The organism is Chloroflexota bacterium (assembly GCA_016875875.1).
GTDB lineage: Bacteria > Chloroflexota > Dehalococcoidia > GIF9 > UBA5629 > 9FT-COMBO-48-23.
In genome coordinates, this window is record VGOP01000014.1 from 1 (window position 1) to 41,620 (window position 41,620).

Annotated in this window: 39 protein-coding genes, 1 tRNA gene and 1 rRNA gene; 17 read left to right on the forward strand and 24 right to left on the reverse strand. The window is 49.0% G+C overall.

Annotated features, from left to right (window positions below; all coding sequences use genetic code 11):
* Nucleotides 1–738 precede the first annotated feature (738 nt).
* From uvrB to FJ023_09090, 5 genes are all read right to left on the reverse strand, one after another.
* Nucleotides 739–2,733, reverse strand: a complete 1,995-nt coding sequence (gene uvrB / locus FJ023_09070) for an excinuclease ABC subunit UvrB (GenBank protein ID MBM4447472.1) — start codon at nt 2,731–2,733, stop codon at nt 739–741.
* Between the two features lie 56 nt (nt 2,734–2,789).
* Entirely contained in the window at nt 2,790–3,668 is an 879-nt protein-coding gene (locus FJ023_09075) for a DNA recombination protein RmuC (GenBank protein ID MBM4447473.1), read from the reverse strand.
* A gap of 12 nt (nt 3,669–3,680) precedes the next feature.
* A complete protein-coding gene (gene ruvA / locus FJ023_09080; protein ID MBM4447474.1) occupies nt 3,681–4,265 on the reverse strand; it encodes a Holliday junction branch migration protein RuvA in 585 nt (194 codons plus the stop codon).
* 80 nt (nt 4,266–4,345) lie between these two features.
* Complete coding sequence (gene ruvC, locus FJ023_09085; GenBank protein MBM4447475.1) at nt 4,346–4,843, reverse strand: crossover junction endodeoxyribonuclease RuvC; 498 nt, start codon at nt 4,841–4,843, stop codon at nt 4,346–4,348.
* Between the two features lie 2 nt (nt 4,844–4,845).
* A complete protein-coding gene (locus FJ023_09090) occupies nt 4,846–5,598 on the reverse strand; it encodes a YebC/PmpR family DNA-binding transcriptional regulator (GenBank protein MBM4447476.1) in 753 nt (250 codons plus the stop codon).
* A gap of 307 nt (nt 5,599–5,905) precedes the next feature.
* On the opposite strand from FJ023_09090, the gene FJ023_09095 reads away from it, so the two are divergent.
* The 9 genes from FJ023_09095 (at nt 5,906) to FJ023_09135 (ending at nt 13,406) form a co-directional block, all read left to right on the forward strand.
* Complete coding sequence (locus tag FJ023_09095; protein ID MBM4447477.1) at nt 5,906–6,439, forward strand: small multi-drug export protein; 534 nt, start codon at nt 5,906–5,908, stop codon at nt 6,437–6,439.
* A gap of 54 nt (nt 6,440–6,493) precedes the next feature.
* Nucleotides 6,494–6,715, forward strand: coding sequence for a hypothetical protein (locus FJ023_09100; GenBank protein ID MBM4447478.1), 222 nt, complete (start codon nt 6,494–6,496; stop codon nt 6,713–6,715).
* Nucleotides 6,666–6,992, forward strand: a complete 327-nt coding sequence (locus FJ023_09105) for a type II toxin-antitoxin system RelE/ParE family toxin (protein MBM4447479.1) — start codon at nt 6,666–6,668, stop codon at nt 6,990–6,992. Before FJ023_09100 ends, FJ023_09105 begins: the two co-directional genes overlap by 50 nt.
* Before the next feature lie 73 nt (nt 6,993–7,065).
* The gene (locus FJ023_09110; protein MBM4447480.1) at nt 7,066–7,734 is read left to right on the forward strand and encodes a hypothetical protein; all 669 of its coding nucleotides are present in this window, start codon (nt 7,066–7,068) and stop codon (nt 7,732–7,734) included.
* 25 nt (nt 7,735–7,759) lie between these two features.
* A complete protein-coding gene (locus tag FJ023_09115) occupies nt 7,760–9,022 on the forward strand; it encodes an SLC45 family MFS transporter (protein MBM4447481.1) in 1,263 nt (420 codons plus the stop codon).
* 8 nt (nt 9,023–9,030) lie between these two features.
* Nucleotides 9,031–9,597 (forward strand): VTT domain-containing protein, encoded by a 567-nt coding sequence (locus FJ023_09120; GenBank protein ID MBM4447482.1) that lies wholly within the window; start codon nt 9,031–9,033, stop codon nt 9,595–9,597.
* Between the two features lie 110 nt (nt 9,598–9,707).
* A complete protein-coding gene (locus FJ023_09125) occupies nt 9,708–10,355 on the forward strand; it encodes a DUF2284 domain-containing protein (protein ID MBM4447483.1) in 648 nt (215 codons plus the stop codon).
* Between the two features lie 277 nt (nt 10,356–10,632).
* Nucleotides 10,633–11,202, forward strand: coding sequence for a nitroreductase family protein (locus tag FJ023_09130; protein ID MBM4447484.1), 570 nt, complete (start codon nt 10,633–10,635; stop codon nt 11,200–11,202).
* Nucleotides 11,203–11,261: 59 nt separating this feature from the next.
* Complete coding sequence (locus tag FJ023_09135; protein MBM4447485.1) at nt 11,262–13,406, forward strand: glycosyltransferase family 1 protein; 2,145 nt, start codon at nt 11,262–11,264, stop codon at nt 13,404–13,406.
* Nucleotides 13,407–13,561: 155 nt separating this feature from the next.
* Here the strand turns inward: FJ023_09135 and FJ023_09140 are convergent, their stop codons facing one another.
* From FJ023_09140 to FJ023_09150, 3 genes are all read right to left on the reverse strand, one after another.
* Nucleotides 13,562–15,304 carry an alpha/beta fold hydrolase gene (locus FJ023_09140; GenBank protein ID MBM4447486.1) on the reverse strand — a complete coding sequence of 581 codons (1,743 nt, stop codon included), beginning with the start codon at nt 15,302–15,304 and terminating at the stop codon, nt 13,562–13,564.
* A 387-nt stretch (nt 15,305–15,691) separates the two neighbouring features.
* Nucleotides 15,692–16,198 carry a hypothetical protein gene (locus FJ023_09145; protein MBM4447487.1) on the reverse strand — a complete coding sequence of 169 codons (507 nt, stop codon included), beginning with the start codon at nt 16,196–16,198 and terminating at the stop codon, nt 15,692–15,694.
* Between the two features lie 265 nt (nt 16,199–16,463).
* Nucleotides 16,464–16,536, reverse strand: a tRNA-Lys gene (locus FJ023_09150).
* Between the two features lie 454 nt (nt 16,537–16,990).
* Here FJ023_09150 and FJ023_09155 point away from each other — a divergent pair.
* The 4 genes from FJ023_09155 to FJ023_09170 all read left to right on the forward strand — a co-directional run bounded on the left by FJ023_09155 (nt 16,991) and on the right by FJ023_09170 (nt 20,845).
* A complete protein-coding gene (locus FJ023_09155) occupies nt 16,991–17,434 on the forward strand; it encodes an archease (protein ID MBM4447488.1) in 444 nt (147 codons plus the stop codon).
* A gap of 10 nt (nt 17,435–17,444) precedes the next feature.
* On the forward strand, nt 17,445–18,902 hold the full coding sequence (locus tag FJ023_09160; GenBank protein ID MBM4447489.1) for an RtcB family protein: 1,458 nt from the start codon (nt 17,445–17,447) through the stop codon (nt 18,900–18,902).
* 23 nt (nt 18,903–18,925) lie between these two features.
* Nucleotides 18,926–19,522: a SagB/ThcOx family dehydrogenase gene (locus FJ023_09165; GenBank protein MBM4447490.1), complete on the forward strand. Its 597-nt coding sequence runs from the start codon at nt 18,926–18,928 to the stop codon at nt 19,520–19,522.
* A 105-nt stretch (nt 19,523–19,627) separates the two neighbouring features.
* The gene (locus FJ023_09170) at nt 19,628–20,845 is read left to right on the forward strand and encodes an acetyl-CoA C-acetyltransferase (protein MBM4447491.1); all 1,218 of its coding nucleotides are present in this window, start codon (nt 19,628–19,630) and stop codon (nt 20,843–20,845) included.
* A gap of 72 nt (nt 20,846–20,917) precedes the next feature.
* Here FJ023_09170 and FJ023_09175 read toward each other — a convergent pair whose 3' ends face one another.
* The 16 genes from FJ023_09175 to FJ023_09250 form a co-directional block, all read right to left on the reverse strand.
* On the reverse strand, nt 20,918–22,519 hold the full coding sequence (locus FJ023_09175) for a citramalate synthase (GenBank protein MBM4447492.1): 1,602 nt from the start codon (nt 22,517–22,519) through the stop codon (nt 20,918–20,920).
* Nucleotides 22,520–22,527: 8 nt separating this feature from the next.
* Nucleotides 22,528–23,625: a 3-isopropylmalate dehydrogenase gene (gene leuB / locus FJ023_09180; protein ID MBM4447493.1), complete on the reverse strand. Its 1,098-nt coding sequence runs from the start codon at nt 23,623–23,625 to the stop codon at nt 22,528–22,530.
* 1 nt (nt 23,626) lies between these two features.
* The gene (locus FJ023_09185; protein ID MBM4447494.1) at nt 23,627–24,127 is read right to left on the reverse strand and encodes a 3-isopropylmalate dehydratase small subunit; all 501 of its coding nucleotides are present in this window, start codon (nt 24,125–24,127) and stop codon (nt 23,627–23,629) included.
* An 80-nt stretch (nt 24,128–24,207) separates the two neighbouring features.
* Nucleotides 24,208–24,666: a DUF3795 domain-containing protein gene (locus FJ023_09190; GenBank protein MBM4447495.1), complete on the reverse strand. Its 459-nt coding sequence runs from the start codon at nt 24,664–24,666 to the stop codon at nt 24,208–24,210.
* Nucleotides 24,667–24,688: 22 nt separating this feature from the next.
* Nucleotides 24,689–25,066: a hypothetical protein gene (locus FJ023_09195; protein ID MBM4447496.1), complete on the reverse strand. Its 378-nt coding sequence runs from the start codon at nt 25,064–25,066 to the stop codon at nt 24,689–24,691.
* Nucleotides 25,067–25,118: 52 nt separating this feature from the next.
* Nucleotides 25,119–25,601 carry a hypothetical protein gene (locus FJ023_09200; protein MBM4447497.1) on the reverse strand — a complete coding sequence of 161 codons (483 nt, stop codon included), beginning with the start codon at nt 25,599–25,601 and terminating at the stop codon, nt 25,119–25,121.
* A gap of 25 nt (nt 25,602–25,626) precedes the next feature.
* Nucleotides 25,627–26,883, reverse strand: a complete 1,257-nt coding sequence (gene leuC / locus FJ023_09205) for a 3-isopropylmalate dehydratase large subunit (protein MBM4447498.1) — start codon at nt 26,881–26,883, stop codon at nt 25,627–25,629.
* 24 nt (nt 26,884–26,907) lie between these two features.
* Complete coding sequence (locus tag FJ023_09210) at nt 26,908–27,312, reverse strand: MgtC/SapB family protein (GenBank protein MBM4447499.1); 405 nt, start codon at nt 27,310–27,312, stop codon at nt 26,908–26,910.
* A 9-nt stretch (nt 27,313–27,321) separates the two neighbouring features.
* Nucleotides 27,322–28,845, reverse strand: a complete 1,524-nt coding sequence (locus FJ023_09215; protein MBM4447500.1) for a 2-isopropylmalate synthase — start codon at nt 28,843–28,845, stop codon at nt 27,322–27,324.
* A gap of 12 nt (nt 28,846–28,857) precedes the next feature.
* Nucleotides 28,858–29,850 (reverse strand): ketol-acid reductoisomerase, encoded by a 993-nt coding sequence (gene ilvC / locus FJ023_09220; GenBank protein ID MBM4447501.1) that lies wholly within the window; start codon nt 29,848–29,850, stop codon nt 28,858–28,860.
* Between the two features lie 59 nt (nt 29,851–29,909).
* Nucleotides 29,910–30,491 (reverse strand): acetolactate synthase small subunit, encoded by a 582-nt coding sequence (gene ilvN, locus FJ023_09225; protein MBM4447502.1) that lies wholly within the window; start codon nt 30,489–30,491, stop codon nt 29,910–29,912.
* A gap of 33 nt (nt 30,492–30,524) precedes the next feature.
* Nucleotides 30,525–32,225 carry a biosynthetic-type acetolactate synthase large subunit gene (ilvB, locus tag FJ023_09230; GenBank protein MBM4447503.1) on the reverse strand — a complete coding sequence of 567 codons (1,701 nt, stop codon included), beginning with the start codon at nt 32,223–32,225 and terminating at the stop codon, nt 30,525–30,527.
* Between the two features lie 9 nt (nt 32,226–32,234).
* Nucleotides 32,235–33,902 carry a dihydroxy-acid dehydratase gene (gene ilvD / locus FJ023_09235; GenBank protein ID MBM4447504.1) on the reverse strand — a complete coding sequence of 556 codons (1,668 nt, stop codon included), beginning with the start codon at nt 33,900–33,902 and terminating at the stop codon, nt 32,235–32,237.
* 95 nt (nt 33,903–33,997) lie between these two features.
* A complete protein-coding gene (gene rpiB / locus FJ023_09240; GenBank protein ID MBM4447505.1) occupies nt 33,998–34,438 on the reverse strand; it encodes a ribose 5-phosphate isomerase B in 441 nt (146 codons plus the stop codon).
* A complete protein-coding gene (locus FJ023_09245; protein MBM4447506.1) occupies nt 34,416–35,078 on the reverse strand; it encodes a threonylcarbamoyl-AMP synthase in 663 nt (220 codons plus the stop codon). Before FJ023_09245 ends, rpiB begins: the two co-directional genes overlap by 23 nt.
* A gap of 29 nt (nt 35,079–35,107) precedes the next feature.
* The gene (locus tag FJ023_09250; GenBank protein ID MBM4447507.1) at nt 35,108–36,040 is read right to left on the reverse strand and encodes a hypothetical protein; all 933 of its coding nucleotides are present in this window, start codon (nt 36,038–36,040) and stop codon (nt 35,108–35,110) included.
* A gap of 127 nt (nt 36,041–36,167) precedes the next feature.
* Here FJ023_09250 and guaA point away from each other — a divergent pair, with 127 nt between their 5' ends.
* The 4 genes from guaA to FJ023_09270 form a co-directional block, all read left to right on the forward strand.
* Nucleotides 36,168–37,835: a glutamine-hydrolyzing GMP synthase gene (gene guaA / locus FJ023_09255; GenBank protein ID MBM4447508.1), complete on the forward strand. Its 1,668-nt coding sequence runs from the start codon at nt 36,168–36,170 to the stop codon at nt 37,833–37,835.
* Nucleotides 37,836–37,850: 15 nt separating this feature from the next.
* Nucleotides 37,851–38,408, forward strand: a complete 558-nt coding sequence (locus FJ023_09260; protein ID MBM4447509.1) for a hypothetical protein — start codon at nt 37,851–37,853, stop codon at nt 38,406–38,408.
* A gap of 2 nt (nt 38,409–38,410) precedes the next feature.
* Complete coding sequence (locus FJ023_09265; protein ID MBM4447510.1) at nt 38,411–38,752, forward strand: hypothetical protein; 342 nt, start codon at nt 38,411–38,413, stop codon at nt 38,750–38,752.
* Between the two features lie 335 nt (nt 38,753–39,087).
* Nucleotides 39,088–41,620 (forward strand): 23S ribosomal RNA (locus FJ023_09270); the annotation flags it as partial.

The following is a 41,620-nucleotide window of genomic DNA, read 5'->3' on the forward strand; positions in this document are numbered from 1 at the left end:
CCCTTGAGTCCCTCTATCACTATCATGGCTTTGGTCTTAGGATCCCATTTTCTTCTTTTCATGGCTGTTTTCCTTTCAGCCATTTTACTCTCTTAGCTCAAGCCCTGTCTTAATGGGGAGCAGTATAACCTATAATAAGAATCTATATATAATTTACCTAGAAGATATGTAAACGCAGCGCCAACAGTAACAAATGTTGCGAAATATGGTAACCAAGCAAGCCAATTATTTCTTGTCTGCATTTTCCGTAAATTTTTACATCTTCATGTTCGCGTCAAATATATTCCAGTAAAAATCAATATAAGTGCTAAAATTCCCCACAGAACCGTTGGCCATACGGGGAAAACCAATCCTTGAATATATGCACCTATCTGTATGCCGATTGTGCCAAGAATCACTAAAGCCAATCCAAATAAGCCAACAATCAATATTATTACGCCCAAAAGAAACTTAAACAGGCCCATATCAGAAAACCCCGTAAGTTAAATTGCTTTATGCTACTGGAGCAATAATATCATTTATATCATTTGGGAATCAATGAATTACAAGCTGCTAATAGCTTTCATATCATTGACAAGACCATGGGGGTCTCTTTGGACTGAAGGTTTTCCCATCAGCATGAGTTAGTCGCATTTTTATACATTAGTACTTTCCAATACACAACTCAGAAAACTAACCAACAAACTGACGAAATCTGTGGGAGCAGGATAATAGCATCACTTTCCGCTGTAATAACGACTACTTAAACCTGGTAAGTGGTGACAGCAGTTCTTCGTCTTTTCTTAGCTCGATGATGCGGTCGCGGAGCAGGGAGGCTTTCTCGAACTCGAGGTTCTTGGCGGCTTTTCTCATCTGCGCTTCCAGGTCTTTGATGAGACGGAGGACCTCTTCCTTGGATATGGGCGTAGGCGTGTAGGCAGCTTTGGTCTCAGCTACCACCTTGACTCGCTCGGTGATGTCCTTAATTGCCTTCTTGATTCCCTGCGGAGTGATGCCGTGCTCTTTGTTGTAAGCTTCCTGAATCCGGCGGCGCCGTTGAGTCTCCTCCATGGCTTCATGCATGGATGCCGTCACAGTGTCAGCATACATGATGACATGGCCGTCAATATGACGGGCTGCCCTGCCCATCGTCTGGATAAGCGCCCCTTTAGACCTTAAGTAACCTTCCTTGTCGGCATCCAGGATAGCTACCAGGCTTACCTCGGGCAAGTCCAAACCCTCGCGGAGCAGGTTTATGCCTACCACCACATCATAGACGCCGAGGCGAAGGTCGCGCAGAATCTCCACCCGCTCCAGGGTGTCAATCTCGGAATGCAGGTAATGCGTCTTAATCTCCATCTCCCTCAGGTAATCGTCCAGTTGCTCAGCCATACGCTTGGTCAGCGTGGTTACCAGGCAGCGCTCACTTTTATCCACCCTGGTCTTAATCTGGTAGATAAGGTCGTCGATTTGCCCTTTAGACGGCTTGACTTCAATAGTAGGCTCAAGCAAGCCGGTGGGACGTACCAGCTGCTCCACTACCTGCTGGCTGTGCTTGTATTCATACTCGCTGGGAGTAGCCGATACGTAGGCAACCTGATTAATGCGCTGCTTGAACTCATCGAAGCTCAGAGGGCGGTTGTCCAGCGCCGACGGCAGGCGGAAACCGAAATCAACCAGTGTCTGCTTGCGGGAGATGTCACCGTGATACATGCCACGTATTTGAGGCAAAGTCATGTGAGACTCGTCGATAAACAGCAGGAAGTCATCGGGAAAATAATCGAGCAATGTCCAAGGCGCGCTGCCCGGGGCTCGACGCTGCAGATGACGGGAATAGTTCTCCACGGCATGGCAGTAGCCGACTTCACGGAGCATTTCCAAATCGTAGTTGGTGCGCGCCTCAAGCCTGGCAGCTTCAAGCAGCTTGCCCTGGTCTTTAAGCTCTTTCAGCCTCTCTTCCAGCTCAACCTTAATATCCTCTATAGCCAGCAGGAGCTTGTCATGTGAAGTGACGAAGTGCTTTGCCGGGTAAATGTCCACCGAATCACGCTCCGTCAGCAGCTCACCGGTAAGTGGGTCGATGTCAACGATACGCTCGACCTCATCACCAAAGAACTCAAGCCTGACGGCTATTTCCTCATACGCCGGCTGGATTTCCAGAGTGTCCCCGCGGATGCGAAACCGGCTGCGAGTAAAATCGAAGTCGTTCCGTTCATACTGCATGTCCACCAGGCGGCGAGCCAGCTTGTCCCGATTGCATTTCTCGCCCTTTTTCACAGCAGCCACAAAGCTGCGGTATTCCTCAGGCTCGCCCAGGCTGTAAATACACGATACCGAAGCCACTATGAGCACGTCCCGGCGGTCAAGCAAAGACCGAGTGGCGGCATGGCGTAGCTTGTCGATTTCCTCGTTTATATCGATTTCCTTCTCGATATAAGTATCAGTATTGGGAATGTAAGCTTCTGGCTGATAATAGTCATAGTAACTGACGAAATACTCCACGGCGTTATCAGGGAGATATTCCTTGAACTCGGTAGCTAGCTGAGCGGCCAGGGTCTTATTGTGGCAGATGACCAGGGTCGGCTTCTGTACCCTCTCCACGGCGTTAGCCATGGTGAAAGTCTTGCCGCTGCCGGTAACACCGAGCAATGTCTGCTGCTTGTAGCCTTTATTTACACCTTCGACCAGCTTGTCCACTGCCTGTGGCTGGTCGCCGGTGAGTTTGAAATCGGATACAATTTTGAATTGTGGCATTTAAAAAATCAAAGATTAAAAGTTAAAAAACAAAATGACGGCAGATGAACAACCCTTCACTTCTCGGGTATTTTGGAAATCCTGTCGAACTCGTCTCTCAATCTTTTATACGATTTATCCAAATCAGCGGCTCTATCCACGGTATTCTTTAGATGAGTCTCATAAAGCAAGCGCCACTTTTCATCGATATCAGCAAATCCGCGTGAAATCCTGAGCAGGTCATTTTTAACATCTTCGGCCTTCTCCGAAAGCTTCTTGGCATGAACGCCAGCTCTGATTAATTCAATCTTAGCGGAAAGAGTCAGCGGCGATACCACCTGAACACCAAACTTACCATAGTCAAGCAGCATGTCATAAGCCTCGCTCAGCAGGAAATAATAAACGCTTTCAGATGGGATATAAGCAAAGGCAAACTCGGCAGAACCTTTATCTGGACATATGTAATCGCCGGCTATCTTATCAAGGCAACGCTTAACATCACCTAGAAAATCCCTTTTGAATCTTTGTTTCTCCGCCGGGTCCTCTACTGCCAACATCCGCCCGTAATTGTCTAGAGAAAACTTGGAGTCTATGCAAACAAGTCCTTCCGTCGATTTTATATTGGCATCAGGTCTCTTGCCATCGAAAACCGTCTCCCTGATACCATACATGTCTGGCGGAAGCTGGTCCGACAGTATAGTTTCCAGAGCCAGCTCACCGAAAGATGCTCTCTCTTTAGGCACTCGAAGCATTTGTTCAAAGGATTTATAGCTTTCTTTAATATCTCTGGCTTGAGTCTCTATGCTGCCTATCTTCTCACCCAGCCCCAGTTCTGTCCAGGTGCTCGATATGACATTTTTGAGGTCGGATGGCCCCACCTTCTTGCCCCTGAGAACAAAAAAAATCAGGGCGCCTAAAAGAAGCAAAACAACCGCCAGCAGAATTTCAATCAGCATGTCTCCTCCTAGCTATGCTCCGGCCAGTTGCCTCAAAGCTAACTTAACCTTCTCCTCCAGGTCAAGCTCTGGAGAATTAGGCAAACTGGCCACAGCCTGAGTGGCTTCCTTCAAGGAATAGCCGAGATGGGTCAGAGCAGCTACTACATCGGCATCCTCTTGCGTTAAGGCCGGGGGCACAGCCCCTACCCACCCCTTCTCCAGCTTTGCCTTCAACTCCAATACTACCCGTCCAGCTGTCTTCTTGCCAATACCAGGCACCTGAGTGAGCAAGTCAACGTTGCCACTGACTATAGCTGAAGCCAGTTGCTCAACATTGAACGTGGAAAGCAAAGCCAGCGCTGCCTTAGGGCCTATACCCGAAACAGAAATGAAGTTCTGAAAAAGTGCTAGCTCGTCGGCAGAAGCGAAGCCATAAACAGCTATATTATCTTCCCTTAAATACAAATGTGTATGCAGATATACCTTGTCTCCAACAGAACCGAGTCGACTCAAAGTAGAGCCGGGAATATACACTTGAAGGCTAAGCGGCCCAACTTTGACCACTGCCGAATCGATCCCCCGGCTCTCCAATATACCTTCTAAGGCAACTATCATCTGATTACGTGCTCCGAGCCTTCCGTGGCGAGGCTTTAGCCTCGCCACTACATTGGTGAACTACGGCAACTATCATCTAGTTACTTGCCTCTGGCCAGCAGACGCTCAATGTGTTTCTGGTGAAAGTGGCAGATAGCGACAGCTAAGGCGTCAGCAGCATCGCTAGGCTGAGGAGGCTGAGCCAGCCCAAGCTGAAGCCTGACCATTTCCTGTACCTGCTCTTTGCTGCTGTTACCATAATCGGTTACCTGTTGCTTCACCTGCGTCGGCAAGTAGCGAAAAATCGGTAAATTCTCCTTGGCCGCGGCTAAAATGGCTGTTGCCTGAGCCCTGCCTATAGCCAAAGCGGAGCGAGCATTTCCTGCCACAAACGGCTCTTCAATGGCCACTTCGTCAGGCTTGTAGCGAGCTACTATCTCACAAAGCTTCTCATACAGAGAGGACAGCCTTCGCTCCACAGGGACTTTAGAAGGCAGGCTCAGTACCCCACAGACAACCATCACCATCCCACCAGCTTCTTCATCAACTACGCCATAGCCCAGATTCAAAGTGCCCGGGTCAATACCGAGAACACGCATGATTATGCCTGAGCCCGCAATTTCTCCAGAACAGCCTCTGAGTAATCGAGATTAGCAGAAACATGCTGAACATCATCCATCTCTTCCAGATGGTCGAGCAATTTCAGAGTTTGAATGGCTTCTTTTTCGTCCAGGACCACTGTTTTCTTAGCCACCCGCTGAACCTCGGCCGAAACCGGCGGCTTTATTTGCTCTACCGCTTTCCGCACCGTCTCTAAATTTTGCGGCGTGGTATGAATCTCAAGATAGCCTTTCTCCTCTTTGACATCATCAGCACCAGCATCGATTGCCACCATAGCCAGCTCTTCAGCATCCACACCATCGGTTTCCACAGTGATGACGCCTCTATTCTCAAATATCCAGGAAACAGAACCGCTGGCACCAAGGCTACCGCCATGGCGAGAAAACAAACTGCGCACCTCCTGAAGAGTGCGATTGCGATTATCTGTCAGTGCCTCAACCAGAACCGCTACACCGTTAGGTCCATAGCCTTCGATAATTATCTCAGAAAGGCTCGCCCCCCCAAGCTCACCACTTCCCCGCTTTATCGCCCGCTCAATATTCTCCGATGGCATGTTCTTGTCACGGGCCTTCTGTATGGCCAGACGCAGACGGAAGTTAGAATCGGGGTTAGGCCCACCTTCCCTCACTACCACTATAATCTCACGAGTAAGCTTGGTAAATAGCTGCCCCCGCCGGGCATCAGTTACGCCTTTCTGACGCTTAATTTGAGCCCATTTAGAATGGCCTGACATAGCTCACGCTCAACCTAATTTTACCACCACGCTTCTCAAGAATAAAGCAAAATCTCATTTAGTATAACAAAAATATTTATGGTTAGCTGCAATTCGGCAGGTGACGTTTAATGATATAATGCTTGGCAAAGATCAATCGAATAGATAACAAGCGGTGTTTTAGCAATGTTAGCCTTGCAGGGACAAATCATGCGGAAGCCCCCTCACTCTAACTCTCTCCCTCCAGGGGCGAGAGAAAAATCTCCTCTCCCTTGACGCGAGAGGATTAAGGTGAGGGTGAAAATAAATAATCTAAACAAGTCAAAAGATGATTGAAGAACTCCTTAACCTAGACATTGCCAAGGAGCTAATAGTCGTCATCATATCAGCCCTGCCCGTAGTAGAGCTTCGCGGTGCTTTGCCTGTAGCCATAAACGTGTTCCACATGCCGTGGTACTGGGCTTTCTGCCTAGCTGTCATAGGCAATATGCTGCCGGTACCAATACTGCTTTTGTTCTTTGAGTCATTAGCCAGAATCGTTAGCAAAGTGGAAATCGGTAAAAAACTGGTGGACTGGGTTTTTAGACACACAAGGCGGCACGAGAAAATGATTCAAAAATACGAGCGGCTTGGGCTTATGTTATTTGTGGCCATTCCACTGCCAATGACCGGGGCATGGACCGGGTCGATAATCGCCTTCATTCTCGGTATGAGATTCACCTACGCCTTGCTGTCTATCCTCTGCGGAGTAATAATTGCCGGCGCTATTGTTACCTGTTTATGCCTTTTGGGCTGGGTTGGCGCCATTATCGCCGGAGTCGGACTCAGCGCCCTCGCCATACTCGGCTGGTGGCGAGCTTAGCCTCTTTGACATATCAACATATATATGCTACCTTTATCCGGGGGGTGAGAGACTATGGCAACAAATTTAAGGCGTACAACTATCTTTCTGACCGAAGAACAACATGAGAGACTCCGCCGCTTAGCCTTTGAACAACGTACTTCAATGGCTAAACTTATCCGTGATGCCACGCTAGAGATACTGGAGGATCAGGAGGATATCAGAGAGGGATTAAAAGCTCTAGCCGATAAGAAAGGCACTGTTACCTGGGAAGAGTACCAGCGCCGAAGGAAATAGTGGGAACTCCGGAGTGAGCTATAGGGTTGAACTGAGACGAACGGCTCAGAAAGAAATAAACGCGCTGCCAGAGCTAGTTTACAAAGCCATAGCCAGGATTATTTCCTCTCTTGAGCAAGAGCCCCGGCCACTAAGAGTCAAGAAACTAGCTGAGAGCGGTCTGTGGCGTATTCGCGTGAGAAAGTACAGGGTGGTGTATGCCATAGACGACGAGGCGAAGCTGGTCACAATAGTGCGAATAGCCAGGCGCAAAGAGGATACATACAAAAGCCTGTAAACAACTGCACCAATAGATTACCAGTCAGAAAGGTTGATGCGGTTTGAAACTCAAGGATGTAGTTGACAGCTATATGCAGAAGGTTCCTGAAGTGAGGGAATATTGCCAGCGCTGCCTAAAAACCGAGCGGTGGTATGGCAATGTCGTCCTTATGGTGGTGGACGCCGCTTTTACTTCCATCGGCTTAAACTACTTCCAGGCAGTGGTGCCTAAGGTGGAGAAATTCAGGAAGGAATTCGTGGAATCCGGCAAGATTCGCAGCCTCGAAGATTTGCCAGATGCCAAGGACAATGAGCTCGAGAGAGTGTGGAGAAATAAGCGCTCCTGGCACATGGCGAAATCTGTCGCCGCTCACTTAGCCAGGATTAAAAGAGAAAAGGGATTGAATGAGAGACAGGCTCTTATCTATTGGGCAAAGCAAGCCAATCTCGATAACTGGGAGAAAGACCCGATTGGCGGAATCAACGGAGTCGGCATAAACAGCTTCCAGTATCTGAGAATGATGGGCGGCATTGATACGGTAATGCCGGACAAGATAGTAAAAAGAGTTATCGCTGAAATCCTAGCCAAGGCAAATATGGAGATGCCCTCTACCGATTTAGACTTTGTTTACCTTATGGACAAAATGGCACAGGACACTGGCTACAAGACCATCGAGCTTTGCTGGATGACCTGGCTAATACAATCAGAGGCCGGCATGATTAGAATGGAAAAATATTCAGGGCTTCTACCCAAGATTTGAGATTGCACACAGAGATAATGACAAAGTGTCTATAGAAAGAGCTTTCCGACCTGTCGACTATGTTAAGATAAGCATCTTCGCAGCTGCTCTGTCAGTCCTTTGGCCCAGTCTACACAGCGTAATAATTCCACTCCGCCTCCTGGAATTCGCCCCTGAAGCCCAGAAGAATACTTACCTTGGCCTCATGACCTTCGCTGGCTCAATGATAGCCGTGTTCGTTCAGCCCCTGGCCGGAGCGGTCAGTGACCGTTTCAGCTCTCGCTTCGGACGTCGGCGCCCTTTTATCCTCGTAGGGACACTTCTGGCTCTGCTTTTCCTCCCCAGCATAGGCCTGTCCGGAAGCTTCCCTTTCCTGCTTATAGGCTACTGCCTGCTACAAGTCGCCACCAACATCGCCCAAGGTCCGTTTCAGGCATTTATTCCAGACCTGGTGCCAAAAGAGCGGAGAGGAGTAGCATCTGGCGCCAAAGGTGTGGCGGAGATCTTAGGCGGCGTAGCTTTCCTGCGCGTAGTAGCCTACTTCATGGATAATTACGCTAGCGATGGTGGCGAGATGTGGCTATGGCTGGCAATAGGTCTCCCTGGGCTAATACTACTGGGAGGCATGATTGCTACCATGCTGACAGTGAAGGAGCAGCCATCGTTTCTCGGAAGTCAGCCATCCATGGCAAAAACCATGGCCGGTGCCTACAAGATAGATGTCAAAGAACATCTCAGTTTTGTATGGTTTCTTTTATCACGATTGTTTATTTTGATGGCGATGGTGGTACTGCAAACCTTTGCCCTGTACTTCGTAAGAGACGTAATCCATCATCCCAACCCCGCAGGAGTAACCGCAGACCTCTTGATTACCGTGGGCGTTTTTCTGCTCCTTGCCGTTTACCCTGCGGGACAGCTCTCTGACAGATTCGGACGTAAGCTGATTATCATCCTCTCAGGACTTGTTGGTATAGTTGGTATCTTAGTGATATTCTTTACACGTAGTTATGTCGGCACACTGGTCTGCGGTGGTCTTCTGGGAATATCATCAGGAGCCTTCCTCAGCACCAACTGGGCACTGGCTACCGACCTCGTTCCTGCAGGCGAAGAAGCCCGCTACTTGGGACTGGCCAATATAGCCACAGCCGGTGCTGGAGCGTTAGCCAGGCTCACCGGTCCAGTAATCGACTTCTTCAATATCCAGCAATCTGGACTGGGCTATTCGGTTATGCTTTTAATTTGTGTCTTCTACTTTGCCCTCGGCTCGGCCTTGGTCATACCGGTTAGGCTTAAAAGCAAAGAAGGTTAGCTAAGCACATGCAGCAAACTAGCAACAAAACAGAGAAACGCTTCTGGACAAAAGAGCGCTACCTGCAAATTCTTGCCTTGCTCTTCGTACTGGCCCTATCTGTTTTTCTCCTCCTCAACCGAGAGAAGGTGGCCGAGCTTGAAGTATATGGCTATCTAGGTGTCTTCCTAATTTCCATCATAACCTGCAGCAGCATAGTGGTACCTGTGCCCGGCTGGATTTTAGTAGCTGCTCTCGGCGCCATCCTGAACCCTGTTCTGGTGGGCATTGTGTCCGGTCTGGGAGGCACGATCGGCGAGATGACCGGCTATCTTCTGGGCTATGGTGGCCGGCTAGCTATGGACAACGTGGGTCTCTACAGCAGAATGGTTCGGTGGATGAAAAGCTGGGGAAGCGTAACCATTTTCATCCTCGCGTTGATACCCAACCCATTTTTTGATTTAGCTGGCGCCGCTGCAGGTTTGCTTCGTTTTCCAGTATGGAAGTTCCTTCTCTTCGGTGCTGCCGGCAGGATACCCAAGCACATACTCTTCGCCTACATCGGCGTCTGGGGCTTCCAGCTTCTACCACTATAATCTGAAATAACTATAACTATGTGAAGATTACTCTATGATTTAGTCACCCAACCTTGACAATATTAGCCGGGCTAACGTAATTTATAGGGTATCAAGGGAGAGACAAGACAATGACAGCCAAGAAAACAGCCGCCAGACCCTTTGTTATAAAAGTGCCGGAGGAGATGTTAATGACAGATTTAGAAAGCTTCAGACAGCAGGCGCTGGAGCTGGGAGCTACCGCAGCCGAAATAATACGGGCAAGCCAGATTGTGGTAGATGAGCGGGTAAGACTAAAGTGCACCGTGCCGCGTTGTCTTCGCGCCGGCGAGACACCCAACTGCCCACCCTATGTGCCGGAGTTAGACGTCATCCGCAAGGCTTTCGCCAGGTTCTCCTGGGGAATATTACTCAAAACACACATCGAGCCGATAGAAAATTACGCCTCAAAAAGTGGACAAGAGCAAAGCCTCCTTTTCCATCAGAAATCAGGCAAAATCGTCTATGAGATAGAAAAGTTGGCCTACAAGCACGGGTACCATCTGGCTATGGGCTTGGGTGGAGGCTCCTGCAAGGATTACCTGTGCCGCGGCCTGATATGCCAGTTTATGGATAGCGGCAGATGCCGGTTCCCTCACCAAGCCAGACCTGCCATGGAAGCTATGGGAATTGATGTCTTCGACCTCATCAGCAAGGTAGGCTGGAAGGCTTACCCGTTATTGGATGACATTAGCCAGATTCCCTGCGCCATCTCTGTGGGACTGGTTTTAGTATACTGAAAAATATGGGGGTGAAGAGATGACCAAAAGTGCAGTTGAAATAGTCGAGGAATATCTATCTGATGACGCCAAGACATGGGCTAAATTAGCCAGCGAGGTGAATTGGCGTCGACTCGAGCTTCTGCTACTCAGAGAGATACTGCTGGAGCTAAAGAAGCTAAATCAGAGTAAGCCGGCCTCCTCATAACGTTATATTTGTATTTGCCATCAGGCATAATTCTGAAGCTTTGATATTGCTTCGCTAATCATACAACCACTTCCTGAAGGAGGAAAACGAATGTTAAAAGAGATAGTACGTAAAAACAGAAGCTACCGGAAATTCTATCAAGACGTCCCCATAGAACTCGAGACGCTCAGGGAACTCGTTGACCTGGCCAGGTTGTCAGCTTCAGCGCTCAATCTACAGCCATTGAAATACGTGCTTTCCTGTGAACCCAAAAGGAATGCTCTGATATTTCCTCTCCTCGGCTGGGCTGCTTACCTGAAAGACTGGCCGGGGCCAGATGAAGGGGAAAGGCCATCAGCATATATAATAATGCTTGGTGACACCGAGATAAGCCGGAATTTTGGCTGCGACCATGGCATAGCAGCCCAAAGCATTCTCCTTGGTGCCACAGAGAAAGGCCTGGGCGGCTGCATGATTGCTACAGTGAAAAGACAGGAGCTCAGCCAGGCTCTAGGTATAGCACCACAATATGAAATACTCCTCGTCATAGCCATCGGCAAACCCAAGGAAACGGTTGTCATCGATAAAATCGGGCCTGATGGAGACGTCAAATACTGGCGGGACAGCCAGGACGTACACCATGTGCCAAAGCGAACGCTGGATGACATCATCATTGGATAGAAGCACTGCTAATTTACTAAACAGCCGCATAATAAGTATAATAACCAGTCGGCCAAAAGATGAATGATTTATCAGTATCCAAGCTCCCTAGGCGTATCGAGGGGCTAAGCGAGCTAGCCTACAATCTATGGTGGAGCTGGAATATAGAAGCACGGCAGCTATTCAAAGCCGTGGATAACGCCCTATGGAGAGCTAGCGGGCATAATCCAGTCAAGCTACTGCAACAAATCGAGCCTCATCGATTGGTAGCGGCTGCTCAGGACCCTATGTTCCTTAAAAAGTATGACTCCGTTATGAGCGACTTCAAAGACGCTATGTCAGGAGCCGGTACCTGGTTTAATACACAATATCCACATCTGGGACAACAAACCATAGCCTATTTTTCACTGGAGTTCGCCATCCATAACTCGTTGCCTCTTTACGCCGGTGGACTTGGTGTCCTGACAGGCGACTATTGCAAAGAGTCGAGCGACCTCGGTTTGCCTCTGGTGGGCGTGGGATTTATGTATCCGCAGGGCTATTTCCACCAGCATATTTCTGCCGATGGCTGGCAAGAAGAGGTATATGAGCAGTTGAACTTCAGCGAAGCGCCTATCAGCCCGGTGCTTACCGCTGAAGGACAACCGATGATCGTCGAAGTTCCCCTGGATTTGAGGTCGGTTCGGGTTACGGTGTGGCAGGTGAATGTCGGACTGGTTAAGCTCTATTTGTTGGACACTAACGTTGAAGGGAATTCACCGCCTGACCGCGAGCTTTCGGCGCGCCTTTATGCTGGCGACCAGAAGACGCGCCTGCAAAAACAAATCATCATAGGCATTGGCGGTGTGCGTGTCCTCCGGGCGCTCGGCATCAAACCGACTATCTGGCATGCTAACGAAGGATATACCGCCTTCATGACACTAGAGCGCGTTCGGGAATTAATGGCAAAGGGCCTCAAATTTACCGAAGCCACTAACTTGGTGCGAGCTACGACTGTCTCAACCATCCACACGCTGGTTCCTGGTGTTAGCGATACCTTTCCACGCGAGCTAATTGAGAAGTATTTGCACAGCTATCGGGAATCCCTCAAGCTAGACATGGAGGAACTCCTAAAATTTGGTGCACAGGGGTCAGATAATTTTTCCTTCAACACGACCGCGTTGGGTCTTCGAATGGCTGACTATCGCAATGGTGTCAGCCAGCTGCATGGCGGTACCTGTCGACGAACGTGGCATTCCCTGTGGCCCGATAAAGAAGAGAAGAATGTGCCCATCAGCTCGGTGACCAACGGCGTCCATGTTCCCACATGGATAGCACCCCAGGCCGCCAGCCTATATGAAGCATATCTTGATAAGGACTGGTTGAAGAGGCATGATGACCCAACTTTGTGGGAAAAGATTGTCGATATCCCAGACGAGGGGATATGGGCAATGCGCCGCTGGTTAAAAAACAAGCTCATCAGTGCAGTTAAAGAACGCGCCCGAAGACGCTGGGTTGAAGACCATGTACAGCCAGAACAGGCATTAGTAATGGGAGGATTGCTCGACCCAGAAGCACTGACTATTGCCTTCTGCCGCCGCTTTACTGGCTATAAGCGAGCTACACTGATTTTTCACGATTTTGACCGTCTGAAGCGCATACTTCAGAACGAATTACAACCTCTCCAGATAATCTTTGCCGGCAAGGCACATCCCAATGATGAAAGCGGGAAACAGCTAATCCAAAAAGTATACAACGCGGCCAAAGACCACGAGTTCGGTGGACAAATTGCCTTTGTTGAGGATTACGATATGCACATGGCACGTTATCTTGTCCACGGCGCCGATGTCTGGCTCAATACCCCTCAACCACTTCATGAAGCCAGCGGAACCAGTGGACAGAAAGCAGCCCTCAATGGAGTGCTGCATCTTAGCATACTTGATGGCTGGTGGTGCGAAGGCTACAACGGCAAGAATGGCTGGGCAATTAACAGCAATGCAGAAATACTGAATTCGGCCGACCAAGATAAGGCAGACGCCGAAGAGTTCTACCGCCTGTTAGAGGCGAGAATAGTCCCTCTTTACTATGATCGAGACATAAATGGCATACCACACGGCTGGATCCAAATAATCAAAGAGGCCATCCGCTCCAACACACCTTTGTTCAGCACCCGGCGCATGGTAAAAGAATACACCGAGCAAATGTATCTACCGGCAGCTCAGAGCAGCCAGACAATAAAAACATAGGCCATCACAGTAGCTTGCACCCAAAACAAACCATCTACATTTAAACCACTGACACCAGTTCTAGAGAAGAACGAGGTCGGGGCGGATGCATCCGCCCCGACCATCTTGTTTCAGGCAGGTGACCTTACACTCACCGTTACTTCTCCACCGTCAGATTATAAGACGAATTGAGTGGCCTGCGAGGCAATCAGAATCCAGGTGACTAGCATGGCGCTGAGGAAGGCGCCAGCATATATGTGGCCCGTCTTACGATAGAAATAGGTATAAGCCAGGGCGACAATGGTCATCAGTGGCACGATCTCGATAGCAATGACGGTGAATAGAATTTCATTTGGAACGGCCAGTAGGCCACCCATCATGAGCGGGATGTATTGAAACAGCAACAGGCCAACGAAGCCCAAGACCAGCAGCGCAACATTGATGGCCATCTCGCTGCCCAGGCTCATCTCTTTCCCTTTACGAGTTGGGCGAAGCTGCCCATTCAGTACCAAGCCCAGAGCTATAAAGTAGAGTGTGAAGGGAATCAGGTAGCACAGGAACATGCGGAAATGAATCGGCGACATCGGTTTCACCGCAAAGAGCCAGAAACGATAATCAACCGTGAACAGCCAGGCCGAGAATACCAGGGTCAGGTACCCGGTAAAGGCCACCAGGAAAGCCAGCAAGAAGGACTTGCCAATCTTTTTCCAATCCAGCTTTCTGCCCCAGATGAGGCCGTAGTCGCCGGCAGTGGCTTTCGCCTTGCGGTTGAACACGAAATGCCACACCAGGAAAAGCACCACTGCAATTACACCGTTCAGCAGCAACCAGAACAGCAGCTGAGCGGTGAATACTTGGGGAAAGATTGGGTTGGGCGCCATGTTGCGCTCGACAACAGGGTTCTTGAACGAAAAATAGGTTAACGGTGGCACGACGACAATGATGATGGCGGATATCCACCAGGCAATGCCCTTGGCAGACTTGGGCTTGGCCGGAGCCTCCCCCAGCTCCTTGAAGAAACTAGAGCGCAAGAGCAGGCTGCCGACAGGGAAGAACAGCAATATCATACCGATGAGGGCAATCAAATTGCCGATCTCCTTCCAGTGCCAGATTTGGTCGGCAGGCGGCAAAGGTTTGCCCCCCTGCAGGGTTGCCTGGAACCAGTCAATGGCGGCGCCAATGGCCGCGGGTGAAATATGGTCGCCATTATGTATGTTACGCGTCATGTAGAGCTTGCGAGCAGTGCCGTCCGCAATCGAACCGTATAACTTACCCACCACCACGTCGTTGGTTGTCCCAAAGGCTGCTTTGAGGTTTTTACTTTTAGCGACGTCCTTCGCCAAAGTTGCACCCCACATACTTGGTGCCCACTCGTCCCATTCCGACTCAACCACGCACATGTTGCGCGGAAAGGTAGAGGTTATCTTGCCAGTACCAGACCCCTCCAGAACGATGGACTTATAGCCATCCTTGAACGTATCTGCCGCGAAGAGACATCCCCAACCACCCATCGAGTGCCCTTCGAGGCCAATGTTCTCTTTGTCAACAATGTCGAGGCTGCTCAGGTAGCGCAGACCATCGGGGCCACCAAAAAAATTTCCAAAGGCAGGCGGGTCCGAATAACCGTGACCGGTCTGGTCAATCGCCAGTACCACATAACCGCGTCTGGCAAACTCGATGGCAAAGCCATCCTGCATTTCACGAGTGTTAATGAAGCCTGAGATGGCAAGGATGCCGGGAGCTGGATTCTTAGCGGTGACATCCTTGGGCACGTACAGCAGGGCACTCATGATTATGCCATCGGTGCCGGCAAAGCGCACATCCCGAACTTTGACGTTGCCCCAATCGGTTTGAGTCATACAGGCCAGCAGATTACCCACCAGTATCACCAACAGGGCAACGGCAAGAAGTATCTTCATGCGCTTGGATTTGTTTTCATTTGGCATTTCTTTCTCCTAAATTGGATTTAGATTTGCATAAATTATAAATGACTTCTTTTTGTAGGGTATTATACAAGCAGCGATTGCCGTCAGATAGCCGAAGGTGAACACATCAAATCCGCATAATTCCCACCCCCTTTTGGACGAATCAATAGCGTAGCGCCACTAGAGTCGGTTAAGTATACACCGATGCTTTGACCAATACAATATCGTATAAGACCCTGTGGTGTTAAAATGTGGGACAGCGAACTTGGATGGAGGAGAGGTAGTGCGGTAGGCAAATAAAGATGTACCCTTTGTTAGGGTCGTAACATAAAATGTTGACAGAATATCTCGTGGGCGAATATTTACGAAGATATATCTATTTTATTTTTCTTCCAATCTTTTCTTCCAATAGCTGAATCGCAAAAATTTCGTAAAACGGCCAATCGCTTCTGCGCGTCTCTCCATCTTTTCTAAATCCTCTTTTGCTTTCTGATATTCTGGAATTTCATTAATAAGCTTTTTTAAGTAAGCATCTACTTCTTGATCACTCATATATGTATCACGCACTTCAGTAAGCTCCCCGGAATCCAAAAAGAAACCGCGACAGTTATAGCATTCATCAATATTAACCTCTTTTGACCTTTTATACTTGTGTGCGAACATTGGCAAACTACATTTTGGGCACATAATCTGCCCCCTGCTTCCATCATTCGCACGTGGATAATGCAACGCCTCCTTAAGCGCTTCCCCTAAACCTTCATCACGTTCATCCAGCATTTCTAGTTCGTGATTATCGAACCAAATTCCTTTGCAGCCATTTTTACAAACATCAACTTTTATACCAAAATTCTCTGTAACCATTTCCTTGGAACATATTGGGCACTTCATAATACACCCCTCTTTCTTTGTATTACAGAAATTTTACAAAATCCCAAAAATGCTCGGACTATCCTGAAAATGTACTGCTGCCCAAGTTTAAATTCTACTCTAAACAAAACCTCACTGCAATAAACTAGGCCACTATGGGTATAACAAACAAGCAAAAAGTTTCTTTGGTATAAAGCTCAGCCGACCATCAATAAAGCCATGTTGCCCACAATGTCCGCCTCTAACCTGAAGAGAACACTTAGCCAAAGAGGGTGAGTGGTGAATCTGAGCCGCACAGGACTCGAACCTGTAACCGGCTGATTAAGAGTCAGCTGCTCTGCCTGTTGAGCTAGCGGCCCAAGCAGGCTAATGGTAACATCCGCTATGAAGTGAAGTCAAGGCTACTGAATCGGCAATCAGGTGCTCCCAAGGACATCCCAAGGAATATGAAATCGCACTCGGATAATCTGGTCACATGCCTTTGATTAAGGTACCGAGCAAGAGTATTATGAACGCTATCAGGACAATCCAGAACGCAAAGCCTGACAAGAATGGGATGGTAACCAAAAAGGCTAACAATCCCAACGCAGCAAGAGCAACAGACACCCAAAATGTGACGACCTTCGGAGCACTCAACTTCATTTTAACCTCCTTACTGAACCAATCTTCCACCTTTGGTTGGACAACTCACTGTGCGTACCGTCATCCCTCGCCTTGGAAACCCCCTGACTGAGTCACTATTCTATATATACAACGGCAAGCTAGTCAAGCTGTATGCGATTTTTTGCCTCACTCGTAAAATGATATAATAGAATCTGCCCCAATTGGGTGAGGATAGTGGAGAAGCCTTTCGAAATCATCGACCACACTGCAGATATCGGCATTGTCGCTTACGGTGCCGATATCAAGCAGGTATTTGCGAATGCCGCCATCGGACTTTTCAACCTGATGGCAGACCTGGACGACTTCAAGGAAGATATTAAGCGTGAGCTAGAGCTATCAGCTGAGGATGTGGAGGTTTTACTTGTAGAATGGCTGAACGAGCTTATTTACATCTTCGACGTCGAACACATTCTATTCAAGAGGTTTGAAATCGATAAGCTCAGTAATACTGAAATCAAAGCCAAATGCTTTGGGGAAAAAATACAACCTGGGCAACATAAGCTGAAAAGAGAGATTAAAGCAGCCACCTATCACATGCTCCGAATAATCAAAGAGGATGGTGGCTATAAGGTACAGGTAATCTTTGATATTTAGGAAATGAGATATGCCAAAATGGCAAGGGCAACTCAATAAAGTAGACGATTACCGCTGGGAGATTCCCAAGAGCTACAAGCCGGGGATGCGGGTTCCGGGATTGGTCTACGCTGATACGGCTATGCTGGAAGTTATCAGAGAGGAACAGTCTCTGGAGCAAGTTGCCAATGTGTCTTTCTTGCCCGGCATAGTTGGGCACTCGCTGGCTATGCCTGACATTCACTGGGGCTATGGCTTCCCCATAGGTGGAGTGGCAGCTACCCGAGTGAACGACGGCGTCATTTCGCCAGGCGGCGTTGGCTACGATATCAACTGCGGCGTAAGGCTGCTGCGAACCAATCTCACTGAAAATGAAGTTAAGCCGAAAATCAAAGAACTCGTCAATGCACTGTTCAATGATATTCCCTCCGGTCTGGGCTCCGAAGGCAAAATAAGAGTGGGTGAAAAAGAGATAGATGAGGTACTGACTGAGGGCGCGCACTGGGCAGTAAAACGCGGCTTCGGTCTGTCCGAAGACCTGGAAGCAACCGAGGAGACGGGCCGCATGAAAGGGGCTGCCCCGGACAAAGTAAGTGCCAGAGCCAAGAAGAGAGGAGCACCCCAATCAGGAACATTAGGTTCCGGAAATCATTTCCTAGAGGTGCAAATAGTAAGGGAAATCTATGACGAGGTCGCGGCCAAGACTATGGGCATTGACCGAAGCGGGCAGGTGCTCCTCCTCATCCATACCGGCTCAAGAGGTTTTGGACACCAAGTCTGTGACGACTATCTGAGGATAATGGAAGAGGCAGTTCGAAGATATGGCATCAGCCTCCCCGATAGACAACTAGCGTGTGCCCCAGTAGAGTCAAATGAAGGGAAGGACTATTTTGCCGCAATGGCCTGTGCTGCCAACTACGCCTGGGCTAACCGCCAGTGCATTACCCACTGGGCACGGGAGTCATTCGTCAAGGTCTTTGGCAAGAGCCTTGAAGAACTAGGCATGCAACAAATTTACGATGTGGCTCATAATATTGCCAAGATAGAGGAGCACACAGTAGATGGTAGCAGGATTACAGTGTGTGTCCACCGCAAGGGGGCTACCAGAGCCTTCCCCACCGGACACAAGGATGTACCACAACGATATAAAGATGTTGGACAGCCAGTGCTCATTCCCGGCGACATGGGCCGCTGTTCGTATGTTGCCGTAGGCACGGAGAAGGCGATGGCAGAAACCTTCGGTTCCACTTGCCATGGCGCTGGCAGGGTGCAGAGCCGGGGTGCAGCCAGGCGAGGCCTGAGAGGTGTCGATGTCGCCAACGAGCTAAGAGCTAGAGGTATCACGGTAAAAGCCGATAACATGGCTTCGCTGGCAGAAGAGGCATCACAAGCCTATAAAGACATTACCCAGGTAATCGAAGTAACCCATCAAGCCGGAATTTCACGAAAAGTTGCCATGGCAAGCCCCTTAGGAGTTATCAAAGGCTAGTGGTAAGAACAAAAGAAGCTCCCATTAAGCTCCCTCCCCCAAACCCACGAGGGAAGATATCAGTAGCAGAAGCCATCTCAAAGCGAAGGTCGGTTAGAAGGTTCAGAGCACAGCCATTGTCTTTAGCACAGCTTTCCCAGCTATTGTGGTCAGCTCAAGGCATAACCGGCACTGGCGGACGAAGAGCCGCTCCCAGTGCCGGAGCCACTTATCCTCTAGAGATTTTTGTCGCCATAGGTGAGCACGGCATAGAAATCCTAGCCGCCGGCATATACCATTATGACGTGGACAACCACTCTCTCAGCCTGCATCTGAGTGGCGACTTAAGGCAAAAACTAGCTGATACCGCCTTGGGCCAAAGCTTCATTGCCAACTGTCCGGTTGACATGGTGGTTTGTGCTCTTCATCCCAGAACTGCCTACAGATATGGCAAGCGTGGCCAGAGATATGTTCACATGGAAGTCGGACATGTCGGCCAAAATGTCGCACTGCAGGCTGTAGTACTAGGTTTAGCCACAGTAATGGTCGGCGCCTTCGAAGACGAAGACGTAAGGAAAGTCCTAAAACTCGAAGAGCAAATCAAGCCATTATACATAATTCCGATAGGCAAGCCAGTATAATTACCTAAGTACAAATTCGATTGCCCTTGCCCTTCAGATATAGTACAATTAATCGATTACCAAGCAATCAATTGCCAAGTAAACGACTAATAAGGAGGTTTTAAAATGCCACAAACCAGAGAGGTCGTCATAGTAGACTACCTGAGGTCCGCGTTTTCAAGGTCGAGACCCAGAGAGCCAGAGAAGGATGTGTTCAACGGACTGAGGATGGACGCCGTTGCCGGAACGCTGATAAAGGAACTCATTAAGAGAACCAAGGTTAAGCCAGAGCAAATCAATGACGTATTGGTTGGCACCGCTTTTCCAGTGAGCGAGCAGTGGGTATACGGAGGAAGAAGTGTAGTATTTCAGGCCGAATTGCCATTCGAGGTTCCGGCCGAACAAATCGACAGGCAGTGTGGGTCTTCAATGTCAACCGTACACGCAGGTGCTATGGAGATAATGCTTGGGTACTCGGATATTGTTATATCGTGCGGGATTGAGCACATGACGCATATACCAATGGCCACACCACCTACAGACCCAAGGGCCATATTGAGACAACCAGACCCTGCCTTCATAACAGATGAACGCTTTAAGAAATACGATTTTATGACAGCCATAAACATGGGGCTTACCGCAGAGAAGTTGCTCGTGGAGTCCGGTCTAACCAGAGAGGACATGGATAAATGGGCACTTAGAAGCCACCAACTAGCAGCCAAAGCGCTTGCAGAGGGCTATTTCAAAGGCGAGATAATGCCCATTGAAGTAACGCTAGCTGATGGTACAAAGCAGGTCATCGATAGAGATATGGCCATAAGGGCAGACACGACACTCGAAGGCCTTGCTGCACTTCAACCGGCATTCAAGCCAGATGGACAGATAACTGCTGGCAATTCTTCACCCTTGAACGCCGGTGCTACCGCCTTAATGATGATGTCTAAAGAAAAGGCAAAGGAGTACAATCTGAAGCCTCTAGCCACGATTGTATCTATGGGTTGGGCCGGCGTAGACCCGACTGTTATGGGAAAGGGACCAGTCCCTGCCAGTAAAATGGCGTTAAAGCATGCCGGGCTAGATGTAAAAGATATCGATTTCTGGGAGATAAACGAGGCATTCTGCATCGTAGCCCTTTACGCCATAAAAACGCTGGGCATTGAGCCCGAGAAAGTTAACGTAAAAGGTGGAGGTACCGCGATCGGTCATCCGCTCGGTGCTTCCGGAACCAGGCTCGTCGGCACATTGGCCAGAACACTGAACCTCGAAGGCGGAACTTATGGCCTAGCAAACGCCTGTATCGGCGGAGGGCAAGGAGTAGCCACAATCATCAAGAGGGAAAAATAGTAAAGTCTTAGGTATTCGACGTTAACTAAATAGAGCTTTGACTCGCTAACAGGCAGCGCAACCCTGAGAGACTCATTTCAACTTGCGTTGCCTGTTTTTATTTCGCTTAAGCAAAAAGTATTCTACGCTGTCCGCCAGAGCTAGCCAGCTGGCCTCAATGATGTTTGTCGAACTGCCTACAGTTCGCCACTGCTTCTGTCCATCGCTGGACTCAATGAGCACCCGTACTTGAGAGGCAGTGCCAGCACTCTCTTCCAAAATCCGCACCTTGTAGTCAACTAACTCAATAGCAGTCAAATCTGGGTAAAACTCAATCAACGCCTTCCGCAAAGCCCTGTCGAGTGCATTAACCGGACCATTGCCCTCGGCAGCAGTATGCACTATCTTATCACCAACTTTCACTTTGACTGTAGCCTCAGAAAGCAGCTCTGATTCGTCTTCGCTAGATGGGCGTCGATGCCTCTCCACTACCACCATAAAGTCAATAAGTTCAAAAGGGGGCTTATATTCAGGTTGAGTTCGGTACAAAAGGATTTCAAATGAGGCATCTGCATCTTCATATTGAAAGCCACGGCTCTCCAATAGCTTTATTTGCTGTAACACCTGGCGCGTTTGCTTGCTCTTCGATTGCAGAGCGATACCCAGTTCCTTAGCCTTATAGATAATGTTGCCCTTGCCTGATAACTCAGATACAACCACCTTAGGGTGGTTACCCACCAAGTCAGGATTGATATGCTGATAGCTGTCTTCCCACTTCATGATACCGGATACATGCAGACCACCCTTATGAGTAAAGGCACTGGTGCCAACATAGGGAAGGTGGCTAGACGGGGCCAGATTGGCTAATTCAGCTACATAGCGAGAAACTTCGGTGATCTTAGCTAGCCGCTTATCAGAGATGCAATCGATACCCAGTTTGAGCTTTAGTGCCGGTATAATAGAGCAGAGGTTAGCATTACCACAGCGTTCACCATAGCCGTTAATGGTACCCTGCACCTGGATAACTCCAGCTTTAACCGCAGCCAGCGAGTTGGCCACAGCCAGCTCACCATCATTATGCACATGAATACCTAGAGGTACAGACACCGCTTTCTGAACAGCTTTAATGGCTGTAGTAATTTCAGAAGGCAGAGCACCACCATTGGTGTCACAGAGCACTGCACAATCAGTCCCAGCTTTGGCCGCAGCTTTAACTACCTGGATTGCATATTCGGGATTCGCTTTGTAGCCATCGAAAAAATGCTCGGCGTCAAAGAATACAATAAGCCCTTTCGACTTAATAAAGTCCACAGACTCAGCTACAATACGCAGGTTATTCTCCAAATTGGTTTCCAGTACCTGGGTCACATGCAAGTCCCAACTCTTACCGACGATGGTGACTACTTTGGTCTTAGCCTCCATCAGAGCCTGCAAGCCAGCATCTTTGCTCACCTTGGAGTCAGGGTGTTTGGTACTGCCAAAAGCAACCAGAACCGAGTTCTTCAAATTCAAAGTCTGAGCTTTAATAAAGAACTCGGTATCCTTGGGATTAGCCCCAGGCCAACCGCCTTCGATGAAATGGATGCCCATCTCATCCAGCTTCTGGACAATTTTGAGCTTATCGGCGACAGAGAAGGAAATGCCCTCCTGTTGGGTTCCATCACGCAAAGTGGTATCGTAAAGCTGAATTTTCACCGTCACTTCTACCTGGTTATTTTCTTAGCGATCAATCTGCCCATCTCCTTTGTCCCCACCTTCGTTTTGCCTTCCTCGATTATATCATAGGTACGATAACCTTCTTCCAAGACTGTGATTACTGCTCTCTCAACAGCCTCGGCTTCAGCTATCAGGTCAAAGGAATAACGCAGCATCATTGCAGCACTCAATATAGTGGCAATTGGGTTAGCTATATCCTGTCCGGCTCGACTTGGAGCGCTACCATGAATAGGCTCATACATGCCAAAGGCTTTGGAGTCACCGCCTTTAGGGATGCCGGCCAAACTAGCTGAGGGCAGCATGCCCATGGAACCGGCAAGCATCGATGCTTCATCGGTAAGAATATCGCCAAAGGTATTCTCCATAACCACGACATCAAATTGGGCTGGCCGCTGGATAAGACGCATGGAGCAGGCATCTACCAGCATATGCTCCAGCTCCACATCAGGATAATCAGCAGCGACCTCAGTAGCCACCTGCCGCCACAGCCGAGATGACTCAAGGACATTAGCTTTATCCACCGAAGTAAGCTTCTTGCGACGGGTCAGAGCTATTTCAAAGCCGACCCTCACTATACGCTCAATCTCCTGTTCCGAATAGACCATGCTATCTACAGCCCATCTACCTTCAGAAGTTCGCCATTGTTTCTTGGGCTGACCGAAGTAAAGTCCGCCTGTAAGCTCACGGACCACCATCAAATCTACATCCTTGATCACGTCGGGCTTAAGACTTGTTGAATTGACAAGCATAGGTAAGACCTTAACCGGGCGTAAATTGGCAAAAAGCCCCAGCTCCTTGCGCAAAGCGAGAAGGCCATCTTCAGGGCGTACCTTAGCCCTTGGATCGTCCCACTTCGGGCCGCCGACAGCTCCAAGCAACACAGCATCACAGCCTCGGCATATCTCTAAAGTCTCTCCTGTCAGGGCAACGCCGTGAGCGTCTATCGCTGCCCCACCCACCAGACCATGATGAAACTGAAAGCTATGACCAAATTTGTTCCCCACGGTTTCCAGTACCCTTATCGCCTCAGTGGCCACCTCAGGGCCAACACCATCACCTAACAATGCCGCGACATTGAATTGCACCTTACAATCCTCCAGCTAGTTTCTTTCTGGTATACTCAACCAGTCCACCTGCATTCATTATTCCCATCATGAAATCAGGATAAGGCTCGGCGACAAAAGTTGCATTCCGGGTAATATTCTTTATCTCCCCGGTGGTCAAATCAACCTCAAGAATATCACCAGCTTCAGTACCATCCACAGCCTCAGTGCATTCCAGGAGCGGCAATCCAATATTAATGGCATTACGGAAGAAAATGCGGGCGAAACTTTTAGCAATAACACAGGATATGCCGGCACCTTTGATAGCCAAAGGGGCATGCTCCCTCGAAGAACCACAACCGAAATTAGTGTCAGCCATAACAATATCCCCCGGTGTAACTCTGGTCAGAAACTCGGAATCAATGTCTTCCATGCAATGCTGAGCCAGCTCCCCAGACTCAGATAGGCTAAGATAGCGAGCCGGAATAATGGCATCAGTGTCAACGTTGGCACCGTATTTGTGAACCTTGCCTTTTAGCTTCAAATCATCACCTACTTTTCAAAACCAGGCGGGACCAGCTAAAACAACTGAGGCATCGGTTAATCGCCTCCCTGAGTAAACCATTACAACCACGCGTAAAATTTCCCCCTATGCTTTGCCCGCTTATCCAAGCCATACTTTCTAATCTTTCTCAGATTTTCCTTTGGGACATTACCATGTAATAGCTTGAGAAATTCAAACTTCCCACATCCTTCGAGCCCATCACATTCCCAACAACCTTCGAGTCTCTTCATCTGAACACAACTCTTAATCTCGCAAGGTCCTAAACATCCGTCGCCACCAGCTCTACAGGGAGTATCACACCCTAACCTGACTATTGCATCTAAGACTTGACGGCATTCCTCATAATGCTTAAGCTCTTTCACAGAAGCACTCTTGACCTCCGCATATCTATCAAATCGCACCGCTTGTAGCTCACTCAACAGGTCCTGTGCCAAGTCCGTGACTTTGCTCCTGTAGCGAAGACAATCACCGCAATACAAACCACAGTATGCAGTTAGCTCAATCTCCGAATTGCTCATTTCCACCCGTACTTGATTTCGGTTATAACACCGTCCCCAGAAAAAACAATATTGCCACGGCTATCTTCACACCAGGACAAATTTTGTAGGGCAGAATCGATGTTCTCGCTCCCGTCATCGCCGTCAGTATTGCCATGGCAAGAAGCATCACAGCACATGCCAGATACACAATAGCGGAAGTTTGATTCCGAGGCCCGCCCAAGCTGGTGACAAGGAGCACCAGCACACCAATAAAGCAAAGGGTGAGACCCTCGGCAATTGACTCCATTGTTATAATTCGCCTGTTGTCTTCCGATATTGCTCCAAAGCCACCGACAATAGCTTTGGTCGGGACAATATGGACTATCCCCCACAGCGTAATTACAGCAGACCCCACATAAAGCAAAATGTCATTAATCATGGCAGACTCTCCTCTCTTCAGTCTTTTATCAGATGGCAGCGTTGCCGGAAAACTATCTCTCCTCGACACCAAACTGGCCACAGACTATGAAAAACTCTCCGTTCACTTTTTCGAAATATATCCTCACCTTTTTTCCTTCATGGAAAATCGGCTGGTCTTCCACCCACTGGCTAATTTCTCCAACAGTCCCGCCGGGAGTCACAATTTGAAGCTTATTCTCGGCAAACGGAGCCCCTTTGACATATTTTTCAATTCGCAAATCGGTATAGGTGAAAATACCAGTTCTTTCTTGATTCCACTTGCTTTCTACTTTCTCGACAGTTCCCTCGATTATGTAATCAGCCGCCTGGGTTATATAAGACTTATCAGCGCATTCTTTCACCAGCATCCCAGCTCCACCGGATTGCTTTACTATTACCTGACCACCTGGCGGGGGTACCACAGTCTGTTTACTTAAACAAGCAAACGACCCAGCCACCAAAATGGCCAAGATAAAAACTATCAAGGCTGCGTGAGTGATTTCTCTATCCTTCATCATAGCCTGGACACTAGTACAAGTATTAACCTGCGATTTCCTCTGGACTGGCAATCCTTCCCAAAACGGCGCTGGCGGCGGCTACTGCCGGATTTGCCAGATAGACTTCAGACTTGGGGCTGCCCATCCTGCCAATAAAATTCCGGTTAGTTGTTGACACGCAGCGTTCACCTGCAGCCAGAACGCCCATATAGCCACCGAGACAGGGGCCACAGGTAGGCGTGCTGACAGCAGCACCAGCTTTGATAAAAGCCTCTATCAAGCCCTCATGCAAGGCATCGAGATAGATTTGCTGAGTGCCGGGAATGATAATGCACCGCACTTCAGGATTGACCTGCCTCCCTTTAAAGATCCTGGCAGCCAGACTCAAGTCATCGAGACGCCCATTAGTGCAACTGCCAATCACTACCTGGTCAATTCTTATGTCAACTACCTGACTTACCGGCTTCACATTAGAAGGCAAGTGCGGCAAGGCTACCTGTGGCTCAATTGTGGATACATCGTACTCAATCGTCTTAGTATATTCGGCATCTTCATCAGGTTGATAGACCTGGTAAGAACGATTTGCCCTGGCTTTGACATATTTCTTTGTCTCATCATCCACCTTAAAGATGCCAGCTTTAGCTCCAACCTCAATCGCCATGTTCGCCATGGTGAAACGCCCATCCATAGGCAGGGCGTCAATCGCTTCGCCGATAAACTCCATAACCGAATAAAGAGCGCCATCAACGCCGATATTACCTATAGTGTAAAGTATAAGGTCCTTACCACCAACCCATTTCCCCAGCTTTCCATGGTAGACAAACTTGACGGTCGGTGGCACCTTCACCCATATCTCACCGGTAGCCATAGCCACAGCAATATCGGTCGACCCCATACCGGTGGCAAAGGCGCCCAAAGCTCCATAAGTGCAGGTATGAGAATCAGCTCCAACTACCACTTCTCCGGGCAAGACCAAGCCCTGCTCCGGCAAAAGCACATGCTCAATACCCATCCTGCCAACCTCGAAATAGACCAAATCGTACTGCCGAGCAAACTCGCGCATTATCTTTGCCTGTTCAGCAGAGAGTATGTCCTTATTAGGGCAGAAATGGTCGGGCACCATTACTACCTTTTTCGAGTCATAGACCCTGTCTACACCTAGGCGCTGGAACTCCTTTATCGCCAGTGGCGCGGTAATGTCGTTTGCCAAAACCAAATCAACCCTGACGTTTATGAATTCGCCAGGGCCGACCTTATCCTTACCCGAATGAACTGCCAGAATCTTCTCAGCCAAAGTCAAAATTCATCACCTCAATCTCTCAAGTCATCCTTTTACCCTAGGAATCATCAGCACAAGCACAGATATTGCCGCAACTACGGTGGCTATCAAATACATCCCGACACCAGCCGCCAACCCTATTGCTGCTGTGACCCAGACACTCGCCGCTGTTGTCAGACCCATTACATGATCGCCTCGCATACCACGGAAGATAACTCCGGCACCTATAAAACCTATGCCAGTTACCACTCCAGCAGCAACCCGCGAGGGGTCTACGCCATCGCCGAAGCCGAATAGCGAGACTACTGTAAAAAGGGCAGAACCAACAGAGATTAGAATATGAGTACGCAGCCCAGCCGGCTTATTAGCCCGCTCCCGCTGATAGCCGATGCCGGCTCCCAGTGCTGCTGCCAAAAGCAGGCGCAAGATTATCTCCACTGTTAGACTCATCCCAACGCCTCACTCTTTTCTTGCTCTCTTGACTGCCAGGAGCCGATTCAGCGCATTCATATAAGCCTTGGCGCTGGCAACGATGATATCCGTTGCAGCACCACGCCCGGTATAGCTTACACCATCGCTCTCTATTCTTATGAGCACCTCACCGATAGCATCGATACCCTCAGTCACCGATTTGACAGTGAACTCAGTGAGCTTGTTTGGCACCTTGACTATTCGATTAATGGCTTCATACACCGCATCCACCGGACCTGTACCCAAAGCAGCATCAGCCATAGTCCGGCCATCAGGACCAACGAGTCTCACCGTAGCTGTTGGGATATTATGATTGCCGCATGAGACTTCAACATGGTCGAGATGATAAACCTCGGAAGCAGTGCGCAGTTCTTCAGCTATTACAGATTCGATGTCACGGTCAGTGACTTCTCGTTTCTTATCAGCTAGTTCCTTAAAAGCTTGAAAGGCATGCTTAAATGATTCCTCATCCAAAATATAGCCGAGCTCAGCCAGCCGCTCCCTAAAAGCATGCCGACCGCTTAACTTGCCCAGGACAAGGCTGCTAGATGGAATACCCACTGACCTTGGGTCCATAATCTCGTAGGTAATCGCTTTTTTAATCACTCCATCCTGATGAATACCTGACTGATGGCGGAAGGCGTTGGCACCGATAATAGCCTTGTTGGACTGAACTATGAACCCTGTAAGCTCGCTCACCAGACGGCTCGTCTTATAAATATGGGTGGTATCAATATTCGTAGTCAAATGATAAAAGTCACTTCTGGTTCTAAGCGCCATGACAATCTCTTCCAGGGAAGCGTTACCTGCCCGCTCACCTATGCCGTTGACAGTACACTCAACCTGCCTGGCACCCCTTCTTATCGCCTCAAGGCTATTAGCTACAGCCAATCCTAAATCATCATGGCAATGGACACTAACCACAGCTTTATCAATATTGGGCACGTTATTAAAGATGCCTTCGATTAAGTCGCCGTACTCTTGAGGAATGGCACAACCAACAGTATCTGGAATATTTACTGTGGTCGCGCCGGCGGCAATAACCGCCTCCAATATCTTGTATATATACCCTGGCTCAGTACGGGTGGCATCCATTGGTGAGAACTCTACGTTATCTGTGTATTTCTTAGCTCGAGCTACCATATCACGGGAGATTTCCAGAATCTCCTCGCGAGTCTTTTGTAGTTGATAAAGAAGATGTATATCCGAAGCAGAAAGAAAGACATGGATGCAAGGTCGTTTGGCCTTTTTTATCGCCTCCCATGCCCTGTCTATGGCTTCAGCATTGGCATGAGTGAGGGCACAGACAGTTGAGCGCTTAATTTCTTTAGCGATAAGTTGAACCGCTTCGAAATCTCCCTGTGAACTTATAGGAAAGCCAGCTTCAATAACATCAACACCGAGTTTTTCCAGTTGTTTGGCGATTTCCAACTTATCCTGGGCACTCAGACCAGCCCCTGCCGCCTGTTCGCCGTCACGTAAGGTAGTATCAAATATAATGACCTTATCCATGCTCACCTAAAATTAAGCCTTAAGCCATGACATCATCGCTCTAAGCTTCTTGCCCACGACTTCAATCTCATGTTCAGCGTCCATCCTCTTTAGAGCATTGTAGACAGGACGGCCTGCCTGATTCTCCAGAATCCACTCCCTAGCAAAGCTACCGCTCTGGACTTCGGCGAGAATTTGCCTCATTTCATCTTTAGCCATTTCATCAATCACTCTTGGGCCACGTGTATAATCACCATACTCGGCAGTATCACTAACCGAGTAACGCATATAGCTCAAGCCACCCTGGTACAATAAGTCGACTATAAGTTTGAGCTCATGAAAGCACTCGAAATAAGCGATTTCCGGCTGGTAGCCAGCCTCCACAAGTACTTCAAAACCGGCCTTGACCAGAGAAGTAACCCCACCACAGAGCACCGTCTGCTCGCCAAAAAGGTCAGTCTCGGTTTCTTCGGCAAAAGTGGTTTCCAACACACCGGCTTTAGCACAGCCAAGACCCCTGGCATACGCTAAGGCAATATCTTTCGCCTTACCCGAAGCATCCTGATGAACAGCCACAAGAGCCGGCGCTCCCGAGCCCTCGGTATAAAGTCGGCGCAACATATGGCCCGGACACTTAGGGGCAATCATTGTCACATCCACATCATCAGGTGGTAAAATCTGCCCAAAGTGAATGTTAAATCCATGAGCAAACATCAACATCTTGCCCGGTGATAACTCCTTTTCAATCGACTCATGATAAACCTTTGGCTGCAAAGTATCTGGAACGAGCATGACAATTATGTCCGCTTCCTTAGCCACTCCGACAGCATCGGCCACATTGAAGCCAGCATTTTTGGCACTCTTCCAGCCCTCAGTGCCCTTGGCTTCAGCAACGCTTATCTGGCAGCCACTATCTCTCAGGTTCTGAGCATGAGCATGTCCCTGGCTACCAAAACCAATAATGCCAACCGTCTTGCCCTTGAGTAAGTCTAACTTAGCGTCCTTCTCATAATAGATTTTAGCCATGATGCCTCCTTAAAAAAGTTTTTCTATCTGCCTTGCCGGACTTGGTTATTTCTATATAATCACCAGTCTGGGGGACTTTCGGCCTCTGGAGGTAGTGCTTTCGGTGGTTGCTTTGGTGCCCTTATCTCCCTCGGCTCTTCAACCTGCAATGGACCAGCACCACCCCTAGTTAAAGCGATACGACCAGTCCTAGCTATTTCCCTGATACCAAAGCCACGGAGGAGGTCTACCAAAGAACTCACTTTATCTTCATCTCCAGTGACCTCGACCATCACCGAATCAGAGGAAACGTCCACTATGTTAGCTCTAAAAATGTCTACGATCTGGATAATTTCGCTACGGGTAGAAGCAGTTGCTTTGACTTTAACCAAAGCCAGCTCCCGAGCCACTGACTCTTCATGAGTTATGTCAACTATCTTAACTACATCTATAACCTTGTCCAGCTGCTTCCTGACCTGTTCCACTTTGGCATCATCGCCATCTACGACAATAGTCATTCGAGACAGATTGGGTTGCTCAGTATGCCCGACAGCTATGCTCTCAATGTTGAAGTTGCGCCGACGGAAAAGACTAGAAACTCGATTAAGCACCCCGGGTCTATCTTCAACCAAAGCGACTAAGGTATGTTTTGTTTTAGCCAATGACCTCGTCCTCCTCTTGTCATATTTCTAAACTCATTTGCTTGAACGAGTCACCTTCTCCGGACTTGGCATTTCCATGGCCTCAACCAGTGCTGCACCTGGTGGGACTATCGGGAAAACATTCTCCTCAGGCTCAACAACAAAGTCGAGCAAGAACGGACCTTCATGGTCCATCGCTTTTTCTATAGCGGATACCACCAGCTTCTTATCCGCCACTCTCAGTGCCGGGATGCCATAAGCTTCAGCAATCTTAATGAAATCTGGGCCAGAAAGTGGCGTGCCAACATAGCGCCGCTCATAGAATAACTGTTGCCATTGCCTTACCATCCCTAAGAATCCATTATTGATGATAGCTATCTTAACGGCCACGCTTTCCTGGACTATCGTGGCTAATTCCTGTACGGTCATCTGAAAGCCACCATCGCCAGCAATGCACCAAACCGTCTCATCAGGTCGACCGACCTTGGCACCGATAGCGCCGGGAAGCTCAAAACCCATGGTACCCAAACCACCTGAGGAAATTAGACTATTCGGTTTATCATAAAAGAAAAACTGAGCCGACCACATCTGATTTTGACCAACGCCTGTAACCACAATGGCATCGCCTTTAGTAACCTCGTAAATCTGGCGAATAACGTACTGGGGTAAAAGAGCTTCGCTCTCCCTGATTACCAGCGCCGGATGTTCATCTCGCCACTTATCCACCTGATTGAACCAATCCAGATGTTCACGCGGCACAATTTGCTGATTCAACGCCTCAAGAACGTTCTTAACATCACCAACAATAGGCACATCAACTCGAACATTCTTACCTATCTCGGCAGGGTCAATATCTATGTGAACAACACGAGCCTGCGGTGCAAAAGAGCTGACCACACCAGTAGCCCGGTCATCAAACCTCATCCCAATAGCAACGATGAGGTCAGAATTGTATACTGCCTTGTTGGCATAAGCCATACCATGCATCCCCAGCCAACCAAAGCTTAGTACATGAGTCTCAGGAAAACAGCCAATACCCAGAAGAGTCGTAATCACGGGTATCTGCGCCTTCTCCGCCAGCTCCTTAAGCTCAACAAAAGCCTTTGAGATTATCACTCCCCTACCGGCAATAATGACGGGACGCTCAGCCGCACTTATCGTTTCAGCTGCCTTTTTGATCTGCGCTGGATGTCCAAAGAACGTCGGTTTATAGCCGGGCAAATTGACCTTCTCTGGATAAGCAAACGTCTCCTCCTGCTGAAAGACATCACGTGGTATATCAATTAGAACTGGACCTGGCCTACCAGTTTGGGCAATATAAAAAGCCTCTTTAACCACCTTAGCAATATCGCTAGCATCAAGCACAAGATAGTTATGCTTGGTAATAGGAAGGGTAATACCAGTGATATCTATTTCCTGAAAAGCATCTTTACCTATGAAAGGTCTGGCTACCTGACCGGTAATAGCCACCACTGGAGACGAATCCAAGCAAGCATTGGCTATTCCAGTTACCAGATTGGTGGCTCCTGGCCCTGAGGTTGCCAGGCATACCCCTGCTTTCCCAGTAGCACGGGCATAGCCATCAGCCGCATGAGCTGCACCTTGCTCGTGACGAACCAGAATATGCCTAAGTTTTGGATATTGCGGAAAAGTATCATACAAAGGCAACACAGCTCCACCGGGAAAGCCAAAAATAACTTCAACACCTTCCCGGACTAGACTCTCACACAGAATCTGGGCACCTGTCTTTTTCATAAATGTCTCCTATTTGGCAAATACTGCCCCTGTGCTGGCTGAGCCAACGCTCTCAATATATCTTTTCAGATAACCTGTCTTTATCTTGGATTTATACTCAGGCAGTCCTGACAGCCGTTTCTTTATCTCCGCATTGCCCACTTTCAATTCCAGCTTACATTTTGGAATATTTACGCTTATGGTATCACCATTTTTGACCGCGGCTATAGGTCCACGGCTGGCTGCCTCAGGTGCTACATGCCCTATAGCAGCTCCTTTGGTACCACCTGAAAATCTCCCATCAGTTATCAGGGCCACGTCTTTATCCAGCCCCATACCGCTCAAGAGAGAGGTCGGCGTCAACATCTCCCGCATCCCCGGCCCGCCTTTGGGACCCTCATAGCGAATAACGATGACATCGCCCTTTTTAATTTCACCCTTCATTATGCCTCTGGTCGCTTCCTCTTCGTTCTCAAAGACTCGAGCCGGGCCCTCATGTACCATCATCTCAGGGTCAACCGCACCACTCTTTACTACAGCCCCATCAGGTGCTAGGTTTCCAAATAGGATCGTCAAACCGCCGGTCTTAGAATACGGCTCGGCTACCGAACGTATGACCGCACGGTTTTTAACTTTACCTTCCCTTATAATCCTTGACATAGGTGCTAATGAAACAGTCTGACACTTTCCATTCAGAAAGTCCGCTATCTCATGCATGACTGCGGGAATTCCACCTGCCAGATCGAGGTCCTCTATATGAACCTCGCTAGCCGGGCTCAGCTTAGAGATATGCGGAACGCGCTGGCTTATCTTATTAATTAGCGATAGCGGGAAATCGATACCTGCTTCATGAGCCAATGCCATAAGATGCAGAACAGAATTTGTGCTGCCGCCAAGTGCCATATCCACAGCAAAGGCGTTGGCAATGGAGTCCTTGGTAATAACATCCCTTGGTAATAGGTTCTTTTTCAATATAGACATGCTCTGTTTCCCCGCTTCCATGGCCAATACGCTTCTCCTCGAATCCACCGCCGGGATGGTGCCATTGCCCGGCAAGGCCATACCCAACGCCTCGGTCAAACAATTCATCGTGTTGGCCGTATACATGCCAGAGCAGCTCCCGCAGCCAGGACAGGCAGCAATCTCAATCTCTTCAAGCTCAGCCTCGGTCATCTCCCCCATAGCAACGCTACCTACGGCGTTAAACACAGTGATAAGGTCCACTGTTCGGCTTTGACCGCCCTGGTTCATACGTCCTGCCAGCATCGGGCCGCCACTGATAAAGATAGCTGGAATATTCAATCTCACCGCAGCCATAAGCATGCCGGGTATGATTTTGTCACAGTTCGGTATAAAAACAAGCGCATCGAACTGGTGCGCCTCAACCATAATCTCCACTGAATCGGCGATAAGCTCCCGGCTGGGCAAACTGTATTTCATCCCGGGATGGTTCATGGCTATGCCATCACAGACGCCGATGGTGTTGAACTCAAAAGGCACACCATCCTCGCTGCGAATCCCCGCCTTCACCGCCTCAGCAATACTTCGCAGATGAATATGGCCGGGCACAACCTCGTTGAAACTATTAACCACACCAATAAAAGGTTTAGAAAAGTCATCGCGGCAAACACCCACAGCCCGAAGCAAAGCACGATGTGGTGCCCGCTCAATGCCTTTCTTTACACCATCACTGCGCATTGTGTTTAAAACCGCCTCCTTAAGCTGAAATGAAGTTCACTTCGGTAAATTAAGGTTATTGCAGTAAACTAGCATAGCAGCTAGCTATTGTCAAGCTAGGCCGATTCCAGACTGCGTATCTTTTCCAGTCGCCGTAAATGCCTGCCACCTTCAAATGTCGATGAGAGATAAACTTTCACAATATCCAGCGCTAAACCTGGCTCAACAGTATCTTCACCCAAGCACAGAATGTTGGCATCATTATGCCGACGAGCCCGTTCAGCACCAAAGGCATTGCAACACAGAGCGGCTCTTATGCCCTTTACCTTATTAGCAGCCATGCTCATGCCTATGCCACTGCTACAGATCAGAATCCCATGCTCGAACTTTCCTGAGACAACCGCTTCAGCTACCTGCTTAGCAATATCGGGGTAGTCCACGGGATCACTGTTATAGCAGCCAAAGTCCTCATAATCATGCCCCAACTCGGTGAGGAGACCTATAATGGCTTGCTTAAGCTTTAAACCACGATGGTCACAACCCAGAGCAATATGCACCTTTACCTACCTCCCTAGTATATTCTTGGCATGCCCTCTTGATCTCCTCCTCAGGTATAACGCCCTGACGCAAAATAACCGGTGTACCTCCAGTAACATCAACTACTGTGGACTCCCGCCCACCGGGACATCTACCCATGTCGATAATAAGGTCAACCTGGCCGCCAAGCTGTTGCTCGACCTCTTCAGCCGTTACCGGACTGGGCTTATCACTAATGTTAGCGCTGGTTCCAATAATAGGTGCACCTAACCCACGAATGAGGGTAAGGGGCACAATATGGTCAGGAACTCGTACCGCCACCTTATTGCTACCAGCAGTGATAATGTCGGGAAGTGACGGGTTTTTTGACAAGACTAATGTCAACCCCCCAGGCCAAAAACGCCTCATCAAAAACTGGGCGATACCAGGCACCGAACCAACGGCAGCAGCCACCTGTGTTGAGTCTGCTAGTAAAACCGGCATAGGCAAATGTCGGGGGCGTCGCTTCACCCTGTAAATCCTCTCAACAACTTCGATTTTGAACACATCACCACCCAATCCATAGACCGTGTCAGTAGGAAAGGCAACAATACCACCGGCCTTGAGTATCTCGATGGCTCTGTCAACCTGTAAAGTTGCTTGACTGGACAAATTACTCACCTCGGCACCATATTTTCAAATAGAGGAGATTATTTTGTGCTGAAATGCTTAACCAGGAATGCGTCGATCACCGGGCCAACACCAGGATACTCCCACAGATACTCATGCCCTGGCGCTTTCAAGCCTAAACCAAAATCGTAAGGCCAGAAAACTAAAATAGCCCTGGTTATCACCCAATCAATGGGCGTAAAAGAGGGGGCATGATTTAGTATAAATATCTCCACCAGATTAGCTTTCAACAGCCCCACAAGGTCTCTGTCAGCAAGAGCATCGGCTCCAATTCCATTATTATCTATCACCAAAGACTGGCTGGCTTTAGATACCCTATGCCAGAAAGGAACTCCAACTTGAATGGAGTATACTCTCGGGTTTTCTTCCATATGAGTGATAACTTCGCCAGCGAAAGCGGCGCCATTGCTCTGTCCGGTTATTATCACCTTCAGGCCGGTAACCTGCTGGGTTAGAAAATCAATCTTAGCCGCCAATTCCTTAGCCTTTGAAGGATAATGCGTTAGCTGTTCTTTAAATTCAAAAAGATACTCAAGTAAGCCGTCTCCAGTACGAATATCATCAACCACGCAATACTTATATCCCAAGTCGGCCAGTTCAGCTTCGATCCCAACCAGCCAGCTCCGTCCCTCTACATTAGCCTCCAGCGGTGTCTTGCCCCAACCACCCGGAATACAGAAAATAGCAAGATCGCTGCCCTTAACCTTGTTACAAAGAGCAAGTAACTCGGTGACAAATTGCTCTTGAGCTTCTTTTCCTGATCCAACCACATCCTCAGCCACCTGCCAGGCCTGCTGCTCAATAGCACTCATAGATTCAAAGTTATGTGTTGCCGATTTCGTCTCCACGCTACGAGCATTATCGAAATAAAACAACAGCCCAAGAAGGCAGGCGACCAGAAACACAGCCAACCCACCTCTGCAAAGCAAAAGAAAACGTCTGCTACGCTTCATCGATTAACCCCCAGGCTACAGTGATATATTTTAGCACCTTCACAATGAATATGCCTAGCCAGATAAGCTATGAAACCGTAGTATGCCATGCTAGGCTATGATATACTTTACTCAATTAGGCAAGAGGATGGATAAAAAAACAAAAAGCCATCGTGTAGCTACCAGCGATGATATTGAAGTCTCGACTTACCTTGAAATCGCCAAAGAGCTTCATGGCGAGCAACTTACATCCAAGGTAGAGACTATATCGCCCGGGGCACGAGAGGCGATAGCAGTTATTGATTTTGGCTCTCAATATAGCCACCTGATTGCACGGCGAGTCCGAGAATGCCATGTCTACTGCGAACTGATCCCCTTTGATGAACCATGGGAGAAGATAGCCTCCCTCCAACCTAAAGGCCTCATCTTCTCAGGAGGACCCGCCAGTGTGTACCAGCCAGGAGCACCTTTAGCTCAAGCCCAACTTTATGCCAGTCACTTACCTATCCTGGGCATATGTTACGGGATTCAGGCCATCGCCCACCAACTGGGAGGACAGGTGGCTCCAGCAGATAAGCATGAATATGGTCAGGCTATCTTACACATAAGCGATAAAAAGTCGCCGCTCTTTGCCGGCTTGCCCACTTCGATACCGGTGTGGATGAGCCATGGTGACCAGATAGTAGAAATGCCGCCAGGTTTCAAAGCCCTGGCTTACACCGAGAACTCCCCCACCGCGGTTATAGGTAATGGCGCAAACATCTTCGGGTTGCAGTTTCACCCTGAGGTTGTTCACACCCCAAATGGGAAAACCATAATTCAAAACTTCCTCTACAAGGTATGTGGCTGCCATGGTACCTGGACACCAAGCAGCTTCGCCAATGAGAGCATAAGCTCGATCAGACAACAGGTAAAAGATGGCAAAGTCATCTGCGCCCTATCCGGCGGCGTTGACTCAGCAGTGGCAGCTACTCTTATCCACCAGGCCATCGGTAATCAATTAACCTGCATCTTCGTCAATAACGGGCTACTGCGCCGTGAGGAGCCGGAACGAGCCCTTAACACTTTCCGAAACAACTTGAAAATGAATGTGGTCTATGTGGACGCTTCCAGAAGATTCCTCATGCGGCTGAAAGGCGTCACTGACCCCGAGATCAAGCGCCGCCGAGTTGGTGAGGAGTTCATCAAGGTATTTGAATACAAAGCCGGCAAACTGGGCAAGATAGATTTCCTGGCTCAGGGCACTCTTTATCCCGACGTCATTGAAAGCACCTCCAAGGAAACCAAAGCTGCCGCCAGAATAAAAACCCACCACAACGTCGGCGGCCTGCCTGCCAAAATGTCACTTAAGCTCATTGAGCCGCTGCGCTATCTGTTCAAAGACGAGGTTCGCGAGGTCGGCTTAGCTCTGGGCTTACCGGAAGATATGATATGGCGCCAGCCCTTCCCGGGGCCAGGACTTGCCATTCGCATCATCGGAGAAGTAACCAAAGAACGCCTGGATATACTTCGAGATGCCGATTGGATAGTTATGAACGAGATAAAAAAGGCAAACCTCTATCGCCAGCTATGGCAAAGCTTTGCTGTACTCACTGATGTCAGAAGTGTAGGTGTGATGGGAGACTACCGGACCTACGGTTACCTAGTAGCCGTGCGCGCCGTGACCAGCCAGGACGCTATGACCGCCGATTGGGCACGCCTCCCCTACGACCTCCTTTCTCGCATATCCAGCCGTATCGTAAACGAAGTAGCCGGCGTCAACCGCGTGGTCTACGACATCACAAGCAAACCACCATCTACTATAGAGTGGGAATAAACAAAAGCCCTCATTATGTTCAGATGGCTGATTGCACTCGTCACTTTTCCGGGCATTATACTTCATGAATGGTCTCACAAATTTTTCTGCGACCGTACCAAGGTGCCTGTTTACAAAACCTGTTATTTCAGGCTAGGCAATCCTGCAGGGTATGTTATTCACGGTCCAGTAGACAACTACTGGAAAGCCTTTCTAATCACCACTGCGCCATTCACAATAAACACAATCATCGCTGTAATCTCACTCACCATCGCTGTCATCATCCCTTCCGGTTTAACCACCTACATCCTCTGCTGGCTGGGTATATCTATAGCTATGCACTCTTTCCCCAGCAGCCAAGATGCTGACAACCTGTGGCAATATTCAAAACGAGTCTGGTGGCGTAATCCCTTAGCGCTGTTCAGTTTCCCGGCTATTGGCTTGATAAAGCTGGCAAGCATACTCAGCGCTATCTGGTTTGACCTGCTCTATGCCGTCGCCTTATTGCTCCTAGTTGCTTTTATAATCAAAGGGGGCGACTTGTTTTCAATTGTGGCTTCATTTATCATGATGCATAATTCTGAAAGGGGGTGAAAATGGACGACTACGGTATTTTCTCAGTCACGTACTTTATATTCTGGCTGGCTGCGTATGTTTGGTCGGCACTATGTCTGCACATCATAGCCAAGAAGACCAATACACCGAACGAATGGCTAGCGTGGATACCCATTGCTAACATCTATCTTATGTGCAAGGTGGCTGACAAGCCTGGTTGGTGGACAATATTGTTCTTCATCCCGCTGGTGAACATAGTTATCTTCATCATAGTCTGGATGGGTATAGCGGAAGCTCGCCGCAAGCCATCGTGGCTGGGCATACTGATGATAATACCCCTCGTGAACCTGATAATACCTGGCATATTAGCTTTTTCGGACTAATTATTGCCATCACTTTTTGAACTTCCTCTCCCTCGACGGGAGAGGATTAAGGTGAGGGTGAATTTCTGACAGGGCTAAAGCCACTGTCCCTACATGCGGTAGAACGACGCCAAATTTTTTTTAACAGCAGGCGGGCTTTACCACTCTAGCAGTTGGTTCTGTTTGACAACAGCCCATGGGTTGTTATATACTATCTAGTTACATGATTGGTGTACACCTCCATACATGATTGACCTAAGGTCATAGTTGCTGTATACTTATGCGGCTTGGTGTACACCAAGCCGCATTGCACTTTAAAAAGTGAATAAGTTTTGTGTTCAGGCTGATGTAGGTCGAAGAGAAAAGGGCACAGGGCGGATGCCTTGGCGTTAGCAGCCGAAGACGGGCGTGGCAAGACTGCGATAAGCCCCGGTGAGTTGTCTAGCAAACCTAGCCGGGGATACCCTAATGGGAGAACCCGCCTGGGTAAAACCCAGGCTCTCGCCAAAAGCGAGAGGGTACCAGGAGAACTGAAACATCTTAGTAACCTGAGGAAGAGAAATCTAACGAGATTCCCGGAGTAGTGGCGAACGAAAGGGGAAGAGCCTAAACTCGAGTGGCTTAGTGGGCTTGGGCCCTATGTCATTCGAGGGTTGTAAGACACAAGAGACGGACCCCAAGAGCCGTAACAGAGTAAGAAAACTTCTGCCTAGTCGAAGGTCTCTGGAAAGAGCAACCAAAGAGGGTGATAGTCCCGTAGATTAAAGGTTGAAGTCTCTGCTTGTGTTCTTAAGTACCACGGGACACGAGAAATCCCGTGGGAATCTGGGGTGACCACACTCCAAGGCTAAATACTGCTAACGACCGATAGTGAACCAGTACCGTGAGGGAAAGGTGAAAAGCACCCCGAAGGGGGAGTGAAATAGAACCTGAAACCTTGTGCCTACAAGCAGTCAGAGGCTTGGTTTTTAACCAGGCTGATGGCGTGCCTATTGAAGAATGAGCCGGCGAGTTAATCTCTGTGGCAAGGTTAAGTAACTCAGTTACGGAACCGTAGCGAAAGCGAGTCTGAATAGGGCGACCAGTCGCAGGGATTAGACACGAAACCGGGTGAGCTACCCATGGCCAGGATGAAACCCAACTAACCTTGGGTGGAGGTCCGAACCCGTGTACGTGGCAAAGTGCTGGGATGAGCTGTGGGTAGGGGTGAAATGCCAAACGAACCCGGAGATAGCTTGTACTCCCCGAAATGCATTTAGGTGCAGCCTCAGGTAATAACTTATGGAGGTAGAGCACTGGATGAGCTCGGGGCCGTGAGGTTACCAAACTCAACCAAACTCCGAATGCCATAAGTCCTATCCTGGGAGTGAGACTGCGGGGGATAAGCTTCGTAGTCGAGAGGGAAACAGCCCAGACCATCAGCTAAGGTCCCGAAACGCGGACTAAGTGGCAAAGGAAGTGATATCGCTAAAACAGCCAGGAGGTTGGCTTAGAAGCAGCCACCCTTTAAAGAGTGCGTAACAGCTCACTGGTCGAGTGGTGTCGCACCGATAATTTAACGGGGCTCAAGTCCGCTACCGAAGCTATGGTTCGCCTTTCGGCGAAGGTAGGGGAGCGTTGATATAGCTGAGAAGCCTTGGCGTAAGCCAAAGTGGAGCAATAGCAAGTGAGAATGCCGGCATAAGTAGCGATAAGGCATGTGAAAACCATGCCCACCGTAAATCTAAGGTTTCCTACGCAAGGTCAATCCGCGTAGGGTTAGTCGGGCCTAAGCCGAACCCCAAGGGGATAGGCGATGGACAATGGGTCAACATTCCCATACCATCTAATCCTTGTTTTAAGGCAAAGGGGGAACACAGGAGGATAGGCTGAGCGCACCTAATGGACATGGTGCGTCTCCAATCCAAGGCGCGTTGAGGCAGGCAAATCCACTTCAACATCAAGCTGAGGAGCGGGGAAAATTGAGGGGAAACCCGAGGTAATTCAGCTGAGTCCACGCTGTCTAGAAAAGCCTCGTTGTTAAAGGATTAGGTGCCCGTACCGCAAACCGACACAGGTAGATGGGGGTAAGTATCCCAAGGTGTTCGAGAGAACCCTCGTTAAGGAACTCGGCAATTTAACCCCGTAACTTTGGAAGAAGGGGGCCCGCTGTAGAGGCGGGGGCACGAAACCGGCCCAAGCGACTGTATAACATAAACACAGGTCTCTGCCAAAGCGAAAGCTGAGGTATAGGGGCTGATACCTGCCCAGTGCCGGAAGGTTAAGGAGAGAGGTTAGGGTTTTAACCCGAAGCTTTGAACCGAAGCCCCGGTGAACGGCGGCCGTAACTATAACGGTCCTAAGGTAGCGAAATCCCTTGTCGGGTAAGTTCCGACCCGCACGAAAGGTGTAACGACTTGGGCGCTGTCTCAACGAGGGACTCGGCGAAATTGAAATACCCGTGAAGATGCGGGTTACCCACAACTGGACAAAAAGACCCCGGGAGCTTTACTATATCTTGGCATTGGACTCGAGCTGAGCATGTGTAGGATAGGTGGGAGGCTGTGAAGTTGAGGCGTAAGCTTCAGTGGAGCCAACGGTGAAATACCACTCTTGTTTGGTTTTGGTTCTAACCTGCCTTCGGGTGGGAACAGTGCCAGGTGGGTAGTTTAACTGGGGCGGTTGCCTCCCAAAAGGTAACGGAGGCGTCCAAAGGTCCCCTCAGCACGGATGGAAACCGTGCATCGAGTGTATTGGCATAAGGGGGCTTGACTGCGAGACCAACAAGTCGAGCAGAGACGAAAGTCGGGCAAAGTGATCCTACGGTTCCGTGTGGAAGGGCCGTAGCTTAACGGATAAAAGCTACCCCGGGGATAACAGGCTTATCTTGCCCAAGAGTTCACATCGACG

Coding starts and splice junctions, on each gene's coding strand:
- uvrB (MBM4447472.1), bottom strand. CDS start 2,733: ATGCCACAATTCAAAATTGTATCCGATTTCAAACTCACCGGCGACCAG.
- FJ023_09075 (MBM4447473.1), bottom strand. CDS start 3,668: ATGCTGATTGAAATTCTGCTGGCGGTTGTTTTGCTTCTTTTAGGCGCC.
- ruvA (MBM4447474.1), bottom strand. CDS start 4,265: ATGATAGTTGCCTTAGAAGGTATATTGGAGAGCCGGGGGATCGATTCG.
- ruvC (MBM4447475.1), bottom strand. CDS start 4,843: ATGCGTGTTCTCGGTATTGACCCGGGCACTTTGAATCTGGGCTATGGC.
- FJ023_09090 (MBM4447476.1), bottom strand. CDS start 5,598: ATGTCAGGCCATTCTAAATGGGCTCAAATTAAGCGTCAGAAAGGCGTA.
- FJ023_09095 (MBM4447477.1), top strand. CDS start 5,906: ATGATTGAAGAACTCCTTAACCTAGACATTGCCAAGGAGCTAATAGTC.
- FJ023_09100 (MBM4447478.1), top strand. CDS start 6,494: ATGGCAACAAATTTAAGGCGTACAACTATCTTTCTGACCGAAGAACAA.
- FJ023_09110 (MBM4447480.1), top strand. CDS start 7,066: ATGCAGAAGGTTCCTGAAGTGAGGGAATATTGCCAGCGCTGCCTAAAA.
- FJ023_09120 (MBM4447482.1), top strand. CDS start 9,031: ATGCAGCAAACTAGCAACAAAACAGAGAAACGCTTCTGGACAAAAGAG.
- FJ023_09125 (MBM4447483.1), top strand. CDS start 9,708: ATGACAGCCAAGAAAACAGCCGCCAGACCCTTTGTTATAAAAGTGCCG.
- FJ023_09130 (MBM4447484.1), top strand. CDS start 10,633: ATGTTAAAAGAGATAGTACGTAAAAACAGAAGCTACCGGAAATTCTAT.
- FJ023_09135 (MBM4447485.1), top strand. CDS start 11,262: ATGAATGATTTATCAGTATCCAAGCTCCCTAGGCGTATCGAGGGGCTA.
- FJ023_09140 (MBM4447486.1), bottom strand. CDS start 15,304: ATGAAGATACTTCTTGCCGTTGCCCTGTTGGTGATACTGGTGGGTAAT.
- FJ023_09145 (MBM4447487.1), bottom strand. CDS start 16,198: ATGAAGTGCCCAATATGTTCCAAGGAAATGGTTACAGAGAATTTTGGT.
- FJ023_09160 (MBM4447489.1), top strand. CDS start 17,445: ATGCCAAAATGGCAAGGGCAACTCAATAAAGTAGACGATTACCGCTGG.
- FJ023_09170 (MBM4447491.1), top strand. CDS start 19,628: ATGCCACAAACCAGAGAGGTCGTCATAGTAGACTACCTGAGGTCCGCG.
- FJ023_09190 (MBM4447495.1), bottom strand. CDS start 24,666: ATGAGCAATTCGGAGATTGAGCTAACTGCATACTGTGGTTTGTATTGC.
- FJ023_09195 (MBM4447496.1), bottom strand. CDS start 25,066: ATGATTAATGACATTTTGCTTTATGTGGGGTCTGCTGTAATTACGCTG.
- FJ023_09200 (MBM4447497.1), bottom strand. CDS start 25,601: ATGAAGGATAGAGAAATCACTCACGCAGCCTTGATAGTTTTTATCTTG.
- FJ023_09210 (MBM4447499.1), bottom strand. CDS start 27,312: ATGAGTCTAACAGTGGAGATAATCTTGCGCCTGCTTTTGGCAGCAGCA.
- FJ023_09215 (MBM4447500.1), bottom strand. CDS start 28,845: ATGGATAAGGTCATTATATTTGATACTACCTTACGTGACGGCGAACAG.
- ilvC (MBM4447501.1), bottom strand. CDS start 29,850: ATGGCTAAAATCTATTATGAGAAGGACGCTAAGTTAGACTTACTCAAG.
- ilvB (MBM4447503.1), bottom strand. CDS start 32,225: ATGAAAAAGACAGGTGCCCAGATTCTGTGTGAGAGTCTAGTCCGGGAA.
- ilvD (MBM4447504.1), bottom strand. CDS start 33,902: ATGCGCAGTGATGGTGTAAAGAAAGGCATTGAGCGGGCACCACATCGT.
- FJ023_09250 (MBM4447507.1), bottom strand. CDS start 36,040: ATGAAGCGTAGCAGACGTTTTCTTTTGCTTTGCAGAGGTGGGTTGGCT.
- guaA (MBM4447508.1), top strand. CDS start 36,168: ATGGATAAAAAAACAAAAAGCCATCGTGTAGCTACCAGCGATGATATT.
- FJ023_09260 (MBM4447509.1), top strand. CDS start 37,851: ATGTTCAGATGGCTGATTGCACTCGTCACTTTTCCGGGCATTATACTT.
- FJ023_09265 (MBM4447510.1), top strand. CDS start 38,411: ATGGACGACTACGGTATTTTCTCAGTCACGTACTTTATATTCTGGCTG.